We start from the raw sequence: 57,671 nt of genomic DNA, 5'->3' as shown, positions 1-57,671 counted from the left end.
AAAATATCAAAACAGATTGCTCAATGGCGGATTGTGGCTGCGTCGGTATGTGGTACAAGTCACTTAAAAAATAAGCAGTTATGTCAGGATGCTCATCACTGGCAAATATTGTCTGATAATGTTTTGGTGGCAGCCGCAGCAGATGGCGCGGGTTCTGCTAGCCTTGGGAAAGTGGGAGCTATGATTGCTGTGGAGACAGCAATAGAAAGCATTTCTAGCAGAGGAATCACCCAAAAAGTTTTGAGTGATGATGCGTTTGTGCGATCGCTCTTAAATGATGCCATACTAGCTGCCAAAAAAGCTGTGGAGGCTGAAGCGGCTACTTGTGACAAACAGCCTCAAGACTTAGCAACTACCTTAATTATGATGGTTGCCACACCAGAAGTTGTAGCTGTAGTGCAAATAGGTGATGGTTTGGCAGTAGCAAAAGATAGCACGGGCAATCTCCTCGCTCTAACTATACCTGATAGCGGCGAGTACATCAACGAAACCACTTTTTTAACTTCTCCTACGGCCTTAGACACAGCGCAGATGAGATTATGGCGCACTGACATAGTTAATGTTGGTATCATCACCGACGGACTACAAATGCTGGCTTTGAATATGGTTGTTGGTGAACCTCACAAACCATTCTTTTTTCCACTGTTTGAATTTGTAGCTAATACCGAAGATAAGACAGAAGCGAAGGAGCAGTTAGTAAAGTTTTTACGCTCAGACCGAATTACACAACGCACTGATGATGATTTAACACTCATTATAGCTGCATTCAACGACTCATGAGCAATCAATTTACAGGTTTCACATCTTAAATAACTTCCGTTAGCGGTAATTTCATTATGCAGGTACTACGTTGTTCCCCTAGAAAAGAAATCCTCAGCCTCAATGTCAGTTTGGGGCGTGGCGGTGAAGCTTGTGTTTATGCAGTGCCATCTGATAATGACTTGGTGGCGAAGATTTACCACAAGCCAACTACAGCCCATGCTGACAAATTACAGGCGATGCTTGCCAACCCGCCAGAAAACCCTACAGCTAGTTTGGGTCATATCTCTATCGCTTGGCCAGAGGATTTATTGCGGACACCAGATGGCAAAAATAGCATCTTGGGCTTTTTGATGCCACGGATTCAGGGGATGCGTCCAATCATCGACTTCTACAACCCCAGAACCCGTCGTCAACACTGTCCCCTATTCAACTATCAGTACCTGCTCCGCACGGCTCGTAACTTGGCGGCAGCTTTTGCTGCTTTGCACGCTAGTGGATATTGCATTGGTGATGTGAACGAGTCAAATATCCTCGTCAGTGACACTGCACTGGTGACTTTGATAGACACAGACTCTTTCCAAGTACTCGACCCCAACAGCAATGTTGTTTATCGCTGCCCAGTCGGAAAACCAGAGTTTACGCCACCAGAACTACAGAATAAAACTTTTGCCCAACACGATCGCGAAATTTCTCACGATTTATTTGGGTTAGCAGTGCTGGTATTCCAACTCTTAATGGAAGGCACTCACCCATTTTCGGGGATTTTTCAAGGCTCTATTGAGCCACCGCCCTACGAAGCCCGCATTGCATCGGGGCATTTCACTTATAGCCAAAAGCGGTACGTACCCTACCTACCTACCCCCATTGCACCCCCTTGGGAAATTCTTCATCCCAGCCTACAAGAACTATTTGTCCGTTGTTTTGAAGATGGTCACAACAACCCACAGCTGCGCCCCAATGCCCAGACTTGGCTCTCAGCCATCGCTGAAGCCGAAGATTCCTTAATTACCTGCACCACAAATCCCCAGCATCGCTACAACAACCACATGCGTAGCTGTCCGTGGTGTGAACGTACCGTGCGATTAGGCGGACGCGACCCCTTCCCATCACATCGGGCTATAGAAGCGAGAGAACATCTCCAACCGCGAATCAAAGCGAAAAAGCGCTACACCCAGACACCGCATTTTCCCCAGCGCAGTATGTCACCGCACTTAGGTAATTATTGGCAGCCAGTAATTACTCCAAGCGGTTCATCTTATAAACGTTCCAAAAAGTCAAAATTGTACCCGGTTATTTGTTGTTTGCTGGGTTTCGGTTTATTGGGTTATGCCGACGTAATGATTAAATTTACTCAGCCGTTGGTTTCCCAAAATGCTTACACTCAACAAACATTGAAGTCTCGCCAGACAATTAACAAACTCAGCTTCGCTGATTACTATCAGCAGAGTCAAACTGCTTACAAAGACCGAGATTACGAAAAAGCAATTGCCAGCTTAACCGCAGCAATTGAACAACAACCAACACATACCACAGCAATTGTAAATCGGGGCAATGCCCGCTATAACCTCAAAGACTACGAAGGAGCAGTTACAGATTATAGCCAAGCTCTCAAAATCAATCCCAATCAAACCAAAGCCCTTGTGAATCGGGGTAATGCCCGCTATATGCTCGCCGAATATAGCAACGATCCTGATACAGAGTACAACCTAGCGATCGCAGACTATAATCGAGCCCTCGGTCTGGATAATAACGAAATTGAAGCTTATATCAGACGGGGGATTGTCCGCACCCAAATGGCTAAATATAGCGGTGAATCTCAACAAGCTTACAAAAGAGCGATCGCAGATTTCACTCAGGTTATAAAACGTAATGTATCGAAAGCAGAAGCTTATTTTCAGCGAGGTGTTGTCTATTATCAAATTGCTCAATATAGCAGCAATTATGAACAAGAATACAATCAAGCGATCGCTGACTTTAACCAAGCATTAACTATCAGCCCTAAATTAGCAAAAGTATATCTCAAACGAGGTATGGTTCGTTATGAACTGGCACAATATGGTGGTAGTGAATCTAACAAAAATCAGGCGAAAGCGATCGAAGATGTACAGGCATCTGCCAAAATGTTTCTTGAGCAAGATGATATGGATAATTATCAGCAAGCACTCAGTAACTTATGTGTAGTCGTAGAAAACAAATGCGATCCTTTGTTTCAAAGCTCAAGTAATTTGGAAAAAACTAACTAAAAACAAGTAAGTTTTTTTACTCGCCTATTATCGGTTTTGATTGGAGAAATCAAGCCTAGCTAGGGTTAGCTGATGCTAACCCTAGTTATTTATTTGGTAACATTTTTATTTAATTAAATAATTTATTTTCATGTTTATAGATATTCATAGAGCTTTTATATAGAAAAGATGTTAATTTATCTTTCCTTTATAATTTCGGGGAAAATTACAGTTAGATTATTGACGGAGAAAAACAAATCAGAAATCAATTTTTCTCTATCTAAGTGCATCCTCTTCATGTCGAAAAGTCAAATAATAATATCCCTACAAATCTCCGAGGTAATTGCATGAAAGCGGTGATTTTGGCTGGAGGGCTTGGTACACGCCTCAGTGAAGAAACTAGTATCAGACCCAAGCCGATGGTTGAGATTGGTGGTAAGCCAATTCTCTGGCACATAATGAAGACTTACTCCGCCCACGGCATTAACGACTTCATAATTTGTTGCGGTTACAAAGGTTACATAATTAAGGAGTATTTTGCTAATTACTTCTTACACATGTCAGATGTTACCTTTGATATGCGATTTAACCAGATGAACGTGCATTCTGGTTATGCAGAACCCTGGCGTGTTACCTTAGTCAATACGGGTGATAATACCATGACAGGCGGACGCTTAAAGCGAATCAGGGAACATCTTGGTAATGAGACCTTTTGCTTTACTTATGGTGATGGTGTAAGTAATATTAATATCACCGAGCTAGTGAAGTTTCACAAAGAACAAAATACATTAGGAACGCTCACGGCCGTTCAACCAGCCGGACGTTTTGGTGCCATTTCCTTGGGATATGAGCAAACTAAAATTACCAGCTTTCGGGAAAAACCCGAAGGTGATGGAGCTTGGATTAATGGCGGTTATTTTGTGTTAGAACCAGAAGTAATCAATTTGATTGCTGATGACTCTACAGTATGGGAGCAAGAGCCATTAGAAAAGCTAGCTGATATGGAACAACTATCTGCTTTTAAACATGATGGTTTTTGGCAACCGATGGATACTTTACGCGATAAAAACTATCTAGAGGGGCTATGGAAAAGCAGTCAGGCTCCTTGGAAAGCATGGTAAGGTAACTGGGGGCTGGGGGAGATTTTTTCTAACCCAATACCCAGTACCAAATCCCAAATAACTTTATGGATTTACTGTAATTTTAAGTGCGATAATACTAATGTATGATTTTGCGATTATAGGTGGGGGAATAGTTGGACTCTCTACAGCATTGGCTTTAGGAAAACGATATCCCAATGCGCGTATTTTAGTACTAGAAAAAGAGAGTCAATGGGCATTTCACCAAACCGGCAATAATAGCGGGGTAATTCATTCTGGTATTTACTACAAGCCAGGCAGTTTCAAAGCTAAATTTTGTCGTGATGGTTCTCGCTCTATGGTAGAATTTTGCCAAGAGCATGGAATAGAACATGAAGTTTGTGGTAAAGTCATTGTTGCAACAGAAGAACAAGAACTACCACGTCTAGAAAATCTCTACCAACGCGGCTTAGACAATGGTATAGAAGTTAAGAGAATCAGCCCCGAAGAAGTCAGGGAAATTGAACCTCACGTAAAATGCGTAGGTGGGCTTCGGGTATTTTCAACTGGGATTGTTAATTACAAGCAAGTTTGTTTGAAATATGCCCAGCTAATTCAACAGCAGGGTGGAGATTTGCATCTCAATACAAAAGTTCTGAAAATCTCCCCAAGTGGTAAAAATCAGGTACTAGAAACAAACAAAGGTAACTTTGCAACCCGCTTTGTAATTAATTGTACGGGATTGCATAGCGATCGCACCACCAAACTAGGTCAAGTTGAACCCCAAGCCAAAATCGTCCCATTTCGGGGAGAATACTACGAACTCACCCCAGAAAAACGCTATCTCGTTAAGACACTAATTTATCCAGTTCCCAATCCCGATTTTCCCTTCCTGGGTGTCCACTTTACCCGGATGATTGATGGTAGCGTCCACGCAGGGCCAAACGCAGTTTTGTCACTCAAACGCGAAGGTTACAAAAAAACCGACTTTGACTTACGAGATTTTCTTGAAGTCGTCACCTATCCCGGTTTCTGGAAATTAGCAGCCAAACACGCTGATGAAGGCATCCAAGAAATCATTCGTTCCTTTAGTAAAGCAGCCTTCACCAGAAGTTTGCAAAAACTAATTCCCGAAGTCCAAGCAGAAGACTTAGTTCCCACCCACGCAGGAGTTCGCGCTCAAGCCTTAATGAACGACGGCAAACTTGTAGACGACTTTTTGATTGTTTCCGGTCAAAACTCCATCCATGTTTGCAATGCTCCTTCTCCAGCTGCCACATCTTCTCTAGAAATCGGCAAAGCGCTTGTAGCAGAAATTCCCCAACCCTCGCATCTAGATATTGCAGTAACTGCATAGATAACATTGTTATTACTTCCGGGCTGCTGAATAAAAGGATGAATCTTGTATAGTGGGCATCTTTTCCAGCCTGGAAATATAAGAGATAGGTATCTTACCCATCTCACAAGAAAAAAGTGTAGTGCATCAATTAAGAACCGCTATAGAGTGCTGTTACTCAATAGGTAAGTCAGCAAACTATGTAATGACTGTTAGCCGAGTTATATATAGCGCTTCTGGGTTGAGTCCAATGACCTAACCCCCAACCCCTTCCCTATAAGGGAATGGGAGCAAGATTCAAAGCCTCCTCTTAGGAGAGAGGTTTGGAGAGAGGTCAAATTATTGCATACAAACGAAAAATATAGCGGTTCCCTCTTGGATGCAACACCCTTTAGGACGCAAATTTGTGCATCCCTACTAAACGAAAAATTTAACTCATCAATACAAAGGCGTTAACCACAATGAAAATATTAGTAACTGGAACAGAAGGCTATCTAGGTTCATTATTACCGCCTCTGTTAATTGAACGTGGACATGAAGTTATCGGTCTAGATACAGGGTTCTATAAAGTTGGTTGGCTATACAACGCTAATGGGGTAACACCTAAAACCCTTAACAAAGATATCCGCAACATCACTCCTGATGATTTGGAAGGTGTTGAAGCAATAGTTCACATGGCGGAACTTTCCAACGACCCAGCCGGACAATTAGCACCCAATATTACCTACGAAATTAATCATGTAGGTTCAGTTCGTCTCGCTAGCCTAGCTAAAGCTATGGGTGTGCGTCGTTTTGTATATATGTCTTCGTGCAGTGTCTACGGTGTTGCTACCGCAGGTGATGTTACAGAAGAATCCCCAATTAATCCTCAAACAGCCTACGCAGAGTGCAAAACTTTGGTAGAACGAGATGTCACACCACTAGCTGACGATGACTTCTCTCCCACCTTTATGCGGAATGCCACAGCCTTTGGTGCTTCTCCCAGAATGCGCTTTGATATTGTTTTAAACAACTTAGCTGGGTTGGCATGGACTAGCAAACAAATCAAAATGACCAGTGATGGCACACCTTGGCGACCATTAGTCCACGCACTGGATATTTGCAAAGCAATAGTCTGCGCTTTAGAAGCACCACGAGATATTGTACATAACCAAATCTTCAACGTCGGAGATACAGCAAACAACTATCGTGTCAAAGAAATCGCAGAAATTATTGCTGATATTTTCCCAGATTGTAAATTGTCTTTTGGTGAGAACGGCTCAGATAACCGCAGCTATCGGGTATCCTTCGAGAAAATCAACACAATTCTCCCCGGATTTAAATGTGATTGGAATGCCCGACTTGGTGCCCAGCAGCTATTTGATTTATTTAGTCAAATAGATATGGCTGAAGACACTTTCTTGTTTAGAGGATTTACTCGCTTAAAACAGCTAGAGTATCTAATCCGTACCGAGCAAATTGACAAAGATTTCTTCTGGAATAAAAAGTAGATAGACTGACCTATCAGCAAAGAAGAAATAATCTAAGTTTCCGAATCAACAATATTTGGTTCGGACTTATTTCATCCATCAAATTATTTGTAATCAGTGAGTTGAAAAATATGGCGAACGCAAAATGTCGTTTCAGTGGTCAACCTCTGCACCAAACCTTTATTGATTTAGGAATGTCACCTTTAGCCAATGCTTATCTAACAGCAGAACAGCTAAATCATGCCGAAAAATTTTATCCACTCCATGCTTATGTATCTGAAGACACCCTTTTAGTTCAATTAGAACAATTTGAAACTCCCGATCATATTTTTAGCGATTATGCTTACTTTTCTTCTTACTCAGTAAGTTGGCTAAAACACGTCAAAGCTTACACCGATATGATGGTAGATAAATTTGGCTTTAATCATCATAATCAAGTTATTGAGATTGCCAGCAACGATGGCTACCTACTGCAATATTTTGTAGAAAAGGGAATCCCAGTTTTAGGAATAGAACCAGCCGCAAATATAGCTAAGATAGCTCAAGATAGAGGTATTCCTAGTATCAACAAGTTTTTTGGGGTTGAGACTGCCAAAGAACTTGTGATACAAGGAAAACTAGCCGATCTTTTGATAGGCAATAATGTTTTAGCTCATGTACCAGATTTAAATGATTTCATAGCTGGAATGAAACTCATCCTCAAACCGAATGGTATTTTGACGATGGAGTTTCCTCACATCTTACAATTGATTCAACAAAATCAGTTTGATACTATTTATCACGAGCATTTTTCTTACTTCTCATTTCTTGCTATCGAAAAGATTTTTACAGCACACAATTTGCAACTTTTTGATGTGGAAGAATTATCAACTCATGGTGGTTCACTAAGAATTTATGCCAAACATAACGATGCTGATAGTCCTAACATCAGTGACCGAGTTAGCCATCTAAAAGCAAAAGAAATTGCTGCTGGACTGCATCGGATAGAGACTTATATTACATTTGGTGAAAAAGTCAAACAAACAAAGCATAAGCTATTAAATTTTCTTTTGAGTGCAAAAGCAGAAGGGAAATCAATTGTTGGTTATGGCGCACCAGCCAAAGGCAACACATTGCTTAATTACTGTGGGATTGGGAAAGATTTTATCGATTACACAGTCGATTGCAACCCTTACAAACAAGACTTATTTTTACCTGGGACTCATATTCCCATCTTTGAACCAGACAAAATCCGCGAAACTAAACCAGATTATGTCCTAATTTTACCTTGGAATCTCAAAGAAGAAATTATGGAGCAAATGGCATTTATTGGCGAATGGGGTGGACAGTTTGTTGTACCAATTCCTGAAGTAAAAATTTATCCGTGTCCTATTCCGGATAGGCTTTTACTAGCGTCGTAATTACTAAATATAACCCAAAAAGCGCCTTTTATTACTATTTTATTGTTGTCATTATGCTCATAGATAATAGGTAAAAAGTAATTAAGAGGCGTAGTTTCATAAAGCTTTTGTTGCTAAATATCAAAAAATCAACTTAAAAGCAGCTTGTTAATAAACAAGCTGTTGTTAGTAGCCCCTTAACTATAGATTTAAGCTTAATATGAATAAACTTCTGACTATTGCCATACCCACTTATAATCGTGCCGGGTTACTTGATAAACAGCTAACATGGTTGGCTCAAGCTATCAAAGGTTTTGAAGATGAGTGTGAGATTTTAGTATCCGATAATTGTTCAACAGATAATACTCAGGAGGTGATCCAAAAATGGCAAGTGACACTTAACAATATTACATTTAAATCAAATAAAAATTTAAAGAATTTAGGCGTAGTTAAAAATATTATGTATTGCCTAAAATCTACAACAACAAAATATGTTTGGACAATTGGCGATGATGACCCAATTCAAGATAGAGCAGTCGCTTATGTGATTAGCAAGCTCAGACAACACGAAGATTTATCATTATTGTTCCTCAACTTTTCCGGTCGTAATCAAATTACTGGTGAACCAGTTCATCCACCAAAAATAGTTGGTAATCGCTGGTTTGATGTTGATAGTGAAGATGCTAAGGGTGATGGTAAAGCCATATTTGAACATTGTTTTTCAAAAAGTGTCGGTGCAGTCATTTTTCTAACTGCTACAGTCTATCGCACTGACTTAGTAAAACGCGCTCTACAAGATTGGCAAGATGCTGAGAATAACTGGATATCTTTAGCATATTTAGCCGGATATTGTGCTGCTAATGGTAGTGTAATTGTCACTAAAGAGACTTATTTAGAATGTATCGTTGGTGTGAGTTATTGGCAGAAAGAACCACAATCAGCACTGTTAATGCAATACAAACACATCCCCGAAGTGATTTTGAAATTACAGCAGAGTGGATATTCTAAGCAATTTTGTAGACGGATGCTTTTGCAGAACGGTAAAGAAGTCAACTTAAAAGTTTTCTTGGGTGCTTTAAGAAGATGGCCGATGTCCGCCATCAAAACAGTAGTTCCATTTTTGGCTTTAGTCAGCTTGTGTGCTTTTGATGTGATGGTTTCTAAAGAATTCGGTTTAGCAGAATCAAGCGAAATATCTACTGAAGAAGTACGTACCTATAAACCATAAACTACCTAATTACTAACAACTATATATCAATAAGAGAAGGATTTGCGCCATGTTTGACGCGATTAAACGCAAAATAGCTACACTCTCATCTGACTTTGAATATTACCTAGCTCGTTGGAAGCATAGCAAAAATCTGCCAGCATTAGCAGGAAGCGATCACAACATTCTTAATGCTCTCAAAAAAGACGGTGTTTGCGTCACAACACTGGCAGATTTAGGGTTAAATTCTACCTCCGAACTGCTCAAAGCTGCTTACCATCAATTGTCTCAGATGGAAAATCCTAACAATGACCATCTAGATGAAAGGTTGCCACAAATTTACACAGTTACAGGTTTACCAGAATTTTATGCCTGGGGGTTGGAGAAAAGGCTACTCAGCATCATCGAAAATTATATCGGTCTCCCTATTGCTTTTCATGGTGTACATTTACGCAAAGATTTCAAGAGTAAACATCAGTTTGGAACGCTGCTATGGCATAGCGATGCAGAAGACCGCCGGATTATTAAAATCTTCATTTACTTGAATGATGTAGAGCAAAAAACTGGGCCTTTTGAATACATCCCTCGCTCTTTAACTTCCTTATTTAGTTGGAATTATTTTCGACTTTACTACAAACTTTGGAAGTCAGGCTATATGGGTATCAATGATGAACAAGTAAAACCAGTAATCCCCAAATCAGCTTGGAAATCCTGCCCAGGCCCAGCAGGTACAGTCATTATTGTAGATACAAAAAATGCTTTGCATCACGGCACAGTCCGCACAGAAGATCGGTCAACATTATTCTTTTGTTACACCGCCAATCCTCCTGAACGGCCAGACCTCTGCACCCAATACTGGGATGATACTTATCCCAGAGCAGAGTTACGTTCTGCATCAGATGCAGTTAAAGTTTCGACTTAGTAACCTTTTGTATGGTGCGTTAGGAACGTAATGCACCCTATAAAGTTGTAGATTTAATAATCTACGTTTATTACTGTTATTTTCTGTACTCAACATTCATCTTAAAGTAATCATAATGATTTTCACTGAAACCGAACTCAAAGACGCATTCATTATTGACTTAGAAGAAAAGCCAGACCACCGAGGTTTTTTTGCTCGTTCTTTCTGCGCTCAAGAATTTGAAGCACACGGATTAAAGCCAACAGTTGCTCAATGTAACCTGTCTTTTAACTACAAAAAAGGCACTATTCGAGGAATGCATTATCAAATTCTGCCAGCAGCAGAAACGAAATTAATTCGCTGTACTAAAGGCGCTATCTATGACGTAATTATTGATATGCGTCCTGAATCTCCTAGCTTTTTATCCCATATCGGTGTGGAATTAACACCAGAAAACCGCCGCGCTTTGTATGTTCCAGAAATGTTTGCTCACGGCTATCAAGCACTCACAGATGAGACTGAAGTTGTATATCAAGTAGGCGAATTTTACACGCCAGGGTATGAGAGAGGTTTACGCTATGATGACCCATTCTTTGCCATTGATTGGCCTCTAGATGTGACTGAAATATCTGAGAAAGATTTAAATTGGCCTTTGTTAAGAATGATGACAGTTGGCGGTACTTCTAGATAAAGACAGGGGTATTAAATGGTTCGTAAAATTATTTTAACGAACCGCAAAGGAAAAAAATTAGAATTGGTGTACATAAAAATGTCAATTACTAATTAAAACTTGAGATATTAAATTAATGAATTTGGGTAGAAATAAATGTCAAATATTCTATCTCGTGTTGAAAATACTATCTCTTTTGTCTCCAAAAAAGTTCAAGCTCGGATCAATTACGCTAAGACCTTAAAGGTTGTTTCTCTAAAGCCAAAACAGCCTTTCAAAGGGAATGTACTTCTTTCTTATCGGATTGAGCCATTCCTCTTAAAACCTGGTCAGCCAATGCCTAACGACCATACTTGGTACTGGGAAGTTTGGCAAATAGCCCAAACTTTTTTAGACTTGGGTTACAACGTTGATGTCATCCAGTTCCACAATGATAAATTCGTTCCGCAAAAGCACTACGCATTTTTCATTGATATCCGTCATCGGATGGAAGCACTTGCACCAAAACTCAATAAAGATTGCATCAAAATTTTCCACGTTGACATTGCGAATATGGTCTTTCGTAATGCAGCAGAATGCAACAGGCTTCTAGAACTACAACGGCGCAAAGGTATCACCTTAAAACCACAACGATTTGAGGTTCCTAACTTGGGAATTGAACATGCCGATTGCGCGATTGTGTTGGGTAATGATTTCACAACTGATACATTTAAGTATGCCAAAAAACCAATGTATCGTATCCCAATTTCTTCGCCTAGCGTTTATCCTTATCCTGAAAAGAAAGATTTTGAAGCGGTAAGAAAGCGTTTTCTGTGGTTTGGTGGTAGTGCTTTAGTTCTGAAAGGATTAGATTTAGTTTTAGATGCCTTTGCCCAAATGCCGGAATACCATTTAACAGTTTGTGGCCCGGTAAGTAATGACAAAGAATTTGAGCAAGCTTTCTATAAAGAACTGTACGAAACACCTAACATCCATACTTATGGTTGGATTGATGTTAGTAGTCCTGACTTTATAGAGGTTACAAATAACTGTATAGGGCTTGTTTATCCTTCCGTTTCTGAAGGACAGTCAGGAGCAGTAATCAGTTGCTTACAAGCTGGGTTAATTCCAATTTTAAGCTACGAATCTGGTGTCGATGTTCATGATTTTGGTGTGATTTTCGATAATCTTTCCGTTGGCGAAATTAAGGCGAAAGTTAGAAGTATTTCCAATTTGCCTGTAGAAGACCTAAATCTAATGTCTCGTCAGGCATGGGAATATGCAAGAGCAAATCATACTAAAGAAAAATTTGCTCAAGTTTACAGAAATGTTGTAGAGCAAATTATCGAAAATCACAGCCAGGAAAAACAGACTGGTTCTATAGCGCCTAGCAAACAACCAGTTAGTAGCCATAGCTAATCTTAATTCCTATGAAAATGTACTTAATATTTAGCTGTAAAAAATCATTAAGTGCAAGTTTATAGAGAATTTGTATCACAACCAACAGTTCCAAAAAGGAGTTTAGTTCATGATTATTATCGATCGCGCCTTACAAGCCCGTGCAGCAGCAGGAAATCCTATCAAAGTGGGAATGATCGGTGCTGGTTTTATGGGTCGAGGAATTGCCAACCAAATTGTTAATTCCGTGCCAGGGATGGAGTTAGTTGCTATCTCCAATCGCAAGATTGATGCAGCTAAACAAGCTTATTCGGAAGCCGGAATTGAAGATATTCAAGTTGTTGCAACTGTAAGCGAATTAGAAGATGCGATCGCAAACGGTAAGTATGCAGTCACAGAAGACGCTAAGTTACTGTGTCAGGCTGAGGGCATCGAGGCCATAATCGAAGTCACAGGTGCAGTGGAATTTGGCGCTCACATCGTAATGGAAGCGATCGCTCACCGCAAACATGTGATCATGATGAATGCCGAACTCGACGGCACTATTGGCCCCATCCTCAAAGTCTATGCTGACAAAGCAGGTGTCATTCTCAGCGCCTGTGATGGCGATCAGCCAGGGGTGCAAATGAACCTCTACCGCTTTGTAAAAAGCATTGGTTTAACTCCGTTATTGTGCGGTAACATTAAAGGACTCCAAGACCCCTATCGCAATCCCACCACCCAGGAAGGATTTGCTAAACGCTGGGGTCAAAAGCCCCACATGGTGGCTAGCTTCGCTGATGGAACCAAAATTTCCTTCGAGCAAGCGATCGTTGCCAATGCCACAGGGATGAAAGTCGCCAAACGGGGAATGTTGGGATATGACTTCAACGGTTATGTCGAGGAAATGACCCATTTATATGATGTTGAACAACTCAAAGAACTGGGTGGTATTGTCGATTATGTAGTTGGAGCAAAACCAGGCCCAGGCGTATATGTATTTGCCACTCACGACGACCCCAAGCAACGCCACTATCTCAACTTATACAAATTAGGCGAAGGCCCACTTTACAGCTTCTATACTCCTTATCACCTCTGTCATTTTGAAGTTCCCTTGTCTGTAGCGCGTGCTGTCCTCTTCGGTGATGCCGTTATGTCTCCGCTAGCAGGCCCGTTAGTAGATGTTGTCACCACCGCCAAAATCGACCTGAAAGCTGGAGAAACCCTAGATGGCATCGGTTACTACATGACCTACGGACAATGTGAAAATTCCCCCATCGTCCAACAGCAAAATCTCCTACCAATTGGTTTAGCTGAAGGATGTCGCTTAAAACGGGATATTAATAAGGATCAAGTTCTCACTTATGAGGATGTAGAATTACCTGAAGGCAGACTCTGCGACCAACTAAGAACTGAGCAAAACAATTATTTCGCCCCAGAAAAAATCTTGGTAGCAGTTGGGTAATATCGATTCCAAAAATATTGCGACAAATGAATTGGCTGTAGGGGTGTACAGCTGTACGCCCCTTATAAGTTTCGGATCAGATCCCCCCGCCTGCGGCGACCCCCTTAAAAAGGGGGTGAAAGAATCAGAAAAAGCCCCCCTTTTTAAGGGGGGTTGGGGGGATCTCCGAAGCCCTTACCAACATATTTGTCGCCAGAATTTCGTCAAGAGGATAGGAAGCTATACTGCGGGAGACTAAAGTTGTTGATAATAACTTGCTGGGGAGCCTTGAAACAAACCCGATCGAAACTTTAGGTTAAATTCATGAAAATTGCTCTAGTCCACGATTATTTAACCCAGCGAGGTGGGGCAGAGCGTGTATTTGAACTGCTTTGTAAGCGTTATCCTGAAGCAGACATTTTCACATCTCTGTACGATCCTCAAAAAACTATTGATCTAGGCGATCGCATAGTCAACACAACCTTCTTACAAAAAATCCCTGGTGCAGCAAAGTATTTCAGGTCAATGGCTCCTCTATATTTTCCTGCCTTTCGTTCCTTGGATCTGCAAGACTACGATTTAATTATTAGCAGTAGCACCAGCTTCGCCAAAGCAGTGCGAAAAAATCCTAATGCCCGCCACATTTGCTTTTGCCATAACGTCACCCGTTTCTTATGGGATACAGCAACCTATTTAAGAGAGTACGGGGACTATAGATATTTTGCACCTTTAATCGAACAAGTATTTCAAGTAATGAGAAAGGTAGACCTGAAATATGCACAGGAACCTGACCTTTACATTGCTAATTCTAGTGTTGTTGCCCGCCGTATTGAAAATATTTATGGCAAAAAGGCAATGATGGTTAACTATCCAATTGATACTAGTAAATTTGTTTTTTCAGATATAAAAGATGAATATTATCTGGCTTCAGCCCGGATGATTAGCTATAAACGCCTTGATATAATAGTCGAAGCTTTTAATTGGCTAGGATGGCGCTTATTAATATCAGGTGACGGGCCAGAACTAGCACGGTTAAAATCTAAAGCATTACAAAATATTGTGTTCTTGGGACACGTAAGTGATAGAACCCGCAAAGACTTGTTTTCCAAAGCCAAGTCTATTATTGTCGCAGCCTTAGAAGATTACGGGTTAGTTCCAGTAGAGGCTAATGCTAGCGGGACACCAGTTATCGCTTATGGAGCAGGTGGAGTATTAGATACTCAAATACCAGGTGAAACAGGAGTCTTTTTCAAAAGACAAACACCTGACTCTCTACAAATTGCATTACAAGAAGCCAATGGCATCTCTTGGGATTACGATCGCATCCGTAATCATGCAGTAGCAAACTTTTCAGAGAATGCCTTCTTTGGGAAAGTTGAGCAAATTATTAACCAAGCTTGTGGCGAGCATCAAATATTCATTTGATTTCGGAATCTCTTGACATTATAAGATTACCTATTCTTTTCTCTATCGTCCCCGGCGGGTTGTTAAAAATAGGTACTCTTCGGGATATCTCTCAGCGTAAGTCTTGAAGACAAGGATAATAAAAGTGGTTCAAACTAGTCTAAATCCTCAAATAAATCCAGCCTCTGAAACTGAACCAAGTTACGGACAATTGTTTGCCGTATTTGTGCGAAGATTTCCTTGGTTTTTAGCAGTATTAATTAGTTCTATTGCTATAGCAGGCATCGTAACTTTAAAAACTAAACCAACTTATAAAAGTTCAATGCAACTGCTAGTAGAATCTAACTATCAAGGAAAGAAAGAAGGAGCAGGGGTAGATAGCCAGTTTACTGACTCTAATATTGTCATAGATACAGCAACTCAGCTTAACTTGATGCAGAGTTCTGGACTTATCCAAAAAGCAGTTGATAAACTTCAGTCTGATTATCCAGATATCAGTACAGGTGAAATTAAAGCTTCTTTAGTCTTAACTCAATTGAGAAGCAAAGAAGATAATGTCGCTACAAAAATCTTTCAAGTTGAATACACTGCTGGAGATCCAGAAAAGACACAAAAAGTTCTGGGTGCAATTCGACAAGTTTATCTGGAATATAACAAACAACAGCAGACTTCGCGGTTACAAAAAGGGCTGCAAATTATTAGGGAACAGTTAAGTAAAGCCAGTGAAGAAGTAAACGCATCTGAGACTAATTTACAAAGGTTTCGCAGAAATCAGAACTTAATTGATCCAGAGTCACAGGCCAAAGCGATTGAGACAGCTTTGAATAATATTGCTCAAGAAAGACAGACAACTCGCGCTCAGTATGGCGAAGCCTTAGCACGCCAAAAATCTTTAGAAGAACAACTTAACCGTTCTCCTCAAAATGCTTTAGTTGCTTCTCGTCTGAGTCAGTCTACTCGCTATCAAGGCTTACTAAACGAAATCCAAAAAAGCGAATTGGCACTAGCACAAGAACGCTTACGCTTTACAGATCAGACTCCAAGTGTGCAAAAGCTCAAAGAACAGCTTCAGGGCCAGAAGGAATTATTGCAACAAGAAGTAGGAAGAACTTTAGGCGAAAAGTCTGCTAGTGCATTCACATCTGGAGACTCTCTTCTTGAAAAAGGACAACTTGGACAAATTGATCTTAGCCTTGCTGGTCAGTTAGTAGAAACGCAGACAACTATAGTTGCTTTAACTGCCCGCGATCAAAGTTTAGCTCAGAAAGAAAACGAGCTACGTTTGGAAATCAAACGCTTCCCGCCTCTTTTGGCTTATTACAATCGGATGCTACCGCAGTTGCAATTTAGTCGTGAAAGGTTAGAGCAGCTTTTAAGAGCAGAACAGCAATTGCGGCAAGAACTTTCTAAGGGTGGATTTAATTGGGAAGTGGTAGAAGATCCCCAAAAAGGCGCACAATTAGGCCCCAATCTCCAACAGAACTTGCTGTTAGGTGCTGTGGTTGGGTTGATGTTAGGAGGCATTGCTGCCTTTATTCGAGATTCGGCTGATGATGCAGTTCATACCACTGCTGAGTTAGAGAAGCAAATGGCTCTACCTTTGTTGGGAACAACCCCCAAGCTACCGCCAGCTAAACCCAGAGAATCAATGATTAAATTGCCCTTTGGCAAACCAGAAGTTCTCGCCCCTTGGACAATTCAGGTATTGCAATCTCCACCGCGTTGGGAATCGCTGGATCTGATTTACAAAAACATTGAACTTTTAAATACTGTTGCTAACTTGAAGTCTTTGATGATTACCTCAGCTTTACCAGATGAGGGTAAATCAGCTTTGGCGTTAGGTTTAGCAATGAGTGCTGCCCGTTTACACAAAAGGGTGTTACTAATTGATGCCAACTTACGCGATCCCAGCCTGCACCACCAACTGAATCTTCCTAATGAACAAGGGCTTTCAACTCTACTAGCGAGTGATGCAAGTCTACCCAGCCAGATTAGTCTTCAATACGCAGGTTCCGCCTACATCGATATTTTAACTGCTGGGCCCAAACCTGCTGACCCAGCTAATCTGTTGAGTTCTCCCCGAATGATGCAATTGATGGCAGCTTTTGAGGAAAACTATGATTTGGTACTCATAGATGCTCCCCCAGTTCTTGGTTTGGTGGATGCCATGCTTACTGCATCATCTTGTCGTAGCGTCGTTATGGTGGCAAGCATTGGTATTGTGACACGAAGCCAGTTGACTCAGGCTACAGCAATGCTAAGTAAGTTAAACCTGATTGGGGTTGTAGCTAACGGAGTATCAAACTCTAGCAGTAATTACGTACCTTATATCAAACAACAGCAATTGGCTCTCCGTCAAGCTGTAGAAAAGTAGCTAGTACAGCTATGATTGATCCCCGTCTTCTTTATATAAGTCGGGAATCTAAATTAGTTTAAATGCAACATACGGTAGGGTAGCGCAGCTGTGCTACCCTAATTTTTTATGAACAAATTTAATTTTATTGCTATCAGGAAAATTTTAGTATATTTATGCTATCTTTATGGATTTTCAGATAAATTACTGGCTCTTTAAAGAGTAAATAAAGAATTTATTTGAGCGATCGCTATTTCTAGATAGTCTTATATTCTAGAAATTAAAGCACCTTCAAAAAGGCTAGAAGACAAGGTTGGACTGGTTTTGTTAAATCTATCGACACAACAAACACCTCAGTACAATTAAACGTAGATATAGATTTATGGGTAATTTCCCTCTACATATTTCTACTTTCAGTAGTTACCGGAAAATACCGATTGCCCATGAATATTGATAGTAACGTTGATTTGTAAACCTCTACACCAGCATAATCCTGGACAATATGTGCTTGACTGAGTGGCAAATAGCAATAACATATTTTTGCCCTCAATTATCTCCAACTTTTTGGACTTACAACAAGATTCGGATTTGGGTCTTTGGCATTGATAGCCTTTGATAACGCCTCAGTAATTCACTCCTGTATAAACCCAAAGACATTATGACAGCTTCAATAATTCCATCTCTAGAGAATTTATATGATGTAACCCAGGAACACCAAGATAATCGTGGGTACTGCACACTCCTGTGGCGGCGGGGTCAGTTGTTGGTGAAGCAGCCTGGACAAGTGAAACAACCATATCTGCCTGCATTAGATAGTAAGCGATCGCTAGTAAAATGCTTACAACATTCTCCAGTAAGTTTGGTAAGCATAGATCCAAAGCTAGGTGAGGCTTTGCTCAGGTTTTGGGCAGATGCGTGTCAAGAAGCTCAAAAACCAATATTCCTAAGCATACCTGCTGGCAATAAACTTTCTAATCAACCCTGGAGACAATTGCAGCGATTAATTGATTGGATTGCTGCTTTAGTATTGCTGCTATTAGTAAGTCCAGTCATGCTGGGATTGATGGCATTAATGCAGGTTTACTCACCAGGATCGCTTTTTTGTCGTGAATGGCGTGTTGGAGAACGGGGTAAACTCTTTCAAGCAATGAAGTTTTGTACGCACAATATCACACCACTAGGGCGTTGGATAAATAAATACAATCTCGACAATCTCCCACAGTTATTTAACGTACTGCGGGGTGACATGAGTTTGACTGGTGGTGGATCTCATTGCTGGACTTTGGAAGATGCAGTACAGCTCAATAAACTACCAGACATTAAAGCTTCCTGGGAAGTAGAGGCATCTCACCTGTTACATCTAGATAGCCAAACACTGTAATTCATCTGTGCGGTAATTGATGATTTCATCTACCGCACTGAGGCTAACGCAAAAATTACTTACATTGCATCTTTAGCGGTCTCTCTACCTTGCCAAACTATTATTATAAAATCGATGAATTCTCAACTCCCTCAAAAATTCCGTAGTCTGCTCAAAGCTTCTAGCTTTTGGCAAGACAACTATTTGATATTGCGAGAATTTAAACACTTTCGCAAAATAGTAATTTTAGCTTTAACCTTCTCAATTTTAGCAGCAACCTTTGAAGGAGTAAGCATTGGTTTTTTACTCTCCTTCTTGCAAAGCTTAACTAGTCCAAATGCTCAACCTGTCCAAACAGGAATAGAATGGTTTGATATTTTGGTCTTAGGATCTAAGTCATCATCAATTAACCGTCTCTACCGCATATCTTCACTGATATTATTAAGTACTTGGTTACGTGTTGCCTTCAATTATTTTGGACTAGTTTATACTGAACTATCCCAACTGCATTTTGGCGATCGCTTACGCAAGCAAATTTTTGAACAGTTACAATCCTTATCGTTAAGTTACTTTGCCAAAACTCGTTCTGGTGAACTAATTAACACAATAACCACAGAAATCGAAAGAATTAGACAGGGTTTTAGTGGTGCAGCATTTTTAGTAACTAGAGGCATAACAACTCTTGTCTACTTAATCTCAATGTTTTTGATATCATGGCAACTAACTGTAATTTCAGCATTACTATTTACACTTTTAGGTGTAGGGTTATCTAATCTGAATGCCAGAGTCAGAGAATCCAGTTTTGGCATGACAGCTGCCAATGCTAACTTTACATCAACAGCCATAGAATTTATTAATGGCATTCGCACTGTTCATTCTTGTGGTACTCAAGAATTTGAGCGCCAGCGTTACTACAAAGCTAGCGACAAGGTAGTAAGTACTACAACTAAAGTTGTATTCACTTGGACACTTGTCAAGCCAATTGCTGAAGGGGCAGCCACTACTGTGTTGGTGGGAATGATTATTTTGGCATTCACTAGCCTGGTTAGTAATGGAACGCTACAAGTTGCTTCTTTGCTAACATTTTTCTTTGTGTTATTTCGCTTCATCCCGTTTGTTCAAGATATTAATGGTACACGAGCATTTCTCAGTACTCTACATGGCTCGGCAGACAACATTAAAAACTTGTTGAAAAGTGATGATAAAAATTATTTTAAGAATGGGAAACTTCAGTTTAAGGCTTTAGAAAGGGCAATAAATTTAGTATCTGTAGATTTCGGTTACGATGACCAAAATATAGTACTGCATAACATTACCCTAACCATTGAAAAGGGAAAAATGACTGCACTAGTTGGAGCATCTGGTGCTGGTAAAACCACCCTTGCTGATTTAATCCCCCGATTTTACAATGCCACAGAGGGAAATGTTTATATCGATGAAGTTGATATAAGACTGTTTGAAATTAATTCTTTACGTCGTAAAATAGCTGTTGTCAGTCAGGATACATTTATCTTCAATACTGATGTTTGGCAAAACATTGCTTATGGTACTCCACAAGCTACTAATGAGCAAATTCAAGAAGCTGCTAAATTAGCGAATGCGCTGGAATTTATTTTAGAAATGCCCGAAGGTTTTAATACCCAATTGGGAGATCGGGGTGTTAGATTATCTGGAGGACAAAGACAGCGAATTGCGATCGCACGGGCGCTACTACGGAACCCAGAAATTTTGATTTTGGATGAAGCAACAAGTGCCTTAGATTCTGTATCCGAGCGCTTAATTCAAGATTCGTTAGAAAAGCTATCTGTTGGTAGAACAGTAATTGCGATCGCTCACCGTCTTTCTACTATTGCGAAAGCAGATAAAGTCGTAGTACTAGAAGCAGGACGGATAGTAGAACAGGGCAAGTATCAAGAATTACTCGCACGCCAAGGCAAGCTATGGGAATATCACCAGATGCAATACTATAATTCGTAATTCATAGTTCGTAATTCGTAATTTACAAAATATAAATTACGAATTCATTTCCCTACTCAGTTATTGATAATTTTAACAAGGAAAAATAAATGGTAAATATAGGATACCACACTGCTAAAATTCAGGGTAAATTTAATCGTTCTCTATATAAAGCAGCCATTTCTCAGATTGTCAATATCCCCATTAAACAAACTCGGCAAGTTCCAGTAAGTATCTATGCCTTATCATGCGAACGCGATCTACCAGAACAAGTAGCAAGTATTCGCTCATTCATTCGTCATGTTGGCATTCCAGAGACATTTACTGTAGTTTCCGATGGTAGTTATACTGATTCTAGTTGTAATTTACTCCGCCGTATCCATCCCTGCGTTCAGGTAATACTTTTACAAAACTTCCTGAGAACAGATTTACCTCAATGTGTTCTTGATTATGCCCAACTGCATTCAATGGGCAGAAAGTTGTCGGCATTGATGTCGATTCCTGTTAATGGTACTACGATTTACACTGATTCAGATATTTTATTTTTTCCTGGTGGGATTGACTTAATTGATTTGAGTAAGTCGGACGAAAAATACTCTCTTTATCTACCTGATTGTTCGATGTCGCTTGACGAGCGAATTATTTATGATGAGTCTGAAAAATCGAATCCTGTAAATGGTGGATTTATATTATTTAGGCATGAATTTGACTGGAGTTTTGCCATCGAACGTTTAGCAAATCTTCAAGAAGTTCCTAGTTATTTTACTGAGCAAACAATTGTACATTTGACCATGCACCACAATCATGGTAAACCTCTATGCTCAAATAAATATGTTCTCAATATAGAAGATCAGTTTATTTATCCAGATAAATCTGCAAGTAAAAACATTGCTATCAGACATTATGTGAGTGATGTTAGACACAAGCTTTGGTTTAATGTTGGTATATAAGTTGATGAAGATAAGCCTCCATTGATATGAGGAATCTAATTAATAATAACGTAAAGAAAAATGGTGATTAATGCTTAACTCAATCAATGAAGCCAAACAAGATAATAAACACTTGCATAGAGGGATCTTTGAAGAAGACCTGATTTATCAATGCTCTAATTTTGATGTAGGTGAGGGCGGAGGTGTTGAAACTTATTTAGCTTCTCTGTTTGAACATCGACCACCTGAAGTTAGCGATCGCGTGATAAAATCCCTCAAGGGTGTTGACCAAAGCCAATTCAAGCTGCTGCACATCCACAGCCCAGATTTATTATTGCAGCTTACAGGCGAATGTCCTACTGTCTTTAGTGTTCATAATCACTCATTGTACTGTCCTAGTGGCACAAAGTATTTAGCAGGGCAACGGACAATCTGCGATCGCAACTTTTCTTACTTAGGTTGTACTTGGGGTAAGTTAGTAGATAAATGTGGTAGCCGTAGACCGTTAAGAACTCTTAAAGAACTTCAAATTACTCATCAGTTATTAGATACCTTAAAAAAGGTAAAAATTACTTTTGTTGCTAATAGCGAATACGTGCGTCAAGAGTTAATTAAAAACGGCGTACCTTCTGAGCAAACTGTAACACTACACTGTGGTATCTCTGTACCGCAAATAAAGACCGCTCCCCTGAGCTTAGAAGTTCACCAAAATCATAGAATTTTATTTGTTGGTCGCATTGTTTCTGATAAAGGTCTGGAATGGCTACTTAAAACCTTAATACATACAAATCCGCAAATTCAACTTGATATTGCAGGTGAAGGTTGGGAACGGCCACGGTTAGAAAAGTTAGCAAACACACTCGGATTAAGTAATCGGATCACTTGGCATGGTTGGTGCGATGCTGACAAAATAAATCAACTTTATCAACAGTGTTTTGCAGTCATCTTTCCTAGTGTCTGGCCTGAACCTGCCGGTCTTGTAACCCTGGAAGCATACTCTAATTATCGACCTGTAATTGGTAGTGCAGTAGGAGGTATTCCAGAACATTTACGAGATGGAGAAACAGGTATTCTTGTTCCAGGTAATGATATCAAAAAGCTAGTTGATGCTATTAATTATTTGGATGGAGATTATCAAAAAAGCCGACAAATGGGCGAACAAGGCCATGCTTTATTGATGAAGGAATTTACAATGGCTGCTCATGTAAATAATCTGCGAACAATTTATGCAAAAACAATAGCTGATTTTCCTGCGAGAACGAAAAAATTATATAGCATTTCTCAAGTGAAATAAGCTTAATTTGGTCAAAATCTCTAATGGTGCATCTTTTATCTATGAAATATAAAGGAAAAAAATATGTCATTATCTCAAGAATGCCAACAGCCTTTAGTCAGCGTTATTATCCCTACCTATAACCGACCAGACTATCTCAAGCAAGCGATCGCTAGTGCTATTAAACAGACTTATCAAAATATCGAAATTATTGTTTCAGATAATTGCAGTCCAGAAAATCCTCAAGCACTTGTGGCATCTTTTGGTGACTCACGTATAAGATTTTGGCGACATCAACAAAATATAGGTATGCTTGCTAATCAGCAGCATGGCTTCAAGATGGCACGAGGTAAATATGTTGCTAGCCTTCATGATGATGATATGTGGAATGAAGACTTTCTAGCAAAGCTTGTACCAGTTCTTGAAGCAAATCCTGAGTTAATCCTCGCTTTTTGTGACCAATATATCATAGATGCAAATGGTATAATTGATAATGCTGGGACTGAAAAAAATACACGCAGTTATAAGCGAGATAAACTGAAAGAAGGAATTTATCAACCTTTCTACAAAGTTGGATTGGTAGATAAAAGTATACCTACTGCTGCATCTTGTGTAATTCGCAATAATCTTGTCGATTGGGATAGTATTCCTCCAGAAGTTGGCGGGATGTGGGATTTATATTTAACTTACCTGTGTTGTATATCGGGTTATGGTGCTTACTACTATCCAGAAAAACTGACACGATATCGCGCCCATGAGCAAACTGATACTATGCTCAGTGGTAGTCGAGATGTACAGGCAAAAATCCGCAAAGCTAAAAGCGAAATGTTCTGTTATCAAGCCTTTATGGAAGACGCTCGGTTACAGAAATTTAGAACGTACTTTCAACAAAAATGGTTAGAGGCTAATACAACTTTGGGAATTGGTTTGCTGCGAAGTAAACAGATAGCAGTAGCACGTCCTTATTTTTGGCAGGCGCTGACTAAACAAAAATTTAATGCGCGAACTTTAGTAGCGCTAAGTCTTAGCTTTACTCCACAATTTTTGGCAAATAAATTAATCGAATTGTCGAAATAGTAGGTCAGGTAGGGGCAATTCATGAATTGCCCCTACCTGAAAATTAGCGTTTTGGCTATTGTTTGCGTAAATCCTGTTTTTAACGAACCGCAGAGGGCGCAAAGAGCGCAAAGGTAAGAAAAGAAGATTATTTAAAGTTCTTTGGCTGCGGTTATATGTGAGCTTAGATTATTAAAGAAGGTATTGGATGAAACTTTGTATTGTTACTCATAAAATTAAAAAAGGTGATGGACAGGGACGGGTAAACTATGAGGTTGCTAATGAAGCAATTCGTCGTGGTCATCAACTGACATTATTAGTGAGTGAAGTTGCACCAGAACTAAAGGAGAATAGTCAAGTTAATTGGATTCCAATTCCAGTCAAAGATTATCCGACAGAATTTGTACGTAATTTCATATTTGCCCAAAAAAGTACAGATTGGTTACGGAAAAATCGCTCTAAGATTGATTTAGTTAAAGTCAATGGTGCAATTAATCTGGCTGCGGCTGATGTGAATGCTGTACATTTTGTCCATAGTTCATGGTTGCGATCGCCTGTTCATATTTCTCGCAACCGCCGAGATTTATATGGTTTGTACCAGTGGCTGTTTACGGCTTTTAATGCCCGTTGGGAAAAACAGGCTTTCCAAAAAGCGCAGGTTGTTGTCGCTGTATCGGAAAAGGTAGCTCAGGAATTAGTCAACATTGGTGTACCTCGTTCTCGCATTCGCGTAATTATTAATGGCGTTGACTTAGACGAGTTTACTCCTGGTGAAAGCAAAAGCAATCGCCAAAAGTTGGGTTTACCGGAGAATGTCACCCTGGCTTTATTCGCCGGAGATATCCGCACGCCCAGAAAGAACTTAGATACAGTACTGCACGCCTTGGTGAAAGTTCCAGATTTACATCTGGTGGTAGTGGGACACACCCAAAATAGCCCTTTCCCGCAGTTAGCAGCCTCTTTGGGGTTAAATGAACGTGTGCATTTTGTAGGATTTCGCCGTGATATCCCCCAAATTATGCAAGCAGTAGATTTATTTGTTTTTCCTTCCCGATACGAAGCTTGCAGCCTCGTATTGTTAGAAGCACTTTCTTCAGGACTACCAGTAATTACTGCCACAGCCACCGGGGGCGGAGAGTTGGTAACACCAGAATGTGGCATCGTCTTATCCGACTCAGATGATATTGATGCTTTGGCTCTGGCATTGCTGACTTTGGTGAGTAATCCCACCCTCATACAGCAAATGGGCAAAGCTGCTCGTTCTGTGGCAGAACAACATAGCTGGACTAGTATGGCACAAACTTATGTGGATCTATTCGAGGAGTTAAGCAAGAATGCGGAACACCGTTCTGATACCAACTTATCGCCGTCCACAAGACCTATCACGCTGCCTTTTAGCGCTACAGAAGCAAATTAAACCCGTCGATCAGGTGATAGTGGTTGTCCGCGATACGGATGCAGAAACTTGGCAATTTCTGGCGCAATTAAATGCTCCCAATCTGCCACTGCATACTGTGAAAGTGACACAACCGGGCGTAGTAGCAGCCCTGAACGCCGGATTAGCAGCAGTGGAGGGCGATATAGTTTCCATAACTGATGATGATGCTGCACCACACCCAGATTGGTTAGAGCGCATCGCCGCTTACTTTACCTCAGATAGTCGCCTTGGCGGTCTGGGAGGGCGTGATTGGGTATACCACGGCAGCAAATTAGAAGATGAATCTCGCCCAGTAGTGGGACAGTTACAGTGGTTTGGGCGAGTGATTGGCAACCATCATCTGGGAGTGGGAGAACCCCGCGAAGTCGATATTCTCAAAGGCGTAAACATGAGTTTTCGTAAAGAGGCCATCGGACAATTGCGCTTTGACGAGCGGATGCGTGGTACTGGAGCGCAGGTACATTTTGAAATGGCATTTACTCTGTCATTAAAGCGGGCTGGTTGGAAGATAATTTATGATCCTAATGTTGCCGTAGATCACTATCCTGCACAACGTTTTGATGAAGATCAGCGAAATAATTTTAACGAGATTGCCTTTATTAATTTAGTCCATAATGAAACCCTAGTTTTACTAGAGCATTTGCCATTTATCCGCCGGATTGTATTTTTATTCTGGGCAATATTTGTAGGTACATGCGATAGTTTAGGTTTTGTACAATGGCTGAGATTTTTACCTAGCCAAGGGCAGTTAGCGGGGAAAAAATTGCTGGCATCTTGGCGTGGGCGTTGGCAGGGATATAAACAATTCGTAATTCGTAATTCGTAATTTGTAATGAATTTAATTTCTTTTTAGCTCTAGTAGTCTGTAAAGCTAAAAGTTATGAGTAAAAAAGTTCGTAGTAAAGACTTTAGTCCTTACTACAAACCTTAAAAATTAGCTTAGACATTGTACTAGTTAGCATTGGTAAATCTAAAATCTAAAATTGAATGAATTCTAGACAGATACTTTTCAATAGTTTTTTAGAAGAAAATTATTCTCCAGAAGAGCGATCGCAACAGGGGTGGATGGCGATCGCAGGCTTTGTATTACTGATTGTAGTTTGCTATTTTGCTGGTGCTACTGCTGCATTGCGCCTAATTTATCCGGTGACGGCTTTAGCTGTAGCTGTGTTTTTATACTTGCGGCATCCCATTCTCTACATCAGCTTTACCTGGTGGATATGGTTTCTCACACCCTTAGCTACTCGCTTAGTTGACTATCGTGTAGGCTGGGACGCTACCCGCCAGATGCTCATAGCACCATATTTAGTGGTGTTTGTAACCATAGCAACATTCTTGCGACATTTTCCCCGCGCCTCACGCCAAGGGGGTTTGCCGTTTGTTATGGCTTTTATCGGAGTCTTTTATGGCTTTCTCATCGGTCTGATTTATAACCCACCAATCCCTGTAGCACGTGGGCTGCTGGATTGGCTCAGTCCGATTATCTTCGCTTTTCACTTATTTATAAACTGGCGAGATTATCCCAGCTATCGCCAGAATATTCAGCGAACATTTCTTTGGTGTGTACTAATTTTAGGAACTTATGGCATATATCAATTCGTAGTAGCTCCTGAGTGGGATAGGTATTGGCTCATCCAATCAAAACTATTCATGAGTTCTGGAAACCCTGTACCTTTCGGGATGCGTGTCTGGAGTACATTGCACTCAGTCGGCCCTTTTGGTTCCGTCATGCAAGCTGGTTTACTATTGTTATTTACCAGTTCGGGAAATTTAATTTTTCCTGCTTCAGCTGTTGGTTACTTGTCGTTCTTACTAACACAAGCACGGACTAATTGGGGAGGCTGGTTATTTGGAATAATTATGATTGTGGCTTCAGTCAAGGCGCGAATTCAAATGCGCTTACTTATCATAATTGCTGTGATGGCAATTTGTGTTGTCCCATTGACAACTATTGAGCCAATTGCTGGAGTTGTATCAGCCCGTTTGGAAACTTTTTCTAATCTTCAAGAAGATACAAGTTTTAAAGATAGATCGGGAAGTTATGACAAAAACCTTGGTCTAGCCCTTTCTAATGGTTTAGGTAACGGCTTAGGCAATATTTGGAAAGTCAACGAGAAAACTGGTCAAATTGAAGTAGTGGTGATTGATAGTGGCATTTTAGATATGTTTTTCACCCTTGGTTGGTTTGGTGCCATCTTTTATATGGGTGGATTAATCTTGTTAATTATTAGTGTTAGCAGTTATGGTGAAGGACGTTTTGATAGTTTTATCAGTGCTGCTCGCGCGATTGGTATCAGTTCTGCTACACAGCTAATTATTGGTAGTGGAATGTTAAGTGTAGCAGGCATGATTCTTTGGGGATTTTTAGCTATGGCTATGGCAGGACACAAATACTATAGCAATCCCAAGAATTTATAAATATGAATTGAGTTAAACAACAAAATCTGACAACTTAAATAGGACTGATTAAATTATGAAAGCAATTATTGTAATGCCACTAGCCGAACAACGAGGCGGCGGTGAAATGATGCTTTGGGATTTAGTACAGCAGGGACGTAATGCTGGTGTTGAGTGGCTGGTGATATTTTTAGAACACGGCCCGATGGTAGAACAAGTAAAGTCCCTTGGCATTGATGCACGAGTTGTAGAAAGTGGACGTTTACGCCAAATCCACCGTTTTATTGGTGCTGTTTTTCAGATAGCTGCGATCGCACGCCGCGAACGTGCAGATATAATTGTCAATTGGATGTGGATTACGCATATATCTGGAGGCTTGGCGGCAATGCTGGCTAGTTTGCCTGCTGTATGGTATCAGCTGGAAGTACCGAGCGATAAAACTTGGTTGGTACGACTCGCTACTTTAATCCCAGCCCAAGCAATTATCACCCTTTCTCAAGATGGTAAGCAAGCCCAAGCAGAGATTTGGCCCCATAGGCCAACACCCTTAGTTTATCCTGGTGTCGCACTAGACCGATTTGAGCCTGATGCTTTGCCAACTCCAGATGAAGCACGGCGCAAACTAGGCTTACCTTTACACGGCCCGTTGATTGGAATTGTGGGACGATTGCAACGATGGAAGGGAATGCACATATTGGTGCAAGCGATGCCTAAAATTTTAGAGAAGTATCCTGATGCTCATTGTGTGGTAGTTGGCGGTAAGCACGATTTAGAACCCGACTATGAAGACTTTTTAAAAGCAGAAATCACAAACTTGGGCTTGAAAGAACAAGTAATTATGGCTGGACTACAGCGTAATATCCCGGAGTGGGTGCAGGCAATGGATGTATTCGTTCATGCCTCGGATAAAGAACCCTTCGGAATTGTGATTATTGAGGCGATGGCGCTGGGTAAACCTGTGATTGCTGGCGATGCAGGTGGCCCGACAGAGATTATTACCGATGGGATGAATGGACTATTAACACCTTACGGCGATGCGGATAAATTAGCGATCGCAATTCTCCGCTATCTTGACGAACAAGAATTTGCCCGCAGTGCAGGAATAGCTGCCAGACAACGCGCTTTAGATTTTTCAACGCAGAATTATGCTCAAAACTTTATTAGTGCAATTCGTTCTGCAATACCCAGTGTTTCATCTGCTGAATGAAACAGTAAACTTTTTGCAAAAGTCAATTTTATGAAAATGAAACCACAGATTGATGCTAATGAATTATCTATGTGGTGTCTGTGGTTAAAAAATAATACAAAGTCTCCAGCGATCGCAATTCTCCGCTATCTTGGCGAGTAGAGATGTTCCATTGCAACGTCTCTACTCTATATTTTTGAAATTAATTACTTAACTGTCTTATCTATCAGCCTACTTGAGTGATGTAAAAATTAACACTAGTCGCATCGCTTAACGATATGGATAAAGTGGAGCTAAATTAAATGAGTGGGCGTAAATAATTGTCGTTGGGATAAGGCAATAGGCAATCCTGCTACAGTCAATAGACGCAAGGGTTTTAGCCTAGTTCATTTTTTTACATAGTTTGATTTTATTGTGCCAACTTACTTAGTCAAGCAAAAAATTATTCCTTACCTAGCTGATTTTTATTTTGATTTCATGGCTTAAATTCTTTATCTAACTCTTATTAATTTGCTTAATTATACAAAATTGATCGACTATTACTTAAACATTGGCTACAAAGCTATAGATGTGCTGCTCTGTTATTTGATCCACCAAATTCTTCAAATTACCGAACTCATCAAATCTTCATATATTTGAAGCATAGTTTATCTTTTATTGTAAAAATAGTGGGAATAATAAAATAAATTTGATTGAACAAAGTAGTTAGCTATGAGCCAGATATGTTCTATCTCCAAAACCTGTGCTTGTCGCAATGTTGCACGCTGCCAGACTCAGGAGGCAGGCAGGCTCTTTCTCTGGTTCCCCGTTACACATACCCTCAAAAAAGTCACCTCCTACCTACAGCAGCTTAGACTTGAGTATGAACTGATGCACGAGCGACCAGGTTTGAGTTTGAAGTGTAAACCCGGACAGTCCATAGAAATTGCCCGTAACCTGGCCAAACTACTTGCACCTAGAGAATTAAAAGAGACGCAAGTCCTTTTCATTCAAGGTAATATCCAACCTCAACTCCATGATTTTAGTGACATAGCGTCATTACAACGCTTCATTAAGTTGAACCAATCAGACTGGCTGTTTGAAATGCTGGCGACGGAACGATTCACCAGTTACTTTCAACCAATTGTCTCAATTAACGATACATCGCAGATTTTTGGATATGAATCGCTCTTGCGGGGACTGGATGAAGAAGGGAATTTAATGCTACCGGCACCAATTATGGAGTTAGCAACCGAAGCCGGACTAATACCACAACTCGACCAAATTGCTCGCCTCAGCGCAATCACTGAATTCAGTCGGTATAAAGTGAGTGGGCATATCTTCATCAATTTTGCGCCAACATCACTTTACGATCCAGCTTTTTGCCTAAGTAGTTCAGTAGAGGCAATTGATACTGCCGAAATTCCCCATGATCGCGTTGTTTTTGAAGTTGTGGAATCAGATAATCCTCAAGATTTAACCCATCTCAAGGCAGTGCTTAAATACTACCGGGATGCTGGATTTTTAGTAGCTCTTGATGATCTTGGTTCTGGCTATTCCAGCCTAAACTTGCTGCATCAGTTACGTCCAGACTTTATCAAGCTGGATATGGAGTTAATTCGAGATGTACATCAAGACCTTTACAAAGCTTCGATTACCGAGAAGCTTTTAGAGATTACTCAAAAGTTAAACATCCAGACCGTTGCTGAAGGAATTGAGTGTATTGAGGAACTGAACTGGCTGCGAGAACGAGGTGCAAATCTTGCTCAAGGCTATTTGATTGCTAAACCTAGTGCAGTGCCTGTCACTACAACCCCTCACTTTGATCCGATCACGTTAAATGTAGCATCGACAGATTCTAAGCTGGTTAAGCGGCATGTCCAACACCAAAATGAGTCTGAGCGAATTGTCGCGGCTGTGACGCAGCGCATTCGACAATCGTTAGAGTTAGACGAGATTTTGCAAACCACAGCAGCCGAAGTGCGGCAACTGTTTGAAGTAGACCGAGTAATAATTTACCAGTTTGAGTCAGACTGGAGTGGGTTAGTAGCTGTAGAATCCTTAGCAGAAGAGTGTATGTCCATTCTGGGATTTCACGTTATGGACACATGCTTTCAATCTACCCGTGCAATTTACTTTCAACAAGGTAACACCAGAGCAATCGAAGATGTTGAAACTGCCGGACTATCGCCGTGTCATGTTGACCTCCTGCGGAGTTTGCAAATCCGAGCAAACCTTGTCGTACCTATATTGCAGAAAGAGCGTTTGTGGGGACTATTGATTGCTCATCAATGTCGTAATGCCAGACAATGGCAGCAATCGGAGATTAACTTGTTTAACCAGTTAGCAGGACAAGCTGCGATCGCTATTCAGCAATCAGAACTTTACCACCAATTACAAGAAGCAAACCAAGAATTACAGCGCCTTGCCTGTTCGGATGGTCTGACCCAAGTGGGAAATCGACGCTGCTTTGATGACACATTCAACACACAGTGGCAACGGTTGGCACGAGAGCAAGGTTCGCTATCTTTGATTTTGTGCGATGTCGATTACTTTAAGCTTTACAACGATACGCATGGACATCTGGCAGGAGATGATGCCCTTAGACAGGTTGCTAAGGTAATCTCTCAAACAGTTAAATGCCCTGCTGATTTAGTTGCTCGTTATGGTGGAGAAGAGTTTGCAGTTATTTTACCGAATACTGATATTGAAGGGGCCATTGCAGTTGCAAGAAATATTCAGACCAATATTAGTGCATTAAAAATGCCTCATCCCCATTCCCAGGTTAGCGAATTCATCACTCTAAGTCTTGGTGTGGCAACCATTACTCCTCATAGCCAATTATCTCCCGCAACCTTAATTGCTGCTGCTGACCAGGGACTCTACCAGGCAAAAGCACAAGGAAGAAATTGTGTGGTGCAGATAAACTGTCAGGATGTTGAGCCTAAATCTTTCCTTTAGTACCAGTTTCATTTCCTCTGCTATATAACTACTATATCTAAAAGGGTAGTCAATTTATATTTTTTAATATAGCTTGCTTTATTTCCACCCATTTGACTTGAGATTACTGAGTAAAAAATATTATTTCCCAGTCCTCAGTTCCTACTTCATGTATTTTGCTATATGTAGTTTATTCCGGTTACTTAACAGCTTGCCACAGGCTACGCTTAAGCAGCTTAAACCAGTGTTCACTGATAACTAATAGAATTTAGAACTTACGCAAAACTATACGCGATAGGGGCAATTCAATTGCCACTACCCGAAAATCTTTCTTTTTGGATTCTTTTTTAAAATTGGTATAAGTCCTGGAATTGGATCGCTTATCAATGAATACACACTTAAGTATGTTCAATTTAAAAGTAATTTATGTAACCATTAAAGCCGAAATTACACAAATATCTTCCTTAAAGGCTTTTTGGAAATCATCACTTAGATATAAAGTGATTTAAATGTTAATAGCTTGACAACAGATGATTATATGAAATAATTATCATCTATCTTATAGAGATATCAAGGTATCTCTCAATAGGTTTTGATAATAAAACGCTTAAACTTTTTAAGTTTTATGATCGCGCATGAATATATTAATCATTTTAGCTGAAGTCAGCCTTGTAATCTTTGTTTTTTTATTACTGAACTGGCTTGTAAACAAGTTATTCAAGCTATTTACAAAGACCTCTATATTAAAGAGCGAAGATAGGAGTATCAAAACCTTGCGTCGGAACATCACAGGGTTATTGTTACTTGCTTGCTTGGTGTCATGTATTTTGATTGTGGGTGCTAATGGTTATCTAGTTTATCGTGGCGAAAACCTTCAACAATACACCATAGCAATGCTTGAGCGTATTCCATCAGGATTTTGGATAACTCTAGGAATTGGCATAGCTCAGAGCATTGGCACTTTCATATTAGCTGCGATCGCACTGAAATTTCTGAAATATTGGCTGAAGATAGCTAGCACTCGCGCCAAGAACTTAGAAAAGAATACCGCCGATGATGAAAGTATTGATGCTTTCTTTAACGCCCTCTATCACAGAATTAGCGGTGGAATCTGTCTGTGGGCTGTCATTTTGTGTGCCCAATTTCTCAAATTGCCCGCAACGGTTTCGGAATATTTGTACATTGCACTGCGAATCTATCTAATTATTGCCGTCGGGTTGCTGATTCTCAAAGCAGTCGCTGCGGTAGTTGATTTTCTTGATGCGCTCAGTGTCAGATACTCCAACCCCGATAACCTCTTGAGATTTTACGATCGCCTCCGACACCTGATACCCTTTTTAAAGCGGTGTCTGGAATTTGTAATTTATGTCTGCATGGCAACATTAGTGATTCAGCAGGTGCAGTTAATCGCCAATATCGCAGCTTTTGGCCCGCGAATGATCAAGATCATCGGCATCATCTTCATTAGTCGTGTGTTGTTTGAGGTCGTTTACTTACTTGTTGAAGAGGTTCTGTTTAAAGACCGGAATCTAACTGATATTCAAAGAAGTAGACGCTTGACACTCGTTCCTCTTTTTCGTAGTTTCTTGCAATACTTTGTATACTTTGCTGCCATTATCTCTATTCTCTATACTCTTGATATTGATCCAACTCCTATACTTGCAGGTGCTGGTATTGTCGGTATCGCTGTAGGTTTAGGGGCACAGACACTGATAAATGATATAGTTTGCGGCTTCTTCATTCTGTTTGAAAACTACTACTTAGTGGGTGATTATATCGAGGCTGGGAAAGCTGAAGAGAGGGCTGTTGAAGGTATTGTTGAGGCAATTGAACTCAGAACCACCCGTATTAGACATCCCAATGGTCAATTGCAGATTATTCGCAATGGAGATATTGGCTCAATTACCAATTATTCTAAACAGTATATCTTTGCAGTAGTGGAAGTTGGTGTGCCTTATAATTCCAACTTAGCCCATGTGTACAAAGTGATTGAGGAGGTAGGACAACAGTTAAAAACAAACGATCCAGATGTACTCGAAGGTACACAGATAGATGGAGTGGAAAGCCTTGGAGAGTCTAACTTGTTGCTGCGGACATTAACGAAGGTGAAGCCAGGAAAACATCTTCAGATTCAACGCGTTCTTCGAAAGATTTTTACAGATGCACTACTGCGCGAAGGAATTGTAATTCCCATCCGTGCCGAAAGTGCTGAAGGTTAATTTGGCAGTTTATTTTTAAAGAGCTTTGCGAGTTGGTGTTATGTCAGGCTGGAAGAAATTTGAAAGCTAGCAAAAATTGTGTCCATTCATACAACAAAATAGTAATGATTGTTATAGGCTTGGAAAGCCCTTTACTTTTATACTTTTGGCGAAACTTCACCGCCAAACAAGCACCAGAGCGATAGGAAATTACTTATGACCAAATGCGATTGATACTTATCAAACGTAAATCTGGTTAAGTTGAACATATCCCTGTCAGCAGCATAAGTGACATCCTACGCCCTGGTTATCTCTTTTAACAGGACTTAAACAAAAATCAAGCCTCGCATCACAATAGTTTCTGATAATTTCTACAGCAATATAGGAATCATATTTGATTTCTGAAAAAATCTTGATAGTCTTGTAATGGACTGTCTAGGCTAAAATGTTACAAAAAAATTGTAGGTTGGGTGGAGGCTTTGCGTAACCCAACATCCTGATATATGTTGGGTTGCGCTCCGCTCCACCCAACCTACGTCTAATGCACTATTTTGTGTAGACAGTCCACTACGTGCATTTCAAAAATCAAATACTAGTCCTATATCCCTCTTCCATCACTCTAGGCAGAGTAAAATAAAAGTAAAACGTTCAAAGGAGGGCTGGAGCTATGACACAGCCCAGAATTCCTAATAAGACAGTCACCTTTGTAGATAATTATTGTGCTGCTTACGAAAAATTCTTCCCAGAAGTAAGAAGTTACGAAGCGTTCAAGCGATTGCACTTGGGAATGACAGCAGAAATTAAGAGGAAGACGTGACCAGCAATTGCCAGAGCAGTGGGGTTAAACAATGAGCAATCGTTGCTTCATTTTTTGACAGAATCACCTTGGGAAGTAGAGGAAGTTAGAAAGCAAAGATTAGAAATAATTCTCCAAAAAATAGGAAGGAAAGAAATCATCTTAATCATTGATGAAACAGGAGATAAGAAAAAGGGGAAAAAAACAGATTATGTGGAGAGGCAGTATATAGGTAACTTAGGAAAGACAGAGAATGGAATAGTATCTGTAAATGCTTATGGAATATGGCAAGGAGTAACGTTTCCATTACTGTTTAGAATCTACAAACCTAAGAAACGGCTCAAAGGAGATGATATCTATAAGACAAAGACTCAATTAGCAGCAGAAATAATTACGGAACTCCAAGAGATAGGGTTTAAGTTTGAGTTAGTTTTAGCAGATAGTCTTTACGGGGGAAGTGACACTTTTCTGAGTGTATTGAATCAATATAAAATGCCATTTATTGTGGCAATTTCGTTGTAATCATGGTGTCTGGATGCCATCTGGGCAAGGAATTAGGTACAATAGATGGAAAAATTTTGAGCGAATCTTCTCTAATGGTAAAACTAAAGAACGCTACATGAGAGAAATTATCTTTGGGAAGCGAAGAACTTGGAAGTATTGGCAAATTACAACAGATATAACTAAGTTACCTGATAACTCTACTTGGTATATAATGACCAATTTATCAGATACACCTCCGGCGGTAATTGGCAATAATTATGGCTTGAGAACTTGGATAGAGTATGGTTTTAAACAATGTAAAAATCAGTTAGGGTGGGCAGATTTCCGCTTGACTGAGTACCATCAAATTGAACGCTGGTGGGAAATTGTCGAGAGTGTCTTTTTGATGGTTAGTTTGCAGTTTTCTGTCATGAATCAGTCAGAAAATGCAGGCGATGATTCTTCAGATAAGAATCTGTTATTCAAGTTGCGTCAACATCCTTCGTGGAATAACATTTTTAGTTGGAATCACCGACTGAATAATTTACGCTTAATCCTCCAACCATACATTTATTACTGTTTACTTAAACCTTGGATACAACTGTTTAACAATCGGTATTTACAAATTGGTTTTCAATGGCTAATTCAAATTATGAATGAGTTTATTGGTTTCATTTTTTCTTATTCACAATTGGAGGATTTATCTTTTTACTCTGCCTAGAGTGATGGAAGAGGGATATATAGATAGCTATGAAATCCCTGAGCAAATTAATCAACTCAAGCCATAGTCAAACATTGAATACTAACTTTATGGTGATTTTGTTAAAGTATAAAATTTGTCAGAACGCATTTGGGTGCCATTTCGCCAAACTTCCACTCTTTCAGGGCTGACTAAATAATAAAAACTACCATTATCTGCTCGATATCTGCCTTTACCAATATTCAAAGCTGGTATTTTTATAGGCTTGCTTGGGTCTTGCTTCAACTGCCCAATATAAAATAACTGCCCATTTTCTTCACAGACTTTGACACGAATATTTGCAGTTTCACCATCAATAATGGTAACTCCATTGCAATTAGTATCACTGCTTATAGGTGCAAAACCCATTGGAGGCAATGAAGGTGAAACTTGCTTTGCTACGGGGGGTGTCGAGGCTGGGCGGTTCGGGTTATCCACTTGCTGAATTTTAGAAGCAGGGGAAACACTTGCAGTTAAAGATGTCAATAGACGAAGGGGATCAACTGCTATTCGACCATTTGGATGAACTTCAAAATGGAGATGAGGTGCTGTACTATTGCCTGTAGATCCCATCTCAGCAATAATTTGACCTTGAATGACCTGTTGATCCTTGCTTACCAGCAAACGGCGATTATGACCATAAACAGTAGTGCTACCGTCAAGATGTTTAATAGTTATGGCATTGCCTAACCCCCAATTATCCCAACCTGCTTTTACAACAGTACCCGATGCAGCAGCAACAACTGGGGTTCCAGATGCCCCTGCAATATCAATTCCTTCATGTTGATATTTGCGAAAGCCTTGAGAAATAAACCCTTGAGTTGGCCAGATTAAGTTAGAAGCGGGGATAGGAGTTTGCCCAATTTGGGAATCGCTTGCTAACTGTGTTAGGGCAGATCTAGTTGTACTGAATACGGCGGTTAAGGATATTAAACCAATTAGTCCATAAGTGCGGTATCGAAAAACGGTAAGTTTTTTCATAATTGCAAGCCTATTAAAACAATAATTCAGATAGTTTCTGATTATTTGCTGTTTCAAGCTAACTCGGAAAATATCAGGAAGTTTAGCAGATATGTTATTTTTAAGACTTTAGCCAGATACTTTCGTGCTAGAAGTACATAAACATCTCCAGAAATCAAATATGTTTTATCCAGAACCCTTGTAGAGACTTAGCACTGCTAAGTCTCTACATTTATTTTCGAAGATGTCTAATATCTGCTCCGTATGCCAATTATCGACGCATCGAACGGCGGCATACGTTTATCAATTGCTAGAGTCTTGGGTTTCAGACCCCCAATGTTGTCAGCTTTCTGCTTTCTTACGAGAGTTCAGTGGCTTCAATTTAGGAGGGGTCGAATCCTATAAGTAATACTGCTCCTGCCTTATCTGCGACACGCTGCGCGATCTACCTTATGCCTCAAACCTTAGTGTAATTATCGATTACTTTGGCTAAGTCTGGAATAGCTTCTTCTACGTGCTTTTTGGCTGAACCGCGAAGTTTTTCATAGGTTCCTCGCACAATTTGGCGCTTGGCATTCTTGACTCTAGCATCAGTTACACCCAGTAGCGCGTCTGCTGTATGAGAGCGGTTTGCACTCAGGTGTCCAATTGGATCGCCTTTCTGTACACCTTCGCTCCAGATGGGATCAAGTGCGGTGAGGCACTGCGGCAGGATCTGCTCAACTACGTAGGGGATATACCCTGGCTTGACTCCTTTGAGAGCAGCAAAGGCAGTTTTCAAAGCGATGCCGCTCATACCTGACTTGGATGCAAGCTGTACTTCTATCATGTTGCAACATTCATCTACGACCATCGCTTTTTTGGTCGGGTTCAAAAGTCCTTCGCTAAGTCCCATTTCACTTTTCCTTATCTCAGTACTTAATTTCTATTCGACTAACTTTTTTAGCAAGCAGGAAATTACAGAAAATGGTATCAGAGTTAGAGGATGTTATGAACATCACTTTCTCACTACTGAAGGCTTCGTCCATAGTGCAATACGCTTGAGTTAAGGCTTGATTCTCTCTAACCCTCCTTAAAAAGGAGGGAATTAGAGCAAGCCTTGCGTTTACACGGTAGAGTTGCCAGAAAAAAGACAGGATGGTAAAAATTAGGTTATCCCGTCCTGCTGAGACCTGAGTTGTGTCTCTGGCTGACTTGAGCCAGCAGGTAAAGCCTTATGTCCAGATCCCGAAGCACCATTAGGAGAATCTGGAGGTTTTGAGCCACCCGATCGCTTCCGAGAAAATATGGACTGAGCTAGTGTCTTGACTAAGATATACAAAATTGGCACCAAGAACAAACTCAAGAACGTGGAAAGCAGCAACCCTCCAAAGAGCGCTGTTCCTAAAGACCAACGGCTACTGGCTCCAGCCCCTTGAGAGATCACCAAGGGCAAAAATCCTAACAGCGCTGCAAAAGAAGTCATTAAGATGGGTCGCAGACGTTCTTGTCCCGCTTTCACCGCCGCGCGTGTGTAGCTCATACCTTGCTCATGCAGCTGATTGGCAAATTCTACGACTAAAATCGCGTTTTTTGCAGCTAGACCAATCAAAGTTACTAGACCCACTTGACAATAGATATCATCCACTACTTTGGGGAAGAGACTACCTGCCATGAAAATATTGGAACGTAGCCAAATTGCCGTCATCGCTCCCAAAACTGCTAGGGGAACTGTCAGCAAAATAATGATTGGGTCAACATAGCTTTCATACTGAGCTGCCAACACCAGAAAGACAATAACGATCGCTAAAGCAAAAATCAAGCCCGTAGCTCCCCCTGATGTCTTCTCTTGGAGATAAGTCCCTGTCCACTCATAACCAAATCCTTGAGGTAAGACCTCTGCTGCTACTTGCTCCATCGCTTTTATCGCCTCTCCAGAACTAGAACCGGGAGCAGGAGCGCCCTGGACTTTGATTGACCTGTACAAGTTGTAATGGGAGACGGTTTTTGGCCCTACAAAGGGAGTAACTTTCACCAAACTGCTCAACGGAATCATCGCCCCGTTTGCAGAGCGAACATAGAGTTTACCGATATCATCTGGATTAGAGCGAAAAACCCCATCTGCTTGGACGTATACTCGATACTGTCGCTGTCCTTGGACAAAGTTATTTACATATTGCGACCCCAAGTAAGTTTGCAACGCTCCAAAGATGTCGTTAATTTCTACATTGAGAGCTTTGGCTTGGTTGCGGTTTACCTGAATGTCAAATTGGGGAGTGTCTGCGGTGAACTGAGTGAAAACTCGTTGTAAAACAGGCTTTTTATTTGCGGCTGCAATAAATTTTTTAGCAGTCTCAACTAGGGTTTCAATCGGCGCACTTCCTGTTCGGTCTTGAATGATAAACTCAAAACCACCTGTACTACTTAACCCTCTAACCGGAGGAGCATTCACTGCGATCGCTCTAGCTTCTGTAATTGCTGAGAGCTTTTTGTTCAGCCTCTGAAGTATGCCATAAACAGATTGAGATTCTTCAGCTCTCTCTTTCCAGGGTTTCAGATTAGCAAAGGCAATACCCAAATTAGAAGCATTACCATCGAAACCAAAGCCACTGATCATAAAACTAGCTCTAACTTCGGGAGCCGATGTTACTTCTTTGACAACCCGATCCATAACAGATTCGGTGTACTTCAAAGAAACCCCATCTGGTCCTTGGACAATTACAAAGAAGTAACCCTGATCTTCCTCTGGAATAAACCCGGTAGGAACTGCTCTGTACATTAAAACCGTTGCGACTAAACCAGTGATGAAAACCCCAACTACAATCGGCTTGACATGGGTAAGGTAGCTAACAAACCCGACATATCGCCGTGTAAACCAAGAAAATCCCCGATTAAATTGCGTAAAGAACCAACCCAAAGGGCCCCGTGCAGTCTGAGCAGGGCGCATGAGGATGGCTGCCATACTTGGAGAGAATGTTAAAGCATTGAAGGTGGAAATGGCAATGGAACAAGCAACGGTTAACGCAAATTGTTTGTAGACAATCCCTGTAGTACCTGGAATGAATGCAACGGGAATGAATACCGCCATGAGTACAAGTGAAGTGGCAATGATTGCCCCAGTCAACTCTTTCATAGCTTCGACAGCCGCCTCAAAGGGCCTCATGCCCTGCTCCAGTTTGACTGCAACTGCCTCCACTACAATAATCGCATCATCAACAACGATCCCGATCGCTAGCACGAAACCAAATAAGGTCAGTGTATTAATCTGAAATCCTAAAACCAACAGAGCCGCGCATGTCCCAATCAGGGAAACGGGGATCGCCACAGTGGGAATGATCGTGGTACGCCAATCTTGCAGAAAGACGAAAATTACCAAGACCACCAGGATAATCGCCTCAACCAAAGTGTGCAGAACTTCTTCTAAAGAAATTTCCACAAATGGCGTGGTATCAAATGCCAACTGTGCTTTTAGTCCAGGTGGAAAACTCTTCTCCAACGCTACGATCTGCTCTTCAACAGCATGAGCAACATCTAAGGCATTACTACCCGGAAGTTGATATATCCCCAAACCCACGGCTGCCTTGGGAGCATTTCCTGGGATTGTAAATTTGGCATCAGCAAGATAGTTTTCTGCTCCTAGTTCAACTCGACCGACATCTCTGACTTTAACTAGGGTGCTATTCGTAGTGCCATTGGTAGTGCCATTGGTAGTGCTATTGGTAGTACTATTAGTGCCACCTTGACTCACCTTCAGCACCATATCCTCAAATTCAGCCGCATCTTTAAATCGACTGGTTGCCCGTAAAGCAAATTCAAAGCTTTGATTATCTGGTGCTGGTTCCTTACCAATCGCCCCTGCACCCACTTGAATATTTTGTTGTTGCAGGGCAGTTGTCACATCTTGAGGAGTTAGTTGATGTTGGGCAAGCTTGTTGGGATCGAGCCAAAGACGCATGGCATATTTGCGTTCCCCAAAAACCCTGGCACTTCCTACACCAGGAAGTCGTTTGATTTGATCGAGAATATAAAGATCGACATAATTACTGATAAAAATGTTGTCATACTCATTATTTTCTGAGTAAAACCCATAAACCAGAAGGAGACTGCTTGATGCCGTTTCAACTGTGACACCTGTTCTTTGAACAGTATCTGGTAATTGAGGTGAAGCAAGTGCTTCTTTATTTTGAACGTTTACTTGAGCAATATCGCTATTAACATTAGTTGGGAAGGAGACAGTTATATTGCTAGAACCATCATTACCCGTGTTAGAAGATATGTAAGATACATCTTTAACACCATTAATTTGTCGCTCGATAATGTTGGTGACACTGCTTTCTGTTGTTTGAGCATCCGCACCAATATTGTTAGAGCTAACGGTGATTTGCACCGGGGCGAGATCCGGTAGCTGAGAAATTGGCAGGATGGGAATACAAATGCTTCCCAGCAGCAAGATGATAAACGTACAGACTGTAGTTAAAACTGGACGTTTGATAAAGGTGTTGACAAACATAAATCCAGGAACAGTTTAATTCTGGTTACGGACAGAGTGGCTTTTTATTAATATAAGAATTTATTAAGGTTTCATGTTAAATATTTTCTCCTTCCCATACTCCGTATGGGAATACATAGGTCTGGGCTGCTGACTCAAGGGGAAATCAAGCTTTTTTCAACTTTGGGACTTACGCCAAACTAGATACGCTCAGGGGGCAATACCCTACGGGAAGACTTACGCTAACGCCAGTTCCTTTATGCCGGGGAAGCCGTCCACCGGACTGGCTCACCGCTCTGCGTCTACATGAATTGCCCTAAGAAGAAAATCTTTCTTTTCAGCGATTGTTTGCGTAAGTCCCGGACTTGTGTGTACACTATAGCCCCTTTAAAAGGGGAAATAGACCAGAATTTAGTCTAATCAACTGAAAAATGCAGTAATGAAGCCAAATTTCTAATGAGATTTGCCATTACCTTGAGAATTTAACAACTGATCGTCATTGACCCAAATCGCTTGTTGAGGTACAGAAATAGAGATTCCCGCTTTGTCTAGGGCGACTTTCAGGCGGCGGCGGAACTCCCGTGCTACATCCCATTGCTTCAGGGGCTGTGTTTTAAACCATACACGAATAATCAAACCGCGATCGCCAAATTGATCTATTCCTAAAACTTGCGGCGGTTCCAAAATTTGACGCTGCCATTGCATTTCTTGATTCATCTCGAAAGCAACTGTTTCAATCAACTTCAAAGCGTGTTCTGTATCGGCTTGGTAGGCAATGGGAACCGTTAAATCGGCTCGTGACCAACGACTGGAAAGATTGGCAACAATTTTAATTTCACTATTGGGAATCGTGATCAAGCGCCCTTCAGAATCCCGCAGTTGGGTCATCCGCAGATTCAGATTTTCTACTAAGCCCCCTACGTTTCCCACATTAATCACATCCCCTAAAGCATACTGGTCTTCTAAGATAATCAGGAAACCATTAATCGCATCTTTAATTAGGTTTTGCGAGGCCAGAGACACGGCAACACCAACCAAACTCGCACCCGCTAGCAAGGGAACGATATCTATCCCCAATGACACCAGCGCTAGCAAAAAGCCTACTCCTACGCAGATACCAGTAGCGATGCTTTTAGTCACGCCAGAAAATGTGGAAACTCGCAGTTGCAGCCGTTCAGAACTTTCTGGAGTCAATAAAGCACCACTGCTAATTAGAGTGGTGGTGAAGCGGTCAATAAGGGCGTAGATGAGACGAATCGCTACGTAAGTTACCAGGAAAACAACACCTAATCGCAAAGGAAATTGGGCAGCTGTGAGAATCCCTAGCTGAAATGGTCGTGTGTAGGGAAATAGACCCAAGATAAAGAAACTTCCACCACCCCAAATTCCAGCTTGAGTTAGCTGAAACAATCGTCTTTTGACTTCTTGGATATGCCGATGTTGCTGTTGATTTAGTTGTGTTGTAATTGGTTGGGCTGCTGCTGGTGAAATTGGGGCGTTTAGGGGCCATCTAAGAGGTTGAGAGGCAATGGGTTGTACTGAATCTTTTTTGGAACGGCGCTGCCAACTATATATCCCCCAACTCATGATAATCATTGCTAGTCCTGTACCCGCAGCAATTTTACCTTGGTTGATTAAAAATTGAGTTTGTCTTTCTTGCTTTGCTTGTTGCAAGTCTTCTTGTAACGATTCCGCGATTTGATTTGCCGATGTCGATATATCGACCTCTCGCAATCCAGCATCCTCAGAAGTGATCGTCATCAGGTATTGATCGTTGACATAAATTACTGGTAAGTCGTTTACTTTGCGAACTTCTACCTTGACTGCTGTTTTTGCTGGTGACTGAATGTAATTTTGGCTAATTTTCTCCAACTTCTTTTGGATATCTTCTGAACGCTCAGGAAAGTTGGCTTTTGATGCTGCGATCTGAAATAACCGTCGACCATCTAAATAAATCCAGCCTGTGACAAGCCGATCGTTTGAATCACTACTGACACTACTGGGAGCTTGTAATTGAGGTAAAAATGGAATCTGGGCTGTGGCTTTTGCTATAGGTACAAAGGCTATGGCCATTGAACTAGCGATGCCTACGGCGGGCAAAGCCAACGCCAAAAATTGAAAACGCACTCAAACACCTCCTTGAAAAAATTGACTATTGACTACTTCTATAACCATCCTCCGCAATTACATTGAGTAAATGTACTTATCTAAAGTCGATATTTTCTCTTTAGATAATAAAATTTCGATGTTTTTTGTTTGCCCTCTATCTTTAGATAGATGACAGTGTACTTAGAATCAGCAAGCAAAGCTTAGAAGAGTCTTACTCTTACCAAAGATAAAACAAAAAGAAAGAACCTGGGGATAAAGTTGACATTAGGGTTATCAAACGTCAAGCTAGTTCTGAAGACTATTGACTAGTGATTTGCTTTATTTCAAGCAAAAATCGCAAGTTGTACAATAACCTAGTAGAGTGCGTAAAATTTACGTAACTTTTTTAATTTTTTGAGGTAACTTTTGATGACCGCAACTTCTCCCCGATTAAAGCACGAGGTTAAAGACCTCGGCCTAGCTGCCTTGGGTAGACAGCGCATTGAATGGGCTGGACGCGAAATGCCAGTTTTGAAGCAAATTCGTGATCGCTTTGCTATTGAGAAACCCTTCACTGGTTTACGCCTTGTAGCTTGCGCCCACATTACAACAGAAACAGCACATTTGGCGATCGCACTGAAAGCCGGTGGTGCAGACGCGCTTTTAATTGCTAGCAATCCTTTATCAACGCAAGATGACGTAGCAGCTAGTCTCGTCGTCGATCACGAAATTCCTGTCTTTGCTCAAAAAGGCGAAGATAACGCAACTTATAACCGCCACGTCCAAATAGCTTTAGATCATCGCCCCAACATCATTGTTGATGACGGTAGCGACGTGGTTGCAACTTTGGTACAACAACGCCAACACCAAATTGCTGATTTGATTGGTAGCACCGAAGAAACCACCACCGGTATCGTGCGGTTACGCGCCATGTTTAGAGAAGGCGTTCTCACCTTCCCCGCCGTCAACGTCAACGATGCTGACACCAAGCACTTCTTTGATAATCGCTATGGTACTGGGCAATCAACCCTAGATGGCATTATCCGCGCCACAAATATTTTGTTGGCTGGTAAAAACATTGTTGTCGTCGGTTATGGCTGGTGTGGTAAAGGTACAGCCCTCCGCGCCCGTGGGATGGGTGCTAACGTCATCGTCACCGAAATTGACCCCATCAAGGCAATTGAAGCCGTAATGGATGGCTTCCGTGTCCTGCCAATGGCTGAAGCTGCACCCCAAGGTGATATTTTTATCACTGTGACTGGTAACAAGCACGTCGTTCGCGGTGAACACTTCGATGTGATGAAAGACGGTGCGATCGTTTGTAACTCCGGTCACTTTGACTTGGAACTTGATTTGAAATACTTGGCTGCACAAGCTAAGGAAATCAAGGAAGTTCGTCCTTTCACCGAAGAGTACAAGTTAAAAAATGGTAAATCAGTTGTCGTTCTCGGACAAGGACGCTTGATTAACCTAGCTGCGGCTGAAGGACACCCCAGCGCGGTAATGGATATGAGTTTTGCAAACCAAGCTTTGGCTTGTGAATTCCTGGTGAAGAATAAGGGTAAGTTAGCCCCTGGTTTGCACTCAATTCCTGTTGAAGTCGATCAAGAAATTGCTCGTTTGAAGTTGCAAGCTATTGGGATCACGATTGATAGCCTAACAGCTGATCAAATTGAGTACATCAATTCTTGGACAAGTGGAACTTGATACATTGATTAATTGATTTTTTTAGGGATAAGCCCAAAAGCTTATCCCTTTTTTTGTGTTTCGCGCGAAGACGCAAAGTTATGGTTAACGCCACGCTGTATTATCAGATTTTGAATTTACCAATTTCTTATGCTAATTCAGCAACACCCATTTTATATTTCTCATGCAGAGATGCAGAAAACCTGAAAGAGGAAATTTTGCACTTTTATAACTCAGTATAAGTAGTATTAAAATATAGAAAAAGTAAAAATTTACTAGTAGTTTATGTAGGATGGGAAGATGAGAAATGGGCTTATGGTTGTGTTGTTCATGTAGATATTAAAGATGGCAAAATCTGTATTCAGCGTGATTTGACTGAAGAAGAGATAGCTAATGAATTAGTAGAGTTAGGAGTGCCAAAAACAGATATTGTTTTGGGTTTTAGATCGCCTTCTGTCGGGCAGTTTACTGGTTTTGAATCTGTTTAAATTTTAGGAGGATGCCAACTTAAGCTAATCCAAATTGCCCTAGCTTGTACAATATCTTCATTGTTTAATCTTAAAGCTAAAACCGTTGCTCTTCCAGTAGCAGTTATTCCAATAATATGAGTACCACCATTTGCCCATTGAAAATGGTCTAACCATCTTTGTTGACGAGGATTAAACAAAAACACAGATTCATTACTTACAGGATCATTAGCTGTTATTTTTGCTCCTTTAAATTCATTACAGCGATAACAACAAGCAGCTAGATTTTCTCGTTCATCATTTCCCCCCAATGAACTGGGCAAAATATGATCCATAACTAAAGGCATACCTATTAAACGACTAGATGTGCGGCAATATTCACACCTGTAATCAGACTCATTAACAACTTGTTGACGAATAGATTTAGATATAGATGACACTGGAATTAATTTATTAATTGCTCAAAGTTTGGAAGAGAATAACCTTTCCACTTTAAAAGCTCATAAGAGTATGCTTTTTTCAACATTAAATAATCAGCGCTTACTCGGAGCGATCGCAACAATAATCTATCTGATTCACTTAATTGATTATTTTGATTTTTTTCTAGCAGTTGTAAATGTAGTTCTTGTTGACTTTCTGGGATTTGACTTTGACCAATAATTAATAATTCCTCAATCGTTAATTCTTGCATAGAAATTAATTCACCTTGTAATTCCAGAGGCGCATAATCAACAGCAGGAGGAGCATTTGTTTGGTTAGTCATAAGTTTTATAATAATTCCTTAATTTTTAGTATAGCTAAACTACACGCGCTCAGGGGGCAATTCATGAATTGCCCCTACCTGAAAATAAGGGTTTCGGCTATTGTTTGCGTAAGTCCTGTTAACTTTTCGCTGTTCGGCTAAAAAGTCGATAGTATAGTGACGTACTAGTTTCTTTTAAGGGAAACAGCAGATAGGTAAGAGGATTTATTGCCACAATAATATTTCGGAAGTCTCGCCGCGCGAAAAATAAGATGGCACGAGCAACTTGCTGTGCAGACATAACACCATAGGGATTAAGTTGACTCTTGAACGGGCCAAGAATTAACTTGCGAATTACACAATCCCCATCTAAACGCTTTAGGGTAACAATATCACCTAGCGATCGCTTGCTGAGTTCATAAAGCGGACTCAGTGCTGGAGAAACCTCAGCCTCAGAAGTGTTTACCCAGATTTCCTTGGTTGCTTTTGCTTGTGGCCCGGTTACAGTTGTCGAAAATATATCCATCAACCGCAATGCTGAAAAGGTATTCACCTCATAAGAAGAGTTGATAGCCTCTGATGTGCGGCTGGCGTAGACATTGATTCCGTGGTTGATAATTAAAATATCTACTTTCTCTAAACTATTCCTCAGTTCGGCTTCATTACCCAACTGCCAAGGAACCACTTTCACCCCAACTTGCTCTACTAATTTTTCTGGATTAGTGGTTAATGCCACGACTTTAGCATTGTTCTTTACAAGTTCAGCTGCCAATGCTTGCCCTAACGCTCCTGATGCTCCGGTTAAAGCGATGGTTTTCCCCTTGAGAGACAGTCCTGTGCCCAGGATTTTATCAACTAAAGGAAAGACACCACTGTAGTAAGCGTTGACATCATCAAAATGATGCCGCCAATGGTAAGACCGATTCACCCACCAAATGGATGGAATTGTCTCTAAAGGGCCGGGTAAGTGGTTGTAGTCTGTATCAATTTTTCCCTGGAAATACCGCACAGATGCACCATACAAGAAGGTGGAACCATAAGCTACTCCCAGCCATAACCCCAATTGTTGGACAATTAAGGCAACGGCTACCAACACCACCAGCAGTAGACTCGATTCTAAAATGTCGTGATAGAGTTGCGATTCTTGGTAAATTTTCATGGAAACTATCGATAAATCGCGGCGATAGGCGCTATGGTGCTTGTTGTGCCATTTAGCAAGCCAATTGACTTGGTGACACAAAGCATGGTAGGTGTCTCTCAAGACCTCAGCAAGCAAAAGTGAAAAAAGTCCCCAACTAGCAAACTCTAAGCCGGCATTTAGCCAAACCCAATTAATTTGTAATCTTGCCTCAATTCCCATCAAGTTTTCAGCTAGCATTTTTATCATATTTGTCTATACTCGTTTTTATTAATCATTCTTCATGATCTGACAAAGGTGCGTTAAGGTCGAGTCTAGAGCAAATTAAAATCAAAGGGAATGGGGAATGGGAAATGGGGAGTGGGGAATGGGGAATGGGGAATGGGAAATGGGGAATGGGGAATGGGGAGTGGGGAATGGGAAATGGGAAATGGGAAATGGGAAATGGGCGACAAAGAGAAGTAAGTAATGCCCAATTACGAATTACGTTAGCGAAGCGGGGCGTAGCCCATTACGAATTAGTTATGATATCCCAGTTGACTTTCACATAGCCAGGTTCAATGTGGGTAAAGTGTTGGCTCAATTGCTGATGTGCTTCTGGTAGAGCGTGAAAGGGAATTGATGCGTACAAATGATGTTCCGCATGAAATGGCATATTCCACATGAAAAATCGGACAGGCCAAAGGGTTAAGGTTGTGCGCGTATTTGTGAGCAGATTAGCGTCAAGAGTGCAACCTGTATGTTCTGCTAGCAGAATGAAACGGAGAATCGGCTGACCGATAAGCAGGGGTAGCAGCCAATACAGGAAAAACCAAGGCTGACCAAATAGAATTGAGATTGCGATCGCACTTATATAAACACCTAATTGCCATCGAGTAGAGCGAATAACTTCGGCTCGTGCGGCTTCTGGCACAAATGGAAAATCGTCAAATTGACCAGTCGCCACCTGAAAATGCCCGCTCAATTTACCCCGCCACCACGGGAAACCGCTAATTATCAACAAGTATTTACCCAGATTACTCGGTTTGAGATCGGTTAGTTCGGGATCTTTGTCAGGAACGCGAGTGTAGCGATGATGCCATTTATGATAACGACGAAAGAATGTGCTGTTGTAAAATGAGAGCAAGCCGGAAAACCAAGCTACAGCATCATTTAATCGATTGTTAGCGAAAGCCGTTCTGTGAACGCATTCGTGCATCGGTGCAAACATGGAAGCCAGACTGAAGCCATAGATTACCAGTGCTGGTATAGCCAGTGACCAATTGCCAAAGTTTGTTCCCCACAGGTAGCCACTGCAAATCATGACTGTGAGGTGCAAAGCCAGTTGAATTAGCCCTTTGGAGTTGGAGCGATCGTTTAGAACACTTAACTCCTGTACACTGAGAATCTGACAGAAGTTTTGCTCTTTATCAGCTTTGTTATCCAATAATTCAGATTGAATAATTGCGTCAGACATAATTTTTTTAAGTAGGTCGGCGTGAATAGTTGTGGGTGGGTTGCCTTCTAACTTCTCAATTCTGACTCTTGACTCCTGAATTCCGATCTAATTTTAATAGACACTGTGAATTTAGCTGACTATACCAGCGCGAAAAATTTGTTCTGCGGTTAAATTCAACTCTGGGAAAGTTGGTGATTGGATACGGTCATTACCTCGAAATTTATTAATTAGATACTCACCTTCTTCTAAACAGCAAACCAAAATAGTAGGTTGTTTTGGTTTGCCAATAAATTCCCGACCACCCAAGGCGGCATAGTCCACAATCCAGTATTCAGGAATTCCCATTTGTTCATAGTCAGCATATTTTTTGTGGTAATCATCACGCCAATTAGTACTCACTACCTCCACCACTAGAGGAATGGATACAGCTTGGCTTACAGTAGATGTTTTTTTCCATAGAGGTTCATTTATTAAATTAGGCTGATTTAGGATAAGGACATCTGGTGAATAAGCTGATTCGTTTTCAAGTGGTTTGACGAATACTGTTTTTGGGATGAAATAAGGAAGATTTAAACGACTATATTCTAAAGTGATTTTTGTGGCTAAAAATCCTGTAACCTCTTCATGGTCGCCTGTTGGTTGTGCCATCTCAACAATTACTCCATCATGGAGTTCATAACGTCTTTGTGGGTTGTCTGGGTACTGAGCAACAAATTCATCGAATGTAACTAGTTTGCGTAAGGCTTGAGTCATGGCTTTATTCCTCTAAGCAAAACTGTGAGCGTGAAGGAGGCAGGGGGAGAAAAAACTTATTTTAAGCGTATTGCAATTCTAAGGCTTGTTAAGCCTTTGAACTCCGTCAACGAGTGTTTGAACTAGATGAATCCACCTTTTATCTCCGTTAACGAGTGTTTGAACTGGATGAATCCACCTTTGATCTCCGTTGACGAGTGTTTGAACTGGATGAATCCACCTTTGATCTCCGTTGACGAGTGTTTGAACTGGATGAATCCACCTTTGATCTCCGTTGACGAGTATTTGAACTGGATGAATCCACCTTTGATCTCCGTCAACGAGTATTTGAACTGGATGAATCCACCTTTGATCTCCGTCAACGAGTATTTGAACTGGATGAATCCACCTTTGATACTAATTAACCTAACTCTTGTACGGAATATTCTACTTCCTTCAATCTCAAGTGCCACACTACGGCTCTTTGATGTTTGGAGGCTGTGGATTTGCGATCGCAATTATGGGAAAGTTAATCAAAGTGAACTAGCAAAAATAAATATGATATGTAAAAAACTCCCCTCTAAAATGAAGGGAGTCAAGAGTTAGTGATTAAAAAGAACAAATCAACCAAGCGTTATTTGTTCAGTCGGGTGAGTGTCAAATTGGCTGTTTGCGCCAACTACGTTTTTTCATCTTGGTTTGCCAAGACTCCATGTAGGTGTAGAAAACGGGTGTTAAATAAAGTGTGAGGAACTGCGAGAACACCAACCCCCCAACTACTGCTAAACCAAGGGGACGACGTGTATCTGCTCCGGCTCCTAAACCGAGGGCAATTGGTAAAGTTCCCATGAGTGCTGCCATTGTCGTCATCATAATTGGACGGAATCTCACCAAGCAGGCTTCATAGATAGCATCATAAGGGGTTTTGCCGTTGTGACGGGCAACGATCGCAAAGTCAACCATCATAATCCCATTTTTCTTCACAATGCCAACTAGCAGAATGATGCCGACGAAGGCGTAAATATTCAAGTCAACTTGAAACAGCAACAGGGTCAGTATTGCCCCAAATCCAGCAGAAGGTAAGCTAGAAAGGATAGTTAGCGGGTGAATGAAGTTCTCGTAGAGAATCCCCAAGACGATATAAATCACCAAGATGGCAACTAGCAGTAGCAATCCTAAACCCTGAATCGAAGATTGGAATGCCTGCGCTGAACCTTGGAAACCTGTACTAATAGTAGGTGGGAGTGTTTGACGGGCAAGTTCCTCAATTTTCCCAGTGACGTTACCTAGTGATACCCCTGGCTTGAGGTTAAAGGAGAAGGTGACAGAAGCAAGCTGCCCTTTGTGGTTGATAGTTAAGGGACCTACATCTTTGCTCAAGGTTGCTATGGCGTTGAGAGGCACAAGTTGTCCACTAGGGGCACGAACTGAGAGTAAATCTAAGGCGTTGGCATTTTGTTGATATTTTGGTTCCACGCCCATAATTACTTGGTATTGGCTATCGGGGGCGTAGATGGTAGAAACTTGGCGAGTACCATAAGCATTACTCAGAGCAGTTTCGATTTGATTAGCGGTCAAACCTAGAGCTGAAGCGTGGTCGCGGTTGATGTCTACTTTTACTTGCGGATTCTTGATTTGCAAATCGCTGTTAACATCTTGTAAATCTGAGAGCGATCGCAATTTCTCTTCTAAAGCTGGAGCGTACTGGTAAAGTTCCTGGATATTGGGAGTTTGCAGAGTAAATTGATACTGTGCTTTTGTCTGTTGTCCACCCACATTAATAGCTGGGGGATTTTGCAAGAAAACCTTAATTCCAGGTACAACTGACAATTTCGGTCGGAGTTCCTGGACAACTTCATCAGCACTGAGACGGCGCTCATGGCGGGGCTTGAGTTCAATTAAAAGCCGTCCCGCGTTGGCGGAAGCATTTGGGCCACCAGCTCCGACACTGGAGTTGATGGAATCAACATTAGGATCGCGATAAGCGATCGCAGCTACAGCTTGTTGATGTTTTACCATTTCATCAAAGGATATATCCTCTGATGCCTGAGTTGTTGCCGTAATTTGTCCAACATCTGCGTTGGGAACAAACCCTTTAGGCACAATTATAAATAGATACACTGTCGCTACAAGAATCGCTCCCGAAATCACCATTGTTGTGCGGTGATACTTGAGTGATTTTCTCAAACTCCAATCGTATCCGCCCAATATCACATTAAAAACGTTTTCCGAAAAGTTGTAGAGACGACGGTTAAAGTTTTTGATTCGGGACTTGAGACTAGGGGGTGGGGACTCGGAGTTAAGAATTTCTCCCTCTCTCCCCTGCTCCTCATCTCCCCTGCTCCCCTGCTCCCCTGCTCCCCTGCTTTCCTGCTCCTCATCCCCCTCACTCTCCTGCTCATGATGAGGTGGACTCAAAAATCTGGAACACAGCATTGGTGTCAAGCTGAGGGAAATTACGCCAGATACCAAAATTGCAACGCTAATGGTAACGGCAAACTCCCGAAACAGTCGCCCCAGAATGCCTTCCATGAAAAGGATCGGGATGAATACTGCTACCAGAGAGATGGTCATAGATAAGATTGTGAAACCAATCTCTCTAGAACCATTTAGGGCTGCTTCCATCCGGCTTTCGCCCATTTCCATGTGGCGGACAATATTCTCCAGCATGACTACGGCATCGTCTACCACGAAACCTACTGAAAGGGTCAACGCCATCAGTGATAGGTTATCGAGTGAGAAACCCAGTAGTACCATGACTCCAAAAGTCGCTACTATCGAAAGCGGTACTGCCAAACTGGGAATAACAGTAGCAGAGATATTGCGAAGAAATAGAAAGATTACCAGCACCACCAGAGCGATGGTGAGCAACAGCGTGAATTGTACATCATCCACTGACTCCCGAATTGATTGGGAGCGATCGTAGAGAATATCCATGTTCACAGCCGCCGGAATCTGTGTCCGAAAGGTAGGTAACAGTTTCTTGATTGCATCCACTACTTGAACAGTATTAGTTCCCGGTTGGCGCTGAATTGCCAAAACGATCGCCCGCACACCAGAATTTTGGATTGGGAATTTCTCCCCTGCTCCCCTACTCCCCTGCTCCTCTGCTCCCCTACTCCCCTGCTCCTCTGCTCCCCTGCTCCTCTGCTCCCCTGCTCCCCTGCTCCCCTGCTCCCCTGCTCCCTTACTCTCTTTCTTGACAGGAAAATACCAACTCGCAATCTTGTCATTTTCCACGCTGTCCAGAACTTGACCTAGTTCTCCTAGCTGCACTGGTGCGCCGTTCTGATAAGCCACACTTAGGGAGCGATAGCTGGCCGCATCGTTGAGTTGACCGTTTGCTTGGATGGTAGAATTTTGCTGCTTACCGTAAAGTGTCCCCGTAGGCAGATTGACATTTCCATTAGCGATCGCAGTTGCTACTTCATCAATTCCTATGCCTTTGACACTCAGCGCTTCCGGGTCAAGCTGAATTCGTACTGCGTACTTTTGGGAACCAAACACCTGCACTTGTGCCACTCCATCCACCATTGACAGGCGTTGTGCCAGCAATGTTTCAGCGTACTTATCTACAGTTGAGAGGGGCAGAATAGACGAATTGAGGGAGATGTAAAGGACTGGCTGATCTGCCGGATTTACCTTTCGGTAAGATGGCGGATTAGGCATATTTGTCGGTAACTGCTTTGCTCCCTTAGCGATCGCAGACTGGACATCTTGGGCTGCACCGTCAATATCCCGATTCAGGTCAAATTGCAGCGTCAGTTGTGTAGTACCCAAAGAACTGGTAGAGTTCATCGAACTCAATCCCGCGATGCTCGAAAACTGCTGCTCTAAAGGAGTTGCGACTGAGGCAGCCATCGTTTCTGGACTAGCTCCGGGCAGATTAGCTGTTACCTGGAGTGTTGGATAATCTACATTGGGTAAGTCGCTAACAGGTAGCTGTTGGTAACTGATCAGCCCAAATATCAAAATGCCAACCATAACCAGAGTTGTCATGATTGGTCGCCGGATAAATAGCTCAGAAATGTTCATCTTAATAATGAGTCATTTGTCATTGGTCATTTGTCATTGTTTTCCATCACCTCTGCCCCTCTGCCTTTCCGCCTCCCTGCTCCCCTGCTCCCCTGCTTCCTACCTCCGGTTTCACTTGGACTGTGGCACCAGGCACTAGGTTGAATTGTCCATCAATAACTACTTGTTCACCCGGTTTCAAGCCTTGCTTAATTACCGTTTCGTTCTCAACGGTGTCGCCGACGGTAATTGACCGCATTTCTGCTGTTTTGTCGGGTTTGATTATATACACAAATTGTCCCTTTTGCCCACTCTGTACCGCCTGAGAAGGAACAGTAATGGCATTTGGTTCTTCGCTCAGTTTGAGGACTACATTAACAAACTGTCCCGGAAACAGGCGATCGTCAGCGTTAGCAAAAGTACCCTTAAGTTGAATTGTGCCTGTTTGGGTATTGACTCCACTATCGACAAAGGTAAGTTCGCCCCGGACTGGTCGCCCTGCATCTTTAGGAGGTAAAGCATCGACTTCTAACTTACCGTTATTAGCACTGTATTTTTTGATATCTGGCAGCAATCGCTGGGCAATGGAAAAGTTGACGTAAATCGGGTGAATTTGACTGATTGTAATGAGCGGATCGGTGGCATTCGCCTCTACCAAGTTGCCTTGATTTAGCTTCAGACTACCCGTGCGTCCAGCAATTGGTGAGTATATGGAAGTATAGGAAAGCTGAACTTTAGCATTATCGATCGCAGCTTCATCTGCCACTACCACTGCCTGAGCATTTTGTACATCTGCTTGGGCTGCTGCGATCGCAGCCTGAGCATTTGCTACTCCCTCTTGATCTGCTTGCACTGTTGCCTGTTGAGCAGCAGCAGTAGTCTGATACTGTTCTGACTGTTCTTTACTGATAGCCCCTTGCTTGAGCAAACTAGCATAACGTTGAGCCTGCACATTTGCATTTGTTGCCTGGGACTTATCCTTTACGACATTCGCTTTTGCCTGGTTCACTTGAGCGATCGCTTTTAGCACATTAGCCTGTGCCTGTTTCACCTGAGCCAAATCTTTAGCCTTAGCAGCATTAGCTTGCATCAGCGCGGCTTGTAGAGGGCGAGAATCAATTTTAAATAACAAGTCTCCTTTCTTAACGTTCTGTCCTTGCTGAAAATAGACTCCAGTCAGTTGCCCACCAACTTGAGATTTGACAGATACCGTAGAATATGCTTCAACTGTCCCCGTAGCCGATAACTGTACTGGAATAGTTTTTTGAGTCGCAATGGCAACCACCACTGGCACGGCTCGCTTTTTTCCTGCTTCTTTTCCACTTGATTGGGCTTCGGAAGCATTACAGGCAGCACATAAGTAAGTTAGACCTAATACAAGTAATGAAAATCGTCCTCTTTGAATAACGTTATAAAAGCTAGGAATAGTTTGAGCAGCCAAGGACGGAGGCTTTATTGTCTGAATAGAAACTAAACGGCGCATATTAACAATTTGGGGAAAGGGGAAGCACATACACGTACTAGCTTGTCGTTAGACATCGCATTTTTTTTTGCAAAATGGTTGGTTGCGATTAATTCTAATTAGATAAGCAGAATGTTAGTCAAGCTAAACATTAGTGTACTAATAATTGCTGTTTTAGCCTACCCCTTTTGGAAATAAATTGTTGTTAAACTTGTGTGACTTTTTTGTGACTTTATTTATATGAGAACTTACGCAAAATATTTATCAAATTCTCATTCCTTTGCACCTTTGCGGTAGCCTGCGGCAAGCGGCTGACGCTCCTTCTCTGCGAGACGCTACGCGAACGTCGCTACCGCTCGCTAATGCCTCTAAGTTATTCCCTAACTTGTGCGTAACTAAGCAACAAACTTATTTTACGAAGGCGATTGCAGTTTGTCATTCAGCCAAAATAAATATTTGGAATTAGACATTTAAGCGATCGCCCGCCCTCAACTGAGATTCAAGCAGCACAAAAAATCGGGGCAGGTGATAAACCCGCCCCGACATTTGATGATATATTGCGCCCAACGGCTGTTGCCACAGGCTTTAAACTATGAACTAAACGCACCATATCTTCTAAAGAGAGTGCTTGACGGGCATCAGAAACAGATTTTTCTGGTTCTGGGTGACATTCAATAATTAATCCATCTGCACCGCAAGCGATCGCAGCCCTAGCCACAGGTGCTACCAGTTCCCGTTTACCAACAGCATGGGAAGGATCTACAATCACAGGCAGATGAGTTATTTGCTTGAGTGCTGCCACTGCTGCTAAATCTAGGACATTGCGGGTGTAATCATCGAAGCTGCGGATACCGCGTTCGCACAACACCACATCAGGATTCCCGTGGCTAAGAATATATTCAGCAGCCATGACGAATTCTTCAATAGTCGCTGCTAAACCACGTTTGAGGAGTATTGGTTTACCAGCTTGTCCCAAAGCTTTGAGCAAGTCGAAGTTTTGCATATTACGACTACCAACTTGAAGCATATCAGCGTGGGCGGCGACTACTTCAATTTGGGAAATTGACATCACCTCAGTGACAACTGGCATATTGTAATGCGATCGCACCCTTGCCAAAATCCTCAATCCTTCCTCACCCATACCCTGGAAAGCGTAGGGAGATGTGCGAGGTTTGTAGACACCGCCACGCAACCCCTGTATCGATGCAGTAGATAGCTTTTGGGCGACAATCTCCATTTGTTCTAAGCTTTCAACGGTACAGGGCCCGCCGATAATTACCAGTTCTTCGCCTCCGAAAGCGACTTTTTCTGAGATTTTAACGATTGTCTGGTGATTCGGATGAGATTGTGCAGCAAGTTTAGCATTAATCATGGTTTCATTCTCCTGAAAAGTTATGGATTGAGTATTAGGTATTAAGGTAAGAGTTGTTTTCCAGTCCCCAGTGATAACAAAAAAGCCCGGAACCTTTGAAAAGTTCCGGGCGCGTTCTGATTCATCGACATGACGCTACTTACCCGGAATTTAATCTGGGCCAAAAGTAAAAGCCATAAAACCAGCTACTTAAATAAGTCATGAAGATGAAATTCTCCTTAAAACAACAAAAACCGCAGAGTTTGCTCTGCGGTTCACCGGGCGGTTTCCATTAGGAAACTACATTCACTCCCGGTGAACCACCTTAGACCAAAAATAAAAGTAGGAACTTGTTTTAAGCATTTGCGGAGCTTTTGCTGGAAAACTTAATAAATATACCTATTTAAGCTAACATTAACAGGAAGAATAGGCAGTGTCAAGACCCCAATAAACCACAAAAAAGCGATAGACTCAGTACAACTGTAGGAGTGAAGACTCGCATTGTAGGGAAACAACCTGCTTTAAGCCACTTTGACATCTATATCAATTGCCCCTAAGACAGATGTAGTTTTTCAAATAATCTATATTTGGTCTTTCCTGTGAATGCGTAACTCCTAAAAACATATAAACCAGTTTGCTTTTTAAGTAGGGTACAAAATACAGAACTTAAAACCAGATACAAAGAGTTACTATCTCCTGCCCCTTGTCCCCTTGTCCCCTTGTCCCCTTGTCCCCTTGTCCCCTTGTCCCCTTGTCCCCCTGCTCCCCTGCCCCCTGCTCCCCTGCCCCCTGCCCCCTGCCCTCAAACCCGTA

Annotated in this window: 39 protein-coding genes and 2 pseudogenes (1 of these 41 running past the window's edge); 29 read left to right on the top strand and 12 right to left on the bottom strand. The window is 41.5% G+C overall.

Annotation, left to right across the window (positions count from 1 at the left end; all coding sequences use genetic code 11):
* The 26 genes and pseudogenes from IQ274_RS24315 to IQ274_RS24195 form a co-directional block, all read left to right on the top strand.
* A protein-coding gene (locus IQ274_RS24315; protein ID WP_114082358.1) for a PP2C family serine/threonine-protein phosphatase crosses the window boundary here: on the top strand, nucleotides 1–780 show its 3' portion. It extends 3 nt beyond the left edge of the window; only the last 780 of its 783 coding nucleotides appear in the window; the start codon falls outside the window, past its left edge; its stop codon occupies nucleotides 778–780.
* 56 nt (nucleotides 781–836) lie between these two features.
* Nucleotides 837–3,005, top strand: coding sequence for a tetratricopeptide repeat protein (locus tag IQ274_RS24310; protein WP_194143700.1), 2,169 nt, complete (start codon nucleotides 837–839; stop codon nucleotides 3,003–3,005).
* 326 nt (nucleotides 3,006–3,331) lie between these two features.
* On the top strand, nucleotides 3,332–4,105 hold the full coding sequence (gene rfbF, locus IQ274_RS24305; protein WP_012407827.1) for a glucose-1-phosphate cytidylyltransferase: 774 nt from the start codon (nucleotides 3,332–3,334) through the stop codon (nucleotides 4,103–4,105).
* 100 nt (nucleotides 4,106–4,205) lie between these two features.
* Nucleotides 4,206–5,420: an L-2-hydroxyglutarate oxidase gene (gene lhgO, locus IQ274_RS24300; protein ID WP_194143699.1), complete on the top strand. Its 1,215-nt coding sequence runs from the start codon at nucleotides 4,206–4,208 to the stop codon at nucleotides 5,418–5,420.
* A gap of 440 nt (nucleotides 5,421–5,860) precedes the next feature.
* A complete protein-coding gene (locus IQ274_RS24295) occupies nucleotides 5,861–6,889 on the top strand; it encodes an NAD-dependent epimerase/dehydratase family protein (RefSeq protein WP_194143698.1) in 1,029 nt (342 codons plus the stop codon).
* 110 nt (nucleotides 6,890–6,999) lie between these two features.
* On the top strand, nucleotides 7,000–8,268 hold the full coding sequence (locus IQ274_RS24290; RefSeq protein WP_194143697.1) for a class I SAM-dependent methyltransferase: 1,269 nt from the start codon (nucleotides 7,000–7,002) through the stop codon (nucleotides 8,266–8,268).
* Between the two features lie 199 nt (nucleotides 8,269–8,467).
* Nucleotides 8,468–9,475 carry a glycosyltransferase family 2 protein gene (locus IQ274_RS24285; RefSeq protein ID WP_194143696.1) on the top strand — a complete coding sequence of 336 codons (1,008 nt, stop codon included), beginning with the start codon at nucleotides 8,468–8,470 and terminating at the stop codon, nucleotides 9,473–9,475.
* Between the two features lie 49 nt (nucleotides 9,476–9,524).
* Nucleotides 9,525–10,376 (top strand): phytanoyl-CoA dioxygenase, encoded by an 852-nt coding sequence (locus IQ274_RS24280; protein WP_194143695.1) that lies wholly within the window; start codon nucleotides 9,525–9,527, stop codon nucleotides 10,374–10,376.
* A 115-nt stretch (nucleotides 10,377–10,491) separates the two neighbouring features.
* On the top strand, nucleotides 10,492–11,046 hold the full coding sequence (gene rfbC / locus IQ274_RS24275; RefSeq protein ID WP_194143694.1) for a dTDP-4-dehydrorhamnose 3,5-epimerase: 555 nt from the start codon (nucleotides 10,492–10,494) through the stop codon (nucleotides 11,044–11,046).
* Nucleotides 11,047–11,181: 135 nt separating this feature from the next.
* Nucleotides 11,182–12,423 carry a glycosyltransferase gene (locus tag IQ274_RS24270; protein ID WP_194143693.1) on the top strand — a complete coding sequence of 414 codons (1,242 nt, stop codon included), beginning with the start codon at nucleotides 11,182–11,184 and terminating at the stop codon, nucleotides 12,421–12,423.
* A 109-nt stretch (nucleotides 12,424–12,532) separates the two neighbouring features.
* Nucleotides 12,533–13,846 carry an NAD(P)H-dependent oxidoreductase gene (locus IQ274_RS24265; RefSeq protein WP_185581274.1) on the top strand — a complete coding sequence of 438 codons (1,314 nt, stop codon included), beginning with the start codon at nucleotides 12,533–12,535 and terminating at the stop codon, nucleotides 13,844–13,846.
* 303 nt (nucleotides 13,847–14,149) lie between these two features.
* Complete coding sequence (locus tag IQ274_RS24260; protein WP_194143692.1) at nucleotides 14,150–15,250, top strand: glycosyltransferase; 1,101 nt, start codon at nucleotides 14,150–14,152, stop codon at nucleotides 15,248–15,250.
* Nucleotides 15,251–15,374: 124 nt separating this feature from the next.
* Nucleotides 15,375–17,603, top strand: a complete 2,229-nt coding sequence (locus tag IQ274_RS24255) for a GumC family protein (RefSeq protein WP_114082311.1) — start codon at nucleotides 15,375–15,377, stop codon at nucleotides 17,601–17,603.
* 637 nt (nucleotides 17,604–18,240) lie between these two features.
* Nucleotides 18,241–18,963, top strand: coding sequence for a heterocyst development glycosyltransferase HepC (gene hepC, locus IQ274_RS24250; protein ID WP_194143691.1), 723 nt, complete (start codon nucleotides 18,241–18,243; stop codon nucleotides 18,961–18,963).
* A gap of 114 nt (nucleotides 18,964–19,077) precedes the next feature.
* Nucleotides 19,078–20,919: a heterocyst formation ABC transporter subunit HepA gene (hepA, locus tag IQ274_RS24245; protein ID WP_194143690.1), complete on the top strand. Its 1,842-nt coding sequence runs from the start codon at nucleotides 19,078–19,080 to the stop codon at nucleotides 20,917–20,919.
* An 89-nt stretch (nucleotides 20,920–21,008) separates the two neighbouring features.
* A complete protein-coding gene (locus tag IQ274_RS24240; RefSeq protein ID WP_194143689.1) occupies nucleotides 21,009–21,848 on the top strand; it encodes a hypothetical protein in 840 nt (279 codons plus the stop codon).
* A gap of 70 nt (nucleotides 21,849–21,918) precedes the next feature.
* Complete coding sequence (locus IQ274_RS24235; RefSeq protein WP_194143688.1) at nucleotides 21,919–23,121, top strand: glycosyltransferase family 4 protein; 1,203 nt, start codon at nucleotides 21,919–21,921, stop codon at nucleotides 23,119–23,121.
* A 63-nt stretch (nucleotides 23,122–23,184) separates the two neighbouring features.
* Nucleotides 23,185–24,177, top strand: coding sequence for a glycosyltransferase family 2 protein (locus IQ274_RS24230; protein WP_194143687.1), 993 nt, complete (start codon nucleotides 23,185–23,187; stop codon nucleotides 24,175–24,177).
* 187 nt (nucleotides 24,178–24,364) lie between these two features.
* Entirely contained in the window at nucleotides 24,365–25,573 is a 1,209-nt protein-coding gene (locus tag IQ274_RS24225; RefSeq protein ID WP_194143686.1) for a glycosyltransferase family 4 protein, read from the top strand.
* Complete coding sequence (locus IQ274_RS24220; protein ID WP_194143685.1) at nucleotides 25,491–26,420, top strand: glycosyltransferase family 2 protein; 930 nt, start codon at nucleotides 25,491–25,493, stop codon at nucleotides 26,418–26,420. The genes IQ274_RS24225 and IQ274_RS24220 overlap by 83 nt, the downstream gene beginning before the upstream one ends.
* 161 nt (nucleotides 26,421–26,581) lie before the next feature.
* Nucleotides 26,582–28,012, top strand: coding sequence for an O-antigen ligase domain-containing protein (locus IQ274_RS24215; protein ID WP_163928462.1), 1,431 nt, complete (start codon nucleotides 26,582–26,584; stop codon nucleotides 28,010–28,012).
* Between the two features lie 55 nt (nucleotides 28,013–28,067).
* The gene (locus IQ274_RS24210) at nucleotides 28,068–29,198 is read left to right on the top strand and encodes a glycosyltransferase family 4 protein (protein WP_194143684.1); all 1,131 of its coding nucleotides are present in this window, start codon (nucleotides 28,068–28,070) and stop codon (nucleotides 29,196–29,198) included.
* A gap of 690 nt (nucleotides 29,199–29,888) precedes the next feature.
* Complete coding sequence (locus IQ274_RS24205; protein ID WP_194143683.1) at nucleotides 29,889–32,117, top strand: EAL domain-containing protein; 2,229 nt, start codon at nucleotides 29,889–29,891, stop codon at nucleotides 32,115–32,117.
* A gap of 614 nt (nucleotides 32,118–32,731) precedes the next feature.
* Nucleotides 32,732–34,315: a mechanosensitive ion channel family protein gene (locus IQ274_RS24200; protein WP_163928465.1), complete on the top strand. Its 1,584-nt coding sequence runs from the start codon at nucleotides 32,732–32,734 to the stop codon at nucleotides 34,313–34,315.
* 646 nt (nucleotides 34,316–34,961) lie between these two features.
* Complete coding sequence (locus IQ274_RS38085; protein ID WP_416209849.1) at nucleotides 34,962–35,111, top strand: hypothetical protein; 150 nt, start codon at nucleotides 34,962–34,964, stop codon at nucleotides 35,109–35,111.
* A gap of 6 nt (nucleotides 35,112–35,117) precedes the next feature.
* A pseudogene (locus IQ274_RS24195) lies at nucleotides 35,118–36,294 on the top strand (IS701 family transposase).
* 87 nt (nucleotides 36,295–36,381) lie between these two features.
* On the opposite strand, the gene IQ274_RS24190 reads toward IQ274_RS24195, so the two are convergent.
* The 4 genes from IQ274_RS24190 to IQ274_RS24175 form a co-directional block, all read right to left on the bottom strand.
* The gene (locus IQ274_RS24190; protein ID WP_194143682.1) at nucleotides 36,382–37,293 is read right to left on the bottom strand and encodes a M23 family metallopeptidase; all 912 of its coding nucleotides are present in this window, start codon (nucleotides 37,291–37,293) and stop codon (nucleotides 36,382–36,384) included.
* A gap of 436 nt (nucleotides 37,294–37,729) precedes the next feature.
* Nucleotides 37,730–38,167, bottom strand: coding sequence for a DUF6918 family protein (locus IQ274_RS24185; RefSeq protein ID WP_194143681.1), 438 nt, complete (start codon nucleotides 38,165–38,167; stop codon nucleotides 37,730–37,732).
* 252 nt (nucleotides 38,168–38,419) lie between these two features.
* On the bottom strand, nucleotides 38,420–41,761 hold the full coding sequence (locus IQ274_RS24180) for an efflux RND transporter permease subunit (protein WP_194143680.1): 3,342 nt from the start codon (nucleotides 41,759–41,761) through the stop codon (nucleotides 38,420–38,422).
* A gap of 432 nt (nucleotides 41,762–42,193) precedes the next feature.
* Nucleotides 42,194–43,867: a mechanosensitive ion channel family protein gene (locus IQ274_RS24175; RefSeq protein ID WP_416209848.1), complete on the bottom strand. Its 1,674-nt coding sequence runs from the start codon at nucleotides 43,865–43,867 to the stop codon at nucleotides 42,194–42,196.
* Between the two features lie 390 nt (nucleotides 43,868–44,257).
* On the opposite strand from IQ274_RS24175, the gene ahcY reads away from it, so the two are divergent.
* Together ahcY and IQ274_RS24165 are read left to right on the top strand one after the other, a co-directional pair.
* Nucleotides 44,258–45,535, top strand: a complete 1,278-nt coding sequence (gene ahcY / locus IQ274_RS24170) for an adenosylhomocysteinase (protein WP_194143679.1) — start codon at nucleotides 44,258–44,260, stop codon at nucleotides 45,533–45,535.
* A 251-nt stretch (nucleotides 45,536–45,786) separates the two neighbouring features.
* Nucleotides 45,787–46,002: pseudogene (locus IQ274_RS24165) on the top strand (XisI protein); the annotation flags it as partial.
* Here the strand turns inward: IQ274_RS24165 and IQ274_RS24160 are convergent.
* The 5 genes from IQ274_RS24160 to IQ274_RS24140 all read right to left on the bottom strand — a co-directional run bounded on the left by IQ274_RS24160 (nucleotide 45,999) and on the right by IQ274_RS24140 (nucleotide 50,052).
* Nucleotides 45,999–46,421 (bottom strand): HNH endonuclease, encoded by a 423-nt coding sequence (locus IQ274_RS24160; protein ID WP_194143678.1) that lies wholly within the window; start codon nucleotides 46,419–46,421, stop codon nucleotides 45,999–46,001. The pseudogene IQ274_RS24165 and the gene IQ274_RS24160 overlap by 4 nt on opposite strands.
* 5 nt (nucleotides 46,422–46,426) lie before the next feature.
* Nucleotides 46,427–46,744 carry a hypothetical protein gene (locus IQ274_RS24155; RefSeq protein ID WP_163928471.1) on the bottom strand — a complete coding sequence of 106 codons (318 nt, stop codon included), beginning with the start codon at nucleotides 46,742–46,744 and terminating at the stop codon, nucleotides 46,427–46,429.
* A 118-nt stretch (nucleotides 46,745–46,862) separates the two neighbouring features.
* Nucleotides 46,863–48,110, bottom strand: a complete 1,248-nt coding sequence (locus tag IQ274_RS24150) for a bifunctional sterol desaturase/short chain dehydrogenase (protein WP_194143677.1) — start codon at nucleotides 48,108–48,110, stop codon at nucleotides 46,863–46,865.
* A gap of 262 nt (nucleotides 48,111–48,372) precedes the next feature.
* The gene (locus IQ274_RS24145; protein WP_194143676.1) at nucleotides 48,373–49,317 is read right to left on the bottom strand and encodes a fatty acid desaturase family protein; all 945 of its coding nucleotides are present in this window, start codon (nucleotides 49,315–49,317) and stop codon (nucleotides 48,373–48,375) included.
* Nucleotides 49,318–49,428: 111 nt separating this feature from the next.
* Complete coding sequence (locus IQ274_RS24140) at nucleotides 49,429–50,052, bottom strand: Uma2 family endonuclease (RefSeq protein ID WP_194143675.1); 624 nt, start codon at nucleotides 50,050–50,052, stop codon at nucleotides 49,429–49,431.
* 126 nt (nucleotides 50,053–50,178) lie between these two features.
* On the opposite strand from IQ274_RS24140, the gene IQ274_RS24135 reads away from it, so the two are divergent.
* Nucleotides 50,179–50,637, top strand: coding sequence for a hypothetical protein (locus IQ274_RS24135; RefSeq protein ID WP_194143674.1), 459 nt, complete (start codon nucleotides 50,179–50,181; stop codon nucleotides 50,635–50,637).
* A gap of 51 nt (nucleotides 50,638–50,688) precedes the next feature.
* Here the strand turns inward: IQ274_RS24135 and IQ274_RS24130 are convergent, their stop codons facing one another.
* The 3 genes from IQ274_RS24130 to aroF all read right to left on the bottom strand — a co-directional run bounded on the left by IQ274_RS24130 (nucleotide 50,689) and on the right by aroF (nucleotide 56,903).
* Nucleotides 50,689–54,066 carry an efflux RND transporter permease subunit gene (locus IQ274_RS24130; protein WP_194143673.1) on the bottom strand — a complete coding sequence of 1,126 codons (3,378 nt, stop codon included), beginning with the start codon at nucleotides 54,064–54,066 and terminating at the stop codon, nucleotides 50,689–50,691.
* A gap of 46 nt (nucleotides 54,067–54,112) precedes the next feature.
* The gene (locus IQ274_RS24125; RefSeq protein WP_228058335.1) at nucleotides 54,113–55,528 is read right to left on the bottom strand and encodes an efflux RND transporter periplasmic adaptor subunit; all 1,416 of its coding nucleotides are present in this window, start codon (nucleotides 55,526–55,528) and stop codon (nucleotides 54,113–54,115) included.
* Between the two features lie 478 nt (nucleotides 55,529–56,006).
* Nucleotides 56,007–56,903 (bottom strand): 3-deoxy-7-phosphoheptulonate synthase, encoded by an 897-nt coding sequence (gene aroF / locus IQ274_RS24120; protein WP_322745311.1) that lies wholly within the window; start codon nucleotides 56,901–56,903, stop codon nucleotides 56,007–56,009.
* Nucleotides 56,904–57,671: the final 768 nt, after the last annotated feature.

Source organism: Nostoc sp. LEGE 12447 (assembly GCF_015206985.1).
GTDB lineage: Bacteria > Cyanobacteriota > Cyanobacteriia > Cyanobacteriales > Nostocaceae > Nostoc.
This window is presented reverse-complemented; position numbering and strand designations above follow the sequence as displayed.

Excerpts from the sequence above, each read along its gene's own strand:
- IQ274_RS24310 (WP_194143700.1), top strand. The coding sequence starts at position 837 with ATGCAGGTACTACGTTGTTCCCCTAGAAAAGAAATCCTCAGCCTCAAT.
- IQ274_RS24180 (WP_194143680.1), bottom strand. The coding sequence starts at position 41,761 with ATGTTTGTCAACACCTTTATCAAACGTCCAGTTTTAACTACAGTCTGT.
- IQ274_RS24200 (WP_163928465.1), top strand. The coding sequence starts at position 32,732 with ATGAATATATTAATCATTTTAGCTGAAGTCAGCCTTGTAATCTTTGTT.
- IQ274_RS24265 (WP_185581274.1), top strand. The coding sequence starts at position 12,533 with ATGATTATTATCGATCGCGCCTTACAAGCCCGTGCAGCAGCAGGAAAT.
- IQ274_RS24125 (WP_228058335.1), bottom strand. The coding sequence starts at position 55,528 with ATGCGCCGTTTAGTTTCTATTCAGACAATAAAGCCTCCGTCCTTGGCT.
- IQ274_RS24135 (WP_194143674.1), top strand. The coding sequence starts at position 50,179 with ATGAATCCACCTTTTATCTCCGTTAACGAGTGTTTGAACTGGATGAAT.
- IQ274_RS24260 (WP_194143692.1), top strand. The coding sequence starts at position 14,150 with ATGAAAATTGCTCTAGTCCACGATTATTTAACCCAGCGAGGTGGGGCA.
- IQ274_RS24155 (WP_163928471.1), bottom strand. The coding sequence starts at position 46,744 with ATGACTAACCAAACAAATGCTCCTCCTGCTGTTGATTATGCGCCTCTG.
- IQ274_RS24285 (WP_194143696.1), top strand. The coding sequence starts at position 8,468 with ATGAATAAACTTCTGACTATTGCCATACCCACTTATAATCGTGCCGGG.
- ahcY (WP_194143679.1), top strand. The coding sequence starts at position 44,258 with ATGACCGCAACTTCTCCCCGATTAAAGCACGAGGTTAAAGACCTCGGC.
- IQ274_RS38085 (WP_416209849.1), top strand. The coding sequence starts at position 34,962 with ATGACACAGCCCAGAATTCCTAATAAGACAGTCACCTTTGTAGATAAT.
- hepA (WP_194143690.1), top strand. The coding sequence starts at position 19,078 with ATGAATTCTCAACTCCCTCAAAAATTCCGTAGTCTGCTCAAAGCTTCT.
- IQ274_RS24280 (WP_194143695.1), top strand. The coding sequence starts at position 9,525 with ATGTTTGACGCGATTAAACGCAAAATAGCTACACTCTCATCTGACTTT.
- IQ274_RS24225 (WP_194143686.1), top strand. The coding sequence starts at position 24,365 with ATGAAACTTTGTATTGTTACTCATAAAATTAAAAAAGGTGATGGACAG.
- IQ274_RS24220 (WP_194143685.1), top strand. The coding sequence starts at position 25,491 with ATGCGGAACACCGTTCTGATACCAACTTATCGCCGTCCACAAGACCTA.
- IQ274_RS24270 (WP_194143693.1), top strand. The coding sequence starts at position 11,182 with ATGTCAAATATTCTATCTCGTGTTGAAAATACTATCTCTTTTGTCTCC.
- rfbC (WP_194143694.1), top strand. The coding sequence starts at position 10,492 with ATGATTTTCACTGAAACCGAACTCAAAGACGCATTCATTATTGACTTA.
- IQ274_RS24150 (WP_194143677.1), bottom strand. The coding sequence starts at position 48,110 with ATGATAAAAATGCTAGCTGAAAACTTGATGGGAATTGAGGCAAGATTA.
- IQ274_RS24205 (WP_194143683.1), top strand. The coding sequence starts at position 29,889 with ATGAGCCAGATATGTTCTATCTCCAAAACCTGTGCTTGTCGCAATGTT.
- lhgO (WP_194143699.1), top strand. The coding sequence starts at position 4,206 with ATGTATGATTTTGCGATTATAGGTGGGGGAATAGTTGGACTCTCTACA.
- hepC (WP_194143691.1), top strand. The coding sequence starts at position 18,241 with ATGACAGCTTCAATAATTCCATCTCTAGAGAATTTATATGATGTAACC.
- IQ274_RS24290 (WP_194143697.1), top strand. The coding sequence starts at position 7,000 with ATGGCGAACGCAAAATGTCGTTTCAGTGGTCAACCTCTGCACCAAACC.
- IQ274_RS24190 (WP_194143682.1), bottom strand. The coding sequence starts at position 37,293 with ATGAAAAAACTTACCGTTTTTCGATACCGCACTTATGGACTAATTGGT.
- IQ274_RS24210 (WP_194143684.1), top strand. The coding sequence starts at position 28,068 with ATGAAAGCAATTATTGTAATGCCACTAGCCGAACAACGAGGCGGCGGT.
- IQ274_RS24145 (WP_194143676.1), bottom strand. The coding sequence starts at position 49,317 with ATGTCTGACGCAATTATTCAATCTGAATTATTGGATAACAAAGCTGAT.
- IQ274_RS24215 (WP_163928462.1), top strand. The coding sequence starts at position 26,582 with ATGAATTCTAGACAGATACTTTTCAATAGTTTTTTAGAAGAAAATTAT.
- IQ274_RS24140 (WP_194143675.1), bottom strand. The coding sequence starts at position 50,052 with ATGACTCAAGCCTTACGCAAACTAGTTACATTCGATGAATTTGTTGCT.
- IQ274_RS24130 (WP_194143673.1), bottom strand. The coding sequence starts at position 54,066 with ATGAACATTTCTGAGCTATTTATCCGGCGACCAATCATGACAACTCTG.
- IQ274_RS24185 (WP_194143681.1), bottom strand. The coding sequence starts at position 38,167 with ATGGGACTTAGCGAAGGACTTTTGAACCCGACCAAAAAAGCGATGGTC.
- IQ274_RS24295 (WP_194143698.1), top strand. The coding sequence starts at position 5,861 with ATGAAAATATTAGTAACTGGAACAGAAGGCTATCTAGGTTCATTATTA.
- IQ274_RS24235 (WP_194143688.1), top strand. The coding sequence starts at position 21,919 with ATGCTTAACTCAATCAATGAAGCCAAACAAGATAATAAACACTTGCAT.
- rfbF (WP_012407827.1), top strand. The coding sequence starts at position 3,332 with ATGAAAGCGGTGATTTTGGCTGGAGGGCTTGGTACACGCCTCAGTGAA.
- IQ274_RS24230 (WP_194143687.1), top strand. The coding sequence starts at position 23,185 with ATGTCATTATCTCAAGAATGCCAACAGCCTTTAGTCAGCGTTATTATC.
- IQ274_RS24240 (WP_194143689.1), top strand. The coding sequence starts at position 21,009 with ATGGTAAATATAGGATACCACACTGCTAAAATTCAGGGTAAATTTAAT.